The sequence below is a fragment of the Streptomyces montanus genome, assembly GCF_005786655.1.
GTDB lineage: Bacteria > Actinomycetota > Actinomycetes > Streptomycetales > Streptomycetaceae > Streptomyces > Streptomyces sporangiiformans.
The window spans coordinates 1-43,184 of sequence record NZ_VBZC01000074.1 but is presented as its reverse complement, the minus strand read 5'-3'; the positions used below and the strand labels follow the sequence as shown (position 1 = coordinate 43,184).

The following is a 43,184-nucleotide window of genomic DNA, read 5'->3' as shown; positions in this document are numbered from 1 at the left end:
CGCGCCTCGCCGCCACGCCCCCGCCCGCGGCCGCTCCCCCGGCACCGCCCGCCCCGCCCGCCCCCGGCGCCGGGAAGATCAACCTCGACAAGGGCCGCGTCAGCCTCCAGAAGAACCAGACCGTGTCCCTGGTCAAGGGCGGTCGCCCGCTCCTGTCCCAGGTCAAGATGGGCCTCGGCTGGGAGCCGGCCTACCGCGGCAAGGACATCGACCTGGACGCGTCGGTCATCGCGTACGGACCGCAGCGCAACCACATCGACAGCTGCTACTTCGGCAAGCTCTCGATCGTGAACGGCGCGATCAAGCACTCCGGTGACAACCTCACGGGTGAGGGCGGCGGGGACGACGAGGTCATCACGGTCGACCTCGGACGCCTGCCCCAGGAGGTCTCCGGCCTGGTCTTCACGGTGAACTCGTTCTCCGGCCAGAAGTTCACGGAGGTCGCCAAGGCCTACTGCCGCCTCCTGGACGCCGCCACGGGCGAGGAGCTGGTCCGCTTCGACCTCACCAACGCCGAGGCCCAGACCGGAGTCATGATGGCCAAGTTGATCAAGCAGTTCTCCGGCGAGTGGGAGATGACGGCCATGGGCGACTTCGTCAAGTCCCGTACGGTCCGCGGCATGGTCAAGCCCGCGGCGCAGTCGCTGTAACGACCCGCACTCTTCCGGGGCGCCCCCCCTTCGAGGGGGGGGCGCCCCGCCGCACGTCTGGTCTGCGGACGCGGCAGGCGGTCACATCTTCGTCGCCCCCGCGGCCAGGTCCCTCAAGAAGTGCCGCGCCCCGAGCAAGAAGACGACGATCAGCGGGACGACGCTCATCAACGCCCCGGCCATCACCACGGCGTAGTCGGTGTTGTAGGCCACGCTGAGGTTGGCGAGAGCCACCTGGAGGGTGAGCCGGTCGGGGTTGACCATGACGACCAGCGGCCAGATGTAGTCGTTCCAGATGCTGATGAAGGTGAAGATGCCGAGGAAGGCCAGGGCGGGCCGGAAGAGCGGCAGCGCGACCGTCCGGTACAGCCGGAAGAAGCCGGCGCCGTCGATCCGTCCGGCGTCGAGCAGTTCGTCGGGCAGCGAGTTCTGCGCGTACTGGCGCAGCCAGAAGATGCCGAAGGCGTTGGCCGCGCCGGGAATGATCAGGGCCTTCAGCGTGCCGGCCCAACCGAAGTGGGCCATGGTGACGAACTGCGGCACCAGCGACAGCTGCGCGGGGATCATGTAGGTGGCCATCAGGGTGCCGAAGAGGAACTTCTTCGCCGGGAACTCGTACTTGGCGAAGGCGAAGGCGGCCAGGGAGTCGAAGAACAGCACCAGCACCGTGCCGGTCACGGCGACCACGACGGTGTTGAACAGCGAGTTGAAGAAAGCGATGCGGTCGATCACCTCCCCCATGTTGTGCAGCAGCCGGGTACCCGGCACCAACTTCGGCGGATAGCCCAGGATGTCCTGGTTGGTTCCGGAGGCCATCACCACGAGCCAGTAGAAGGGGAACATCGAAACCAGCACCCCGAGGAGCAGGGCCACGCGGACGCAGATCCGGGCCCTCCTGCTGCCGGCGCCGATGGCGAGCCCCGCGGTGGAGGACGTGTGCTCAGCGGCCATTGCGGGCCTCCTTGCGCCAGGCGATGCCGCGACGGCCATCGCTGTGAGAGCCGGACACCAGCCGCCAGTTGATGATCGCGAAGAGTGCGATGAGTGCGAACAGGAGCCAGCCCATCGCCGCCCCGTAGCCGAACTGGTGGTCGTTGAAGGACTTCTGCCACAGATAGAGCACGATGGTCATACCTTCCTGGCCCGGCCCGCCGGTGGTTCCGGGGTCGTCCGAGTAGAAGAGCACCTGGGACTCGGTGAAGATCTGCAGGCCGTTGATGGTGGACGTGATGACGGCGAAGAGGATCACCGGCCGCAGCTGCGGCACCACGACCCGGAAGAGGGTCTGCCGGCTGCTCGCCCCGTCGACCCGGGCGGCCTCGAAGAGTTCGGTGGGGATGGCCTGCAGACCCGCCAGGAAGATCAGGGCGTTGTAGCCGACCCACCGCCAGATGATCATGATGGAGATCGCCGACTTGATGCCGAGGGAGGAGGTCAGCCAGCTGACGCCGTCGACCCCGATCGCCTTGAGCATCGAGTTGGCCAGGCCCGCCTGGGCGAAGACCGAGCCGAAGACGATGGTCATGGCGACCATCGAGGTGACGTTGGGGATGAAGTACGCCACCCGGTAGGCGGCCGCGTAGCGCACCTGCGAGTGCAGCAGGAAGGCGAGGACCAGGGCCAGGAACAGCATCGGCACCGTGGACAGGAACCAGATCTCGAAGGTGTTGAGGATCGAGTGCCAGAACACCGAGTCATGGAGCAGCCAGGAGTACTGCTGCAGGCCGACGAAGCGCATGTCCCCGATGCCGTCCCAGTCCTGGAAGGACAGGTAGAGGGAGAAGAACACGGGGAAGGCGCCGAAGACGGCGAAGAGGACGTAGTACGGGGAGATGGCGAGGTACGGCGGAAGATGGCGCCGCCACCGGCCGCGCGGGGCGTCGGCGCGAGCACGGCGGCCGCCCGCCTCGTCGCCGCTGCCGGCCGCGGGGACCTCCGCTGTTCCTGCGACTGTGGCCACGTCAGCTCACCCCCAGGTGGGACAGCGCGGTTTCGCAGGCGTTCATGGCGTCCCGCCAGGCCTTGTCGGGGTTCTTGCCGAGCGTTTCCACGTTGGTCAACTCCTGGAAGACGGGAGTGTTGGCGGTGTCCTCGTAGGGGCTGAAGAAGATGACCGGGGCCTTCTCGGCGGCCGGGCCGAAGACGTCGACGGGGATCTGACCACCGAAGAAGCGGTCGGGTTTCCGCATCGCCGGCTTGGTGTAGACGGCCGGCGTGGTGGGGAACAGCGCCATCTCCTGATAGCTCTTCAGCTGGTTCGCGGGCCCGACCATCCACTTCAGGAAGGCGAACGCCCCTTCCGGGTCACGGCAGTAGCGGGTGATGGTCACGTACGAGCCGCCGTAGTTGGCCGGCCCGTCGGGCATCGCGGTCAGCCGCCAGTCCCCGGAGGTCTTCGGCGCCACGTCCTTGAGGCCGTTGATGGCCCATACCGCGTTGATCATCGTGGCGATCCGGCCACGGCTCATGGCCGCGTTGTAGTCGGGCGTGGCGTCCAAGACCCTGGCGCTCAGCCGCTGACGGTAGGCTTCCACCGCCAAGTCCCAGGCGTGCTTGACGTGTTCCTGGTCGCCGATGAAGCGGTTGTCGGCGTCCACGAACTGTTTCGGGCTCTGGTACAGGGCCATCCGGAAGACGTAGGCGATCTGGGAGACCAGATACGGGTTGCCGGGCGCCTTGGCCTTGAGAGTCCGTCCGACCGCGAGGTACTTCTCCCAGGTCGAGGTGGCCTCCGCGACGTCCCCCGGCTCGGTGGGCAGTCCGGCCTTCTCGAAGAGGTCCCTCCGGTAGTAGAGCGCGGTGGGGCCCGCGTCGAGCGGGAAGCCGACCAGCCGGCCGGACGGGCTGGTGCCGCTCTTCCACTTCCAGTCCAGGTACTGGTCCTCGAGGGCCCCCGCGCCGAGGTCTTTCAGATCCAGGAACTCGTGCTCGTCCGGGAAGAACACCGCGACGCTGGAATTCACGCAGGCCAGGTCAGGCACATAGGCGCGGGCGGCCAGGCTGGTGAGCAGCTTCGACTCGTACTCGCCGGCGATCGGCGAACCCTTCACCTTCAGTCCGGGCACACCGGGCACTCCGCGCGCGGCGGTGGCGAGCAGCTTGTCGCTCAACGCTCCGTTCCAGTACCAGAGGCCGAGATGGTCGGTGCCCGCCGAGACCGAGCCATTGGCGGCCCCGCATCCCGACAGGCCCAGCAGAGCGGCGCCCGCGCCGCCCAGGGAGGCCCCCAGCAGGCCTCTGCGGGACATCGTTCGGTGTTCCATGGGCGCGCACTCGCTTTCCGGGGGCGGCTCGGCCAGGACAGGGCGCTGCCGCGGGCCCGTTTACGTGAGGGGGGAGGCATGACAACGATGTCGACAGAAGGTCCCGGGCTCTGGCCGACAGCGTCTGGGGGTCCGTGAGCGTTCACGTGAACGTTGCCGTCGAGTATCGGGGTGGCCGAAAACCAGTGTCAAGGGACGTACACCGTCGATGTGTTGGCGCGCTCCGACGGTGCGTACGGGGTCAGCCGGGAGCAGGCGAGGTCAGGCGGACGCCCGTACCACCAGTTCGGGAAGCACCCACGCGTCCGCGCCGCTGAGCGGCTTCTGGCCCGCCCGCAGCCGGGCCACCTGCTCGACGGCCAGCCGTCCCAGCTGTCGTTTGTCGAGGTGCAGGGTGGTCAGGGCGGGCTCCACCAGCTCCCCCAGCGAGAGTCCGTCGAAGCCCATGACGGCCAGGTCGTCGGGCAGCCGCCGGCCGCGGCGCCGGGCGGCGCGCATCGCGCCGATGGCGATCAGGTCGTTGAAGCCGAAGACCGCGGTGATCTCGGGCTTGGCGTCCAGCAGTCGCGCCATGCCCGCCTCGCCGCCCGCGACGCTGTGCTCGGGGCACAACACGATCCAGCTCTCGTCGACGGGAAGGCCGTGCCGCCGCACCTGGGCCAGGAAGGCCTCCCGCCGAGGGCCGGGGGCGTCGAGCCGGTTGCCGTCCAGCATGCCGATCCTGCGGTGCCCCGCGCGGACCAGATGGCCGATGCCCTGCTCCAGGCCGGCGGCGGCGTCGATACCCACGGCCGCGAACCGGGTCTGCTGCGGGCCGCGCTCCAGCAGCACCAGCGGCACCCCGCCGAGGTGCCGGGCCAGGACGTCGTCCTCGTTCTTGAAGTAGCCCACGACCGCGTCCACCTGATGGGACAGCACGTCGAGCGTCTCGCGCTCCCTGGCGTCGTCGGTGCGGGAGTCCCACACCACCACCTGCCACCCGCGCTGCTCGGCGGCCTCCAGCACACCGGCGGCCACCTCGGGGAAGAACGGGTTCATCAGGTCCGGGATCACCAGGCCCGCCGTCACCGCCCCTTTGCGGACGAGACCCCGGGCGAACCGGCTCGGCCGGTAGTCCAGCAGGCGGGCCGCCTCCAGCACCCGCTCCTTCGTGGCCGGGTCGATCTCGCCCTTGTCGTTGACCGCCCGGGAGACCGTCTGGCGCGACACTCCGGCCAGCCGGGCGACGTCGTGGATCGTGGCCCGGCGGCGGGGGCCGTCAGGCTGGTCGGTACGCGGCTCCCGCTGCTGGTTGTCGGCCCACACGCTGTGCACTGTATCCGGCCACCGCGGCACGGGGTGCCGGGTGGACGCGACGTAGAGGTAAGGGGGTGCCCTTTGGATCATCGCCTGGACGAGCGCGCGGTAGGTGTTCCAGACCGCGCGCTGTACGCGTTCTAGACCACCGCGCTGTACGCGTTGAGCGCGGGCTGTCCGCCCAGGTGGGCATAGAGCACGGTGGAGTCCCTGCCGATCTCGCCGCGCGCCACCAGGTCGATCATCCCGGCCATCGACTTCCCCTCGTACACGGGATCGGTGACCATGCCCTCGGTGCGGGCCGCGAGGCGCATCGCGTCGAGGGTCGTCTCGTCCGGGACGCCGTACGTGCCCGCGTGGTACCGCTCGTCCAGCTCGACGTCCGCCTCGGTCAGCTCCTTGCGTACGCCGATGAGTTGGCCGGTGCGGTGGGCGATCCGGGCGATCTGCTCGCGGGTGCGGCCGGGCGCCGCCGAGGCGTCGATGCCGAGCACCCGCCGGGGGCGGCCGCCCGCCTCCTCCAGGGCGGCGAATCCGGCGACCATGCCCGCCTGGGTCGAGCCGGTCACGGAACACACCACGACCGTGTCGAAGAAGACGCCCAACTCCCGCTCCTGCTCGGCGACTTCGTACGCCCACCCGGCGAAGCCGAGCCCGCCGAGGGGGTGATCGGAGGCCCCGGCCGGAATGGCGTACGGCTTGCCGCCCGCCTCCTCGACCTCCCTGAGCGCCTGTTCCCAGCTCTCCTTGAAGCCGATCCCGAAGCCGGCCCTTACGAGGCGTACGTCGGCGCCGGCCAGCCGGCTGATCAGGATGTTGCCCACCTTGTCGTACACGGCGTCGGGCCACTCCACCCAACTCTCCTGCACCAGCACACACTTGAGCCCGGCGCGGGCGGCGCAGGCGGCGACCTGGCGGGTGTGGTTGGACTGCACCCCGCCGATCGAGACGAGCGTGTCGCAGCCCTGCGCGAGCGCGTCGGCGACCAGGTACTCCAGCTTGCGGGTCTTGTTCCCGCCGTACGCGATGCCTGAGTTGCAGTCCTCGCGCTTGGCCCACAGGGAGGCGCCGCCGACGTGCTCGGTGAGCCGCTCCAGCGGGTGCACGGGCGACGGCCCGAAGAGGAGGGGGTAACGCTCGTAGGAAGCAAGGGACATGGGAGTCCTCCCTGGGTCAGTGGGCCTCTTCGTCGGCGAGCGCGTCCATGTCGGCCAGGCTGCGCCAGATCTCCGCGGTGACGCGGACCGCCTCGTCCACGTCACCGGCGGCGCAGGCCTCGATCAGCCGCTCGTGCAGCCCGGTCGAACGGCAGTTGCCGCCCTCACCGAAGCGCCGTCGCTCCAGTCGGCGGATGAGCGGGGTGTAGCGGGTGATGGTGGCGGCGGACGCGCGGTTGCCGCTGACACGGACGAGCACGTCGTGCAGTTCGTCGTCGGCGCGGAGCGCGGTGTCCACGTCGCCCGCCCGAACGGCCTGGGCGAACCGCTCGTTGGCCGCGCGCATCGCCTCGACGTCCGCGGCGAACAGCCGGGGCACGGCGACCCGCGTCGCGAGTTCGTGCATGGCACCGACCACGGCCGCCGCGTCCCGCACGTCGGAGGCCACGACGGGGGTCACTCGGGTGTAGCTCTGCGGCTTGCTCTCCAGCAGACCTTCGTCCACGAGCCGGGAGAAGGCCTCGCGCACGGGAGCCCGGGACAGCCCGAGCCGCTCCGCGAGCTCGGCATCCCGCACCACCGCACCGGGCTCGATCTCCCCGGCCACGATGGCATCCCGGATCGCTTCGTAGGCGCGGTCCCTGAGCAGGGTGCGGCGCACGGGTCGTATGGCCTCCACAAATTGAAATGTTAGATGTCAATCGTCGGCACACACAAGGCCGCATTGCGGAACGACGGCGCGATCACTCGATCCCGAGGGGCCCCACGCCCAGGTCCTCACGCATGACGCGACGCATCTGAGCCATGGCCGTACGCCGCTGCGCTATCAGCGGAGCTTCCTCGGCGGAGCCGACAGCCACCCCCTGGGCGTATGCGTCGCGTATCGCGCGCAGGCTGTGGAACGCCTCGTTCCCGGCCGCCACCACCTGCGGCGGGCCCACGAGCCAGAGGCGTTCACTTGCTGTGTAGATGCCAGTGCCACGGACGGCTTCCCGCACGGCCGCGTCACGCGCCGACTCGGACATGTGATCGCCCAAGGCGACGGCCCGTATCTCTTCACCTGCGGCTTTGAGGGCGGAAACGAACTCGGTGTAAACCTCGCGCCGTGCTTCCAGCGCGTGCCTGACCTCCTCCCGCTGCCACCGGTTGCGATCGGCGATCAGAGTGGCTGTGATGCCGATGACGGCGCCGGACAGTGTGGAGAGCAGGGGCATCCAGTCCATGGGCCGCAGCTTGTCCGATCCAGTGCGCCGACACCAGTGGCTCGCGCTGCGGGCCCCTGTCCTCACCGAGTTCCGTTCCTGGGGTTCTCGTACGGCGATGACAGTTCGGCCTGAAGTGTCATCGCCGGGGGGCGACTTCGGGCTCGGCCGCGAGGGGCGCTTCGACGGGAGGCTCGGGCGCCTCGCCCGGGGCTCAGGCCTCGCGAGAGGCGTACGCGACGAAGACGGCCCAGGCGTCGGCGGGGACAACGAAGTGGGGGCTTCCAGGGCCGAGCTTCGAGTCTCGGATGTGGATGGTGTGAGGGCTGGAGTTGCTTCGGCTGCAAGCGACTTCGAGGCAGGCGCTGCCCGATGAATCGCTGTAGCTGGACTTGAACCACGACAGCTCGGCGCTCATAGCTCCTCCGCCAACTTCCTGATGAACCGGGCAGACTCTTCAACGCTAAGCGCCTGCATGCGGATCATGCCATGCCGCTGAGTGAGGATGCTGAGCTTGTCCCCGCTGCCATACAGCGCACCCGTCTCTTGCCCGTCGGCGAATGCGTACTGCTCGTGGTCGGCGGTCTCCACCAGTACGATCGGCCCGCTGAGCGCTGCCGCTGGGGCAGACTTGAACGGCAGCACCTGGATCGAGACGTTGCGCTGCTGCCCCACCTCCAACAGGTGCTCAAGCTGCCTGCGCATTGCTCCTTCGTCGCCGACTACGGCACGCAGTGCGGCTTCATGGAGGACAAAGCTGAAGAGCGCGAGTGGCTTACGGGTCAGCTTCTCCTGTCGCTTGAGCCTCGCGGCGACCCGCTCCGCCACCGTTTCCTCATCAAGCGGCGGGCAGTCGTTGCTGATCAACTCCCGTGCGTACTCCTCCGTCTGCAGCAGCCCCGGAATCAGCATCGTCTCGTACCACTGCACCGTGATCGCCTCGGCCTCCACCAGCACGTACTGCTGCGTCCGCTGAGGAAACGGCTCCGGCTTCAGAAACTCATGCGCCGCCATCAACTTGCCCCGCGCCCGGCACAGTTGATCCGCAACCTGCAACAACCTCAGCGTCGGCCTGCGCCTCCCGCACTCCATCGACTTGACGTACTCATAGTCGTACCCGGCCTCCCCTGCCAGCTCCTGCCGACTGACCCCCGCCTCCTCCCGCCACAACTTGATCTGCCCACCGCAGTACCGCCAGTTCTGCTGCGCCTGCTGCGACTCCCCGGAAGCCACGCATCCACCCGCCTCCCGCTGCCACACCGTGTACAACCACGCTGTGTACCCACTCCGCCACTCCCCGAGGCTACGCACCAAGCACCAGCCTGATCACCGCAAATGACGGAGAATCACACGCAAGGAATAGCGCACGCATGCCCAAGAACCGCGACGACGCCGGGCACATCGAAGACGTCGAATGGCACCTGCCCCGCCACGCCCGCAGTGTCGGCCGGGCCCGCGCCCTCCTCCGCGAACAGGCCACCGCGTGGAAGCTCCCGGACGAGATGGCGGAGACGGCCGTACTGCTGCTCAGCGAGCTGATGACGAACGCCTACCGCCACGCGAAGGTCTCCCCCGGCCACGAGATCCGGACCCGCTGCGTCCTGGACGCCGGCCGCCTCCGCGTGTCCGTGGCGGACGCGAACGACACGCTCCCGGCACTCCGGGAGGCAACACCGGCCGACGATTCCGGCCGGGGCCTGCCCCTGGTGGCGACGCTGGCGGACGAGTGGGGCGCGGAACGTCGTGCCGGCGGTATCGGCAAGACGGTCTGGTTCACGCTCCGCAGCGGAGTACAGCCATGAGCTCTTGTTGCCGCGTGGGCCGTTGTGCTCGTTCTAGGCTCAGCGCATGAAGAGCACCGTGCGGTCGGCATCCGAGGGCGACCTCACAGCACTGCTGTCTACAGCGAGTTGAACCCGGACGATGCTCCGCTGCCCCAGGTGTCTGCAGATGCCATCTGGGCAGCGATATCGGGGCAGCAGGGACGAACCATCCTAGTAGCCGACGACCCAGGGGAGATCGTGAGCCGACCGCTTCTGTTTCTCGACGTGGACGGACCACTCAACCCCTATGCGGCCAAGCCGGAAAAGCGCCCCGGCGGATACACCACACTCAGAGTGCCCCAGGACAGCGGGGCGGCAGTGGCACACGGAGGACGGTTGGCCCGGCAGCGCCCGCTGCGGGTCTGGCTCAACCCAGAGCACGGTCGAGCCCTGCTCCGGCTCGGCTACGAGCTGTGCTGGGCCACCACATGGATGGACGACGCCAATCGGTGGATCGGCCCAGCGCTCGAACTTCCCGAAATCCCCTTCGTCGACTTCGGCGACGCCTTGTTCCAAGAACGCCCAGACGGGGTGCACTGGAAGACCGGCCCACTGGTGGACTACGCCAACGGCCGCCCCTTCGCCTGGGTGGACGACGAGCAAAGCGATCTGGACCAGGCGTACGTGGCTGCCCACCACCGAGGGCCCGCGCTTCTGCACCATGTCAATCCGCGGATCGGTCTGCGGGAGGACGACTTCCGCACGCTCACCAAGTTCGCCCGATCCCTCGACACGTCACAAGCCACTGGGTGAGCCCACCGGCGGACCATCACCCTGCGGCGGCCCACCCCGGGACCGTCGGCAGCACCTTCTCGGCAACGCGGAGCAGCACCGCGTCGTCCGGCACCCCGCCGTCCCCCAGAAGTGCGGCGGACCCGGCCACCGGAAGACGGTCGTAGGTGGCCGACAGCGTCACGGTGTACGTCTCGAACTCGACCTGGGCGGACGGAGTGGGGATCTCCTTGCCGCCGGCAAGCTTGACGGAGCCGCCGCTGCCGCCGGCGGTCTTCGCGGTCTCCCCCGGCGTGCCCAGCAGCTCAGCGAGGTCGGGACGGTTCAGCGCCTCGCACAGTTGCTCCCCGGAGACACGACGAGACGCCTTCTCGGGCTCCCCGCCCGAGCACGTGGCAGGCGGCGGGTCATTGTCTGAGGAGGACGTCTCCCCAAGCGTCCACAGACCGACACCGAGTGCCGCCACGAAGGGGTTGACTTCGGAGTCGGGGGTGGCGTGGCGCGAAAGCGCCCTTTGAGCGAAAGTCACAGGCGATCTCACACCGCGCAAGCGCACGAGACTGTGGCCCGCACCAAAGTGCGGGCCACAGTCACCCCCGTCGTCCCCCGTCCTCACACGGCCCACGGCCAGTCCGCGTCCCGCGCGGCCTCCAGCAGCGGGACCATCCGGAAAGCCGCGTCCGAGAGGCCCCCGAAGGTGTGCCGGTTTCCCTGCCCCGACGGGCCGTGGCCCGCCCGGTAGCCGGCCAGGTTCCAGGTGTAGACCGGCACGTGTGCCGGGACCTGCTCGGTCGGGTCGCCGTGGTGGCTGTACGCGTACTGCTCGTCCGTGACGATCAGCACCCGGTCGTGCTTCGCGTAGTGGCGGCGCACCGCCTCGGTGGTGTTGGTGCCGCCGAGGTCACCGAACCGCTCGAGCACCTTCAGCACCGACTCGCCCTTGCGGAACCGCACGCGGTTGCTCGTGGTACCGAACTCGACGAGATCCGCGTCGGCCGCCCGCAGCGCGAGCGCCGTACCGAAGATCGCCGCGGCGTCCGCCCGGGTCAGCTCCGAGCGGTCGGACAGCCGCGAGTAGAACATCGAGCCCGAGCGGTCGACGAGCACCAGCGTCCGTCCGGGCAGCGCCGGCACGTTGGCCAGCGAGTGGCCGAGTGCCTGCTCCAGCGGGTACGACCAGCGCAGCGAGGGCGCGTGCTGGTACGCGGCGAGGTAGCGGAACGGGAACTGCCGCGAGCGAGCGACCTCCGCCGGGTCGCTGATCTTCGCGGCGACCTGGGCCGCCACCTCGTCCGAGACACCCGCCTCGTCGAAGTTCCGCAGGTTACGAACCAGCGCCATGGCGCCCATGGACGGGATCACGGCCTCCCAGGCCGCCTTGTCCATCGGCCCCTGCAGCCAGCCGGCCAGCGCCTCCCAGGTCATGCCCGCGTCCGCCAGGCGCTGTGCGCCGTGCGCTCCGGTCACGACCTTGCGCCGCTTGGCGGGCCGCAGGGCCATCAGGTCACGGTGGGCCGTGAGGACGGGCAGCGACTTGGGCACGACGGCCGTGTCCGGGTTGTGCCGCCGGTCGAGGGCGTACTGGAACAGGTCCCCCTGCCACGGCTTCTCCGGGTCCGGCGCCGCGTGCACGAGGTTGAGGATGTCGCCGAAGCGGTAGCCCTTGGACGCGGTGTCGTACTTCAGCAGCGACTTGGCGCTGTAGAGCCGGCGCACGGCGTCGGCAATGCCCCGCTTCACGGGCTTGGGGACGGCACGGCCGTACGTCGAGGTCCAGTACGCCAGCAGCTCACCGGGCTCGTCGGGGCGCCGCAGCACGGAGGCGATGACCTGCCGGTTCGTCGGTCCGTCCGTCGCGCCCGCGTCGAGGCGCGCCTTCACGTACTCGGCGGCGCCCACGATCGAGGCCGTCCGCAGGTTGCCCTCGCCACGCAGCCAGCCGAGCAGACCCGCGGTCCACGCCGGGTCCTCGACAGCGAGCCTGCGTACGAGCGCGGCGAACCGGTCGTCGCGATCGGTACCGCTCTCGTAAAAGGTCTTCTGCGCCACGAAGTTGGCGATCGAGAGCAGGAAGAGCTCCGACCGCTCGTCCCGCTCGCGACCGCGGCCGCCCTCGTACGTACGGAGCACGCGGCCCGTCGACGTCACGCGGGACACCGGCTGCGCCCTGGCTGCCCGCATGTTGAATCGCGCCATGATGAATTCCCCCGAATTCGTTGCTGTTTCGGAGGGAGGCACGGCAAATGGAGGGTGACCGAGAAGAGAGGTCGGCGACGGTTTTTCAGAACCAGAGGAATTGGTTGGGAAGTATCCGCAGCCTGCACACCGGGCACCCGCCATAAGCTGCGCCTCCCGAGATCAAGTCGGCGGCGGCCCGCAATTCGACCCAAACGAAGTAGCCGCTGCCTGCGCACCGGGAGGTGCGTGAAGTTGTGGTGTCCAGAGTTCAAGGCCGGCGGAACCGACGTAGGTGCTCTAACCCCTGAGCTACACCGGCGCGTTGTACCGGTGGCGGGACTCGAACCCGCGGCCGCCCCATTATCAGTGGAAGTAGGTCCTGCCTTCGCACCTGGACATGCATCACTTTAGGAGGCGTACCGCGGGGTGAGCGACTGAATTTATTACCCGCGCTGCTGGCGCTGCCACGGTCCCGTGATGGCGAGCATGATGCCGGGCACCTGGATGTTGGCGTACAGGGTCTTTCCGTCGGGCGAGAAGGTGACCCCCGTGAACTCGCTGTACTCCGGCGCCTCTTCGGTGCCGATGTTCAGGTCGTTGCGGGCGATGGGGTACGTACGGCCGCTGTCGGTGGCCCCGAACAGGTGCTGGATGCCCTCGCCGTCCTCGGCGAGGATCAGGCCGCCGTACGGGGAGACAGTGATGTTGTCGGGGCCGTCAAGGGCGCCGTCCTTGGCGGGGTCCGGGTTCACGCCGAGGAGGACCTTCAGGGTCAGGGTGCGGCGCGTGGGGTCGTAGAACCAGACCTGGCCATCGTGTTGGACGGGGCTTTCCGCACGGGCGTACGAGGAGACGATGTACGCGCCGCCGTCGCCCCACCACATGCCTTCGAGCTTGCGGGCGCGGGTGACCTCGCCCTCGGCGAACTGCTTGCGCACCGCGACCGTCTTGGCGTCACGGTCCGGTACGTCGATCCAGTCGACGCCGTACACGGTGCCGATCTTCGTGGCGCGGGACAGGTCGTCGACGTAACGACCGCCGGCGTCGTAGCACGTGGGAGCCTGGAGGACACCCGCGTCGTCGGCGAGGCCACGGAACTTGCCGGGGCCGTACTGGAATCCCTTCGGCGGGGTCCAGCGGTAGAACAGGCCGTTGGGACCGGCGGCGTCCTCGGTGAGGTAGGCGTGGCCGCGCTTGGGGTCGATGACGACGGCCTCGTGGTCGTAACGGCCGAAGAACTTCAGGGGCTCGGGGTCGCGGTTGGCGCCGTGGTCGATGGGGTCGACCTCGAAGACGTAGCCGTGGTCCTTGGTCATGCCGTTCACGCCGGCCCGGTCGGAGTTCTCCTCACAGGTGAGCCAGGTGCCCCAAGGCGTGCTGCCGCCCGCGCAGTTGGTGGAGGTACCGGCGATTCCGACCCACTCGGCGACATGTCCGTCGGGGCGCACCTCGACGACCGTGCAGCCGCCGGACGCGGCCGGGTCGTAGACGAGGCCCTCGGTGAGCGGCACGGGGTACTTCCAGTTGGCGCGCGGGCCCTTGAGCTCGTGGTTGTTGACGAGGAGGGTCGTGCCGCGCGGGCCCGCGAAGGTGGCAGTGCCGTCGTGGTTGGACGGGGTGATCTCGCCGGACTCCAGCTTGGTCTTGCCGCTGTAGGTGATGACGCGGTACGAGAAACCGGCGGGCAGCGCGAGGATGCCCTGGGGGTCGGGGAGGAGCGGGCCGTAGCCGACCCCGCCGCCCTGCACTTCCGGGTCGTCGCCCGTGGTCTCGGTGTCCTGGGACGCGAGAGCACCGGGCGCGGTGGCGAAGGCGCCGACGCTGCCGACCAGCGCGACACCGGCGCCGGTGATCGCTGAGCGTCTGGCGAAGTCCCTGCGAGTGAGCGACATGCTGTCTCCTGTGACAGTGGAGTGGGACCGTGGCGGTGGAGGGTGGCCGGTGGGCGGAGTGAGCCTCAGGCGACACGGTTGCGCTCATGCCTGAACGCCCGCTGAACACGAGCCGACGTTCCGGGGCCCCCTTCCGTAAACCCGTTCGGATCGGCACGCCGGATCCGTTCGCGTCCGCGCCCGTCCGGGCCAACGGTGCACCCGTACGGCCCAGCAAACCTGGCGTCCGAACGGACGGCCGGAAGAATCTTCGTAAAATAGACACCACCGAACTGCACTACTCCTGGGAGGCGAGCCGCAGTGGACGCACGTCAGGCGCGCCGCCTCCATGAAGACCGGCTGATGGCCATGGCCAACGTGACCGGAATCGGAATCGGAGAGGACGAGAGCTCGGGTGAGGACGTGATCGTCGTCTTCGTCACCCACAAGGTCCCCCGCGACCGCCTCCGCCCCGAGGACGTGATCCCGGACGACCTCGAGGGTGTGCCGGTACGGGTGCTTGCGATGGGCGAGGACGCGGGGCTGAACGAGTCCTAGTCGCCCCCCGGCGCGCCCCGTAAGGGGCGCGGGGAACCGCGCGACCAGCCACACACGACCCGCAGCCGAAACACCACCCGGGGACGGAGTCCGGGGCGGAGCCCCGGCGGGGTCGAAGGGGCGGAGCCCCTGGGGATGATGGGTGTCCCCCTGCTCTCAGCCTCCTTGTTGCGACCGGGCCTTGAACGCCGCCTTGCGGGCCTGCTTGGCGACCTTCTTGTCCGGGTGGAGCCGGCCCATGGCCTCGAGGACGTCCGGGGTGGCCGGGTGGTCGACGCGCCAGGCGGCGGTGAAGAAGCTGCTGTGCTGGGCCGCGAGCCCCTCGACGAGGGCGCGGAGTTCCTCCGAGTTGCCCTCCGCCGCCAGCTGGGCGGCGATCGTGTCGACGGTCAGCCAGAAGACCATGTCCTCGGACGGCGCGGGCACGTCCGGGGCACCCCGCTCCGTGAGCCACACCCGGGCGAGTCCGCCCAGCTCGGCGTCGTCGAGCACCTCGCGCAGCGCCGGCGAGGCTTCCGTGCCGACCAGCGACAGGGCCTGCTGGCAGCGCAGCCGCCGCAGCGGGGCGCCCGCGTCCAGGCCACGGGCCGCGGCGAGCAACTCCCGTGCGGCTTCGAGGGGTTCGCGCCGGGCGAGCCACTGCTCGGTCTCGGCCTGAGCGGCCGCGGGCGGAAACGTGGACGTGCCGTCGAGCAGTACGTCCGCGCCCTTGTCCGCCAGGTCCCCCACCGCGGGCGCCACGAGCCCCGCCTCCAGCAGCCGGGCCCGGATGCCGTACAGCCCGAGCGGGGTGAGCCGCACCATCCCGTACCGCGAGACGTCCGTGTCGTCGACCGGCGACGCGGGTTCCTCGTCGGCGTCGGCCATCAGCGCCTCGTCGACGGGCTGGAAGTCGACGAGCCCGGTGGGCTCCAGGAGCCGGAACTGGTCGTCGAGGCGCATCATCGCGTCCGACACCTGCTCCAGGACGTCGTTGGTGGGCTCTCCCATGTCGTCCGGCACGATCATCGACGCGGCGAGCGCGGGCAGCGGCACCGGCTCGTCGCCGGGGCCGTCCTCGTTGACGGTCAGCAGGTAGAGGTTGCCGAGCACGCCGTCGAGGAACTCGGCCTCCGCCTCGGGGTCCCAGTCGAGCTCGGAGAGGTCGATCTCGCCGTCGCCGTCCATGGCGTCCACGAGATCGTCGAGATCGGGCACGCTCGCGTCGGCGAGCGCCGTCTCCAGTGCGGAGAGCCACAGGGCCAGTACGTCCCGCGGCGCCCCGGAGGTGACGAGCTCCAGGTCCGCGCCCGCGGTGACCGTCCCCTCCTCCTCGTCCACGACGTCGACGAGACCGGTGTCGACGGCCACCCGCCACGCCTCACTCGCGAAGGCGGCGGCGTCCTCACCTTCGAGGCCGAGTTCCCGAGCCGCTCCCGGCAACTGCTCCTCGACGAGTTCGCCACCGGCTCCGACCCGGGTGTCCGGGCCGGCCCAGCGGGCGAGTCGCACGGCACGCGCGAGCAGAGGCGCGGCGAGCGCGTCGCGCGCGAGCTCCGCTTCGGAGCGCAGCCGCACCGGCGGCAGGGGGGAGCTGTCTGACATCGGCTGGTTCTCCTCGGGACGTACACGGGTCCACGGGACGTCCCGGACATCGCGTACCGGCCGCCCCGGAAATGCAGCTTCAGCCTAGACGGATTTCCACCCATGCCGCCCAGTTCATGAACCTGTCAGAAGTAAGTAACCCGGGAAACCTTGACAACTGCCCTGGCCACACACGAGATTGACGCGCGTAGAAACTCCCGGGTAGCTCCCCCATGGCTACCCGGGCAGATTTCTACGCGCGTCGCCACCGCCGCACCGGTTGTGTGTCTCTGCTGCTCCATCTTTCGTCCCGGCGCCCACGTACGTTCCGGAGTGATCCCGTTGCCGAGCAAGTCTTCCGCGCGCACAGCCGCGCTCACCGTCGCCGCCATCTGTTCCACGGTCTCCGCCGTGGTGTTCACCGCACCCGCCCAGGCGGACGCCGTGGCCGTCCACGACATCCAGGGCGGCACCCGGATATCCCCGCTCGCGGGCCAGCAGGTCACGGACGTGACCGGCATCGTGACGGGTGTACGAACCTACGGTTCGTCCCGGGGCTTCTGGCTCCAGGACCCGGCCGCGGACGACAGCCCGGCCACCAGTGAGGGCATCTTCGTCTTCACCGGCTCCACGCCGACCGTGGCCGTCGGGGACTCGGTGAAGGTCTCGGGCACGGTCACGGAGTTCGTGCCGGGCGGTACCTCCTCGGGCAACCAGTCGGTCACGGAGATCACCAAGCCGACGGTGGCGGTGGTGTCGAGCGGCAACGCGCTGCCGGCGGCCACGGTCATCAACAGCCGTTCCGTACCGGACGCGTACACGCCCGCGGGCGACGCGGCCGCGAAGGGTTCCGTCAACGGGCTCGCCCTGCAGCCGAAGAAGTACGCCCTCGACTTCTACGAGTCCCTCGAGGGCATGAACGTCAAGATCGGTTCGTCCCGCGTGGTCACCGCGACCGACCCGTTCTCCGAGCTGTGGGTGACGGTGAAGCCGTACGAGAACCCGAACCGCCGCGGCGGCACCGTCTACGGCTCGTACAGCTCGCAGAACACCGGCCGGCTGCAGATCCAGTCGCTGATCCCGACCGCCACGCAGCCGTTCCCGACGGCGAACGTCGGCGACACCCTCGAGGGCACCACCGAGGGCCCGCTCGACTACACCCAGTTCGGCGGCTACACGCTGACCGCCCGCACCCTGGGCACGGTCGCGGATGGCGGCCTGAAGCGCGAGACGACCCGCAAGCAGGCGCGCGACGAGCTGGCGGTGGCCACGTACAACGTCGAGAACCTCGACCCGACGGACGACTCCTTCGCCGACCACGCGGCCGCGATCGTGAACAACCTGCGGTCGCCCGACATCGTGTCCCTGGAGGAGATCCAGGACAACAACGGCGCGAAGAACGACGGCACGGTCGCCGCCGACCAGACCATGCGGAAGCTGGTCGACGCGATCGTTGCGGCGGGCGGCCCGGCGTACGACTGGCGGTCCATCGACCCGGTCGACCTCGCGGACGGCGGCGAGCCGGGCGGCAACATCCGGCAGGTGTTCCTCTTCAACCCGGCGCGCGTCTCCTTCACCGACCGGGCCGGCGGTGACGCGACGACCGCCGTGGGCGTCACGAAGGCGAACGGCAAGGCACGCCTGACCCTGTCCCCGGGGCGTATCGACCCGGCGGACGAGGCGTGGAAGAACAGCCGCAAGCCGCTGGCGGGCGAGTTCGTCTTCCGCGGCAAGACGGTGTTCGTCATCGCGAACCACTTCTCGTCGAAGGGCGGCGACCAGGCGCTGCACTCCCAGTACCAGCCGCCGGCCCGCTCCTCGGAGACCCAGCGCCACCTCCAGGCGACCGCGGTGAACGCCTTCGTCAAGGACATCCTCGCGGCGCAGAAGAGCGCGGACGTCGTCACGCTCGGCGACATGAACGACTTCGAGTTCTCCGAGACGACGAGACTCCTGGAGAACGACGGCGCTCTCTGGTCGGCCGTCAAGTCCCTTCCGAAGAGCGAGCGTTACAGCTATGACTTCCAGGGCAACAGCCAGGTCCTCGACCAGATCCTGATCAGCCCGTCGATCCGCAGGGACTGCGACTTCGGCTACGACAGCGTCCACATCAACGCCGAGTTCGCCGACCAGATCAGTGACCATGACCCGCAGGTGCTGCGCTTCGAGCCGTAGTGCCGTAAGTGCCGTAGTTCCTGCGCGCGGACGAGCCCGGCCCCGTCGTCCGGGGGGCCGGGCTCGTTCCCTGCTCGCTCGCTCTCGAATGCGCGGGCGCGGGCTCAGGCGCCGAACACCCCGTTCAGCCAGCCCTGCCAGGCGAGTTCGTTGCGCTTGGCGTCGGCGTCCGGGGCGAAGTCGTGGATGCTGACGCCGACCATGTAGCCCCAGTGGTTGCGGCCGAAGAAGCGGATGAGCGCGGTGTCGGTGCGCAGTCCGATGAAGTACGGGTTGCGGTAGTCGACCACGGCGTCGAGGGGCTGCCCTTTGGGGCCCTGTGCCTGGACACGAGCGACCTCGCTGGTGTCGTCCGCGAGGCCGAGCGCCCGGACGACGGCGGCGAACCCATCCGACGCCTTGGACGCCTCAGGCCCGTCGAACGTGGCGAAGGCGACCGGTCGGCCGTCGAAGTGCGTCAGGTACTGGCGCAGGGTGTGCAGGTAGAAGTCGGTGTGCTTGCTCGCGCCGTCGTACTGGTTGTCCCAGTCGTCGACGAAGATGCCGCTGTGCACGTACCGCACCCAGGCGCGGCGGCCCTCGTCGCGCGGCTCGATGGTGTAGTCGAGCTGGTTGAGGGTCTGCTCGGAGATGCCCTCGACGTCCTCGACGCGGTTGGTGTACCGGTGCGGCGGGTCCCAGGCGGTCACGGTGGACCCGAAGGGGCCCTTGCCGCCCTCGCGCGGCTCGGGGGCCTCCATCGGCCACAGCCAGCCGCCTGTGCCGCTGGTGACGGCATCCCACACCTGCTCGGGCGTGGCATCGACCTCGAACTCGCTGGTGATCTCGAATTCCTTGGACATGTTGGGCTCCTGTGCGTCAAGACAGCGTGTCATTGGGGGAGTTCGGGGGCCTCTGGCTGCGTGACCCGGGGCTGGTCGGCCTGGGGCTCGTCGGCCTGGGGTTTGACCGTGGGGTGGACGGCGACGACGATCCGGTGGCTGCGGCCCCCCTCGGCGTCGGGCGCGTCGTACTTGCGGATGAGCGCGCTCACGCCCGCCGTCAGTTCCTCGATGAAAGCGGCCCGGTCCGCGGCCGAGGCGAAACGCACCTCGCCGTCGAGCGCGTACGTCGCCAGCCGCTTGCGGGCCTTGGCCGCACCCGTGATGAGCGAACCGACGTCCCGGACCAGCCGGGCGCCGAGCGCCAGCAGCCAGCGCGCCGAGAGTTGGTCCCGGAAGCGGTCCGGGTCGGGCTGCACGGCGGCGAGGGCGAGCGGCGAGATGACGTACGACGCGGCGGTCGCGCGCATCAGCCGCTCGGTGACGTTGCCCTTGCGGCGCTCGCCCGCGAGCTCGACCAGGCCGTGCCGCTCCAGTGCCTTGAGGTGGTAGTTCACCTTCTGGCGTGGCAGCCCGACCTTGCCGGCCAGCATGGCGGCCGACGCCGGGCCGGCTGCCAGCTCGGCGAGCAGCTGAGCCCTCATCGGGTCCAGGGAGACGGCGGCTGCGGCCGCGTCCTCGATCACGGTGACGTCCAACATGACTCCACCTTTCCACCGAAAACTTTTTTTGTCCAGACGGTTCTAGTTTTCGGCGAGAGGGGAGGACCGCGCTGCACTTGGTGCGGCGCGCGAGGAGTCACTCGGGAACGAGGAGACGCAGCCGAGTGCGTACGAAGAGCCGAGCAGCCCTCCGACCTCAGCCAAACTTCGGGTCGAGGTCAGAGGGCTGCGAGTGTCAGTGGCCTTGGGGTGGCTCGGTGTCAGTGCCGGCCGACCACGCCGCGGAGGCCACTCGTGCGGCGCATGCCGAGCGCGTCGGCGAGGCCACCGGAGCGACGGGGGACGATCCTGCCCAGGCCCTTGGTGCCGCCGAGCCGCATGGCACGGAGGCCATGCGTACGGCGCCGTCCCATACGCCCCAGGTCCAGGCCCTTGGTGCCGCCGAGGATGGCGCGCTTGAGGCCGCCGGACTGACGGCGCCCCATGAGGGCGTGGCGCCCGGTGAGATGGCGGTGGCCGGTGAGGTAGCGATGGCCGTGGGGCCGGCGGCGCAGCACCCCTGCCGCGACCACAGCTCCGGCTCCGGCGACCAGAGCGGCTGTCGCGGTGGTACGCACGGGCCGCGGCACTTCCTGCACTGCATGCCCGGCTCGCGCAGCCTTGTCCTGCACGGCATGCCCGGCTCCGGAAGCCTTGCCCTTGAGTTCGGCGCCCCGCGCTCGCGCGCGACCCCGCACATCCGCCTTGGCGGCCAGCTCCTCCACGGTGTCGCCCAGGTGCTGCCGGGTCTCCGCGATCTGCTGCCGCAGCTCGTCCGGGCCCTTGGCTCCACGACCCGCCGTCCGGGCGCCCTCCTCGGCGCCGGCGGTCTGCGGGCTCTCCGAGGTCTCCGAGGTCTCCGGCGCACCAGCGGCGCCCGCACCAGTGGCCTCGGCCGGCTCAGCGGCCTCCATGCCCTTCTTGTCCTTCCTCTCCTTCATCGATGCGCCCTTTCCTTGATCTCGTCGACATCGGCCCGGACGCTGTTGAGGGTCTCCTCGGGGAGGGGCGGTGCGGCGCGGCTCAGCTGGGCCCGGCCGGTCAAGCCCAGTACGCCGGCGAGCGCGAAGAGCACGCCCGCGACAATGAGCGCAGACGCCCACACCGACAGCTCCAGGGAGAGCGCGGCGACACCGGCGCCGGCCAGGGCCATCAGGCCCACATACGCGACGGCTCCGGCCGCGCCGAGCAGCCCGCCCCCGCGTCCCGCGCGCCGGCCCTTCTGCGCCAGCTCCTCCTTCGCGAGCCGAACTTCCTGCCGTACCAGCTCGGAGAGCTGTTCGGTGGCCTGTCCGACGAGTTCGCCAACCGAGTGGTGTTCCTCCGGCAGCCGGTGGATGGTCCCGGTCACGGCGTCCCACCTCCTCTCGTCTCGGGACGTCCGAGTACCCCACCGAGCCGCCGCTACCCCTGTCCGGCTTCGCGGCCGTCCAGCCGCGCCAGCTGGCTCTGGAACCAGTCGAGCCGGGCCTGGAGCAGCGCGGCCTCGGCGACCAGCTCGGACACGCCGAGCCCCTGGGGCAGATCGGCCGCCGCCAGATCGGCACCGGCCGGTCCGTCACCGTGGCCGGCCCGTACCCGCAGCCCTTCTCCGCCCAGCCGTGCGAAGGTCGCCAGGGACAGGGACGGACGCCCGCGTACGCATCCGGCGCAGGCCGCCGCCAGGCCCCGCCAGCCGGGCTTCCCCCACCCCGCGTCGGCCAGCGCCACGGCCGCGGCACCGCAGCCGCAGGGGCCGACCGTGGCGGTACGGACCCGCTGGCGCGCGTACCGGAACCCGCGCTCGAAGCGGATGTACGCACCGAGGACCGTCACTTCCAGGAGTACGGCGTTCCGGTGCTCGGCGGTGCAGAGCATCGCCTCCGCCGCCGTGCGGTCGTGCACGCAGTGGAAGCCGCAGTCGCAGCGGCGATGCGGCGCCCGGTGCCGTCGCCCGTACACGCATCCCGCCTCGTCGAGCACCCCGTACGGCAGCGCGGAGCCCAGCGACACACCGGTGAACCCGGCCCGGCTGCCGTCCTGCGACAGCATCGGGTGGGCGACCTTGAATCCGGTGGGCGGCTCCGCCGGACGTTCCTCGGGGAGCCGCACCCTCATCGCGCGACCGGAACCTCTTCGGCGGCGGGCTCCGACTGCCCGGTCTCCCGGGTCTCCCCGGTCTCCCCGGCCTCCTCGACGAGTGGCAGCTTCTCGTCCTCCACGCGCGGCTGCTCTTCCGCGACTCCGGTGGCGAGCGCCTTACCCAGCCTCATAACGCCTCCCGTGACCGACAGCCAACTACCGTCCTCGCCATGGTGACGCATCAGGGGCGGCTTGGCACCAGGGCCTCGGCGCCATGCTGCTCGGGCACGCAGCACGACGTAGCAAGTCTGAGCAGTACTTCGTAGAAGAATTAAGTGGAGCTTCACGGTGATGCTGTCGACACTACCCCCATGACGACTCCCCGCCCCGCTCCCTTCGGCCGCGCCCTCTGCGCGATGATCACGCCGTTCACCGCCTCCGGGGCGCTGGACCTCGACGGTGCGCAACGGCTCGCCGACCGGCTGGTGGCCGGAGGCTGCGACGGCCTGGTCCTGTCCGGTACGACGGGTGAGTCGCCCACCACCTCGGACGCGGAGAAGGCCGAGCTCGTGCGCGCGGTCCGTGAGGCGGTCGGCGACCGGGTGCACATCGTCGCGGGCGTCGGCACAGCCGACACGCGGCACACCGTGGAGCTCGCCCTGGCGGCCGAAAAGGCGGGCGCGGACGGCCTGTTGGCGGTCACGCCGTACTACAGCAGGCCCCCACAGGACGCCGTCGAGGCCCACTTCCGCGAGCTTGCCGACGCCTGCGGCCTGCCGCTCGTCCTGTACGACATCCCCGGCCGTACCGGCACCCGCATCGAGCCGGAGACCATGGTCCGCCTCGCGGAGCACCCGAGGATCACGGCAGTGAAGGACTGCGCGTACGACCTGCTGGGCACCCAGAAGGTACTGGTGGAGACGGAGTTGGCGTACTACACGGGCTGCGACGAGTACGTGCTCGCGCTGTACGCGATCGGTGGTTCCGGCTATATCAGTACGGTGTCCAATGTGACGCCACGTCACTTCCGGGTGATCATCGACGCGTTCGACGCGGGAGAGACGGACGAGGCAGCCCGGCTTCAGCGACTCACCATTCCGCTCACGGAGTTGATGATGGGCTCCGGTCTGCCCGGCACCGTGACAGCGAAGGCGATCCTCAACAGCCTCTCTCTGCCTGCCGGTCCGGTGCGCGCACCGCTGCGGCCCGCCGGCCGCGAGGCGGTCGACGGGCTGCTGGCGGCGTACGAGGATCTGGTCAGCGACGCTCGCTGAACATCGGCGTCCAGCGGCCCGGGGCCACGGCCGAGGCCTTGCGGAAGTCGCTGAGCGGGACGACCTTGTCGCTGCCGATGGTGACCAGCAGGAGCTGGTTGCGGAATTCGTTCTTGCCGTCGCACTTCTTGGGATCGCATCCCCAGATGACGAGCCGCTTGTCGTCGGCCCAGGCGAGCGGCGTCTGTCCTCCGGCCACCTTGGTGACCACCTTGCCGGTGTAGGCGTCGAGGACCGCACCACCGTCCGCCGCGACGAGCTTGCCGTTCGGGGACACTCCCCCGTCGCTGAACCACTGCGTGTACTTCTCGTTCGCGGGCTTGGCGACCTCGTTGCCCTTGAAGTCGTAGTACTGCATGGTGGGATCGGTGGTGAGCCCGGAGTAGACCAGCTTGCCGTCGTGGCTGAAGCCGAAGTCCTGGCGGACGTTGAGGTCCTGGGCGTCGTACGAGACACGGCTCCAGGAGCTTTCGCCGGAGTCCACGTCGATGACGTAGAAGCCGGTCCGGCTCGACTCACCCCACTGCGGCTCCCAGTCGTTGTTCTTGCCATCGCCGTCGCTGTCGTAGTCCGCCTTGTACAGCAGGTCCGGGTTCTTGCCGTAGGTCGTCGCGACGAGCTTGCTGCCGTCGGGCGAGAACTCGGCACCCGCGACCCCCCGGTCGACCGGGATCCAGCGCTCGACCTTGCCGGTGAGCAGGTCGAGCAGGCCGATCCGCTTGGCCGGGAGGTCCTTCTCCAGGACGGCGGCGGTGCGCATGCCGGGGGCGACGTCGATGAAGGACCACTTGGTGGTCTTGTCGTACGTGCCCGTCTTCTGGTTCAGGAGCCAGTAGTCGCGGACGTGGACGGCGCGGTCCTTCGTCTGCTTGTCGATGCTCCACGTGTAGTACGCGGCCAGCGCGGTGTCACCGGCCGCGATCAGGTCGCGGGGCGGCGACTGGTCGGGGTGGGCGATGATGTCGCTCTGGTTCATCTCGCTCGCGAGCCGCACGTCGTCCTTGCCGGAGTCCAGCATCGGTACCGCCACCGCGATGGCGACCACGGCGGTGGTGGCCGCGGCGAGGGCCGCGAGCCTACGGGTGCGCCGGCGCCGCCGGACCGTCAGCACCCGGTCGGCGAACCCCGGACCGACGGACAGTGGTTCGGCGGCCTGCTCCCGCAGGGAGTCACGGACCAGTTCGTCGACGTTCACGGGCGTACCTCCACGGGCGAGAAGTCACGGGACGCCGCCTCTTCGACGTCCGCGAGGCCGAGCAGGGCCAGTTCGGGCGCGAGGGCACGCAGCCGGGCGAGCGAACGGTGGGTGGTGGAGCGCACGGTCCCGACCGAGCAGCCGAGGATCCGGGCCACGTCGGCCTCCGGCAGGTCCTCGAAGTAGCGCAGCACGAGCACGGTGCGCTGCCGCGCGGTGAGCCGCGCCAGCGCCCCGCGCATGACGATCCGCAGGTCGGCGGCGGAGGCGGCGTCCCCTCCGCCCGTCCCCTCGGGCGGCTCGGCGACACTCAGCTCCCGTCTGCGCCACTTCAGCCGCCAGCGGCTCACCTGCTGGCGATACAGAATCTGCCGTACGTACGCTTCCGGGTCGTCGATCCGCTGCCACCGCCCCGCGGCCTTGATCAGCGCGTTCTGCAGCAGGTCCTCGGCGGCGTGCCGGTCCCCGCCGCTGAGCAGGACAGCGGTCTTCAGCAACGCCGACGACCGGTTCTCCACGAACTCCCGGAAGCGCTCCTGCCCTTGGGCATCCATCGTCACCTTCTCTTCCCCGGCGGGTTCTCCCCCCGCTTTCCACCCCTTGTGACGCGCCCGGCCCGCTCCCGCTATGCCTTCGCCGCCGAGAAATTTCCCAGATTCCGCACCGCGCCGCACAGCCACACCGCGCACCGCCGCACAGGAGCACAGGAGCACAGGCGAGCGCCCTCCCACGGTGTCCGTGGGAGGGCGCTCGGTGTGGCGCTGAGCGGTGCGGCGGCGCGGAGCGTCAGTTGTGGCTGTGGAGGACGTCGTTCAGGCCGCCCCAGACCGCGTTGTTCGGTCGGGCCTCGACCGTGCCGGTGACCGAGTTGCGGCGGAAGAGGATGTTCGAGGCGCCGGACAGCTCGCGGGCCTTGACGATCTGGCCGTCGGGCATCGTGACCCGGGTGCCGGCGGTGACGTACAGGCCCGCCTCGACCACGCACTCGTCGCCGAGCGCGATCCCGACGCCCGCCTCGGCACCGATGAGGCAGCGCTCGCCGATGGTGATGCGGACGTTGCCGCCACCGGAGAGGGTGCCCATGGTGGAGGCGCCGCCGCCGATGTCCGAACCGTCGCCGATCACGACGCCGGCCGAGACGCGGCCCTCGATCATCGATGTGCCGAGCGTGCCGGCGTTGAAGTTCACAAAGCCCTCGTGCATGACCGTGGTGCCCTCGGCGAGGTGCGCGCCGAGCCGGACCCGGTCGGCGTCGGCGATGCGTACGCCCTTGGGGGCCACGTAGTCGGTCATGCGCGGGAACTTGTCGACGGACGTCACCTGGAGGTGCAGCCCCTCGGCGCGGGCGTTCAGCCGGACCTTCTCGAGGTCGTCGACGGGGACCGGGCCGAGCGAGGTCCAGGCCACGTTGGCGAGGTGGGCGAAGATGCCGTCCAGGCTCTGGCCGTGCGGCTTCACCAGACGGTGCGAGAGCAGGTGCAGCCGCAGGTACGTGTCGTGCGCGTCGAGCGGCTTCTCGTCGAGCGAGGCGATGACCGTGCGGACCGCGACCACCTCGACGCCACGGCGGGCGTCCGGCCCGACCGCCGCCGTCGCGCCTCCGCCGAGCAGCTCCGCGGCCCGCTCGGCGGACAGCCGCTCCGTGCCGGCCGGGCCGGGCTCGGCGACGAGCTCGGGGGCGGGGAACCAGGTGTCGAGAACGGTGCCGTCGGCGGCGACCGTGGCGAGGCCGGCGGCGACGGCGCCGGTGGTGCGAGAAGCAGTCGTGTCGGTCATGGGTGAAACCTAACCGGCCGGGGCCGCCAGGGGCTAACCGGTGCGCCCGGCATCTCACGTGCCGGGCGCACCGCGGTCGGCGTCAGGGGCGCTCGCCCTTTTCGCCGACCACCGCCATGGCCAGTCGGGCACCGCTGATGACGACGTCCCCCTTCTTCCACTCGTCGCCGTCGCTCCGGGCCACCAGCCGATGACCTCTGTAGAGGTAGGTGCCGGGGTCCAGGAGGATTTCCTCCCGGTCCATCACCCGGTTCTTGTCCGGCAGGTACAGCGCGATGGCATCGCGCCCCGCCGCGTCCTGGACCTGTGCGGCCCGCAGGCCGGGAATCGTGGCCATGGCCCGGTAGACCTTGGCGAGATCCTCGGCGTCGTACGCGTACGCCCGGCTGACGACCGCGGTGAGGGCGCGGTACTCGTGTTCGGTACGGGTCTCGGACTCGTCGGTGGCGTAGAAGAACTTGCGCGCCTTCTCCCGGATCTTCTCCGGGTCGTCGGGCAGGCTCTTGAGGAACTCGTACTCCTCCCTGGGCGAGTGGTCGTCACCGGCCCGCCCGCCCTCCATGGACGGGTTGGCGTACTTCATCCAGTCTTCGCTCGTCTGCGGCCCCGGCTGCTCGTCGTCGGTGACGTTCACTTCGACGGACTTGACGTAGATCCACTGGCCGTCGCGCGCGGTGACCGAGGGGCCGGCCGCGATCACGTCCGCGGCCTCGTTCAGCAGGTCCTTGGCGCTGCCCAGCTCCAGGAAGTACGTCGGCTGGGCACCGGGCTGCGCATCACGCCGGTCGTCGCCCACCACCTGGGTGCCGAGCACCGCCGCCACGGTGATCGCGGCGGCGGCCCCCACCGCGGCGAGCCGCCAGTCGGCGCGCAGTCTCCGGCTCCGACGGCCGCGCGCCGCCTCCCGCAGCAGCAGCTCACGCCCGTGGGCGAGCCTCCCGCGCTGGGGTACGGGGGCTTCGGCCCGCAGTTCACGAACCGCCGTCATCTCGTCCATGGCTAGACCACCTCCGTGGCGTCGATCGTGAATGCGGGGTCGGCGCCGAGGGCCGAACGCACCTTGCGGCGGGCGCGGTTGAGCCGGGACCGGACGGTGCCGACAGGGATGTCGAGCGCCTCGGCGACCTCCACATACGTCAGGTCCGCCCAGGCGACGAGCAGCAGCACATGCCGGTCCCCCGCCGGAAGTGCCGCCAGAGCGCCGGCGAGCGGTCCCTGCGCCGCGACCCTGCTCTCCGTCTCCTCGACCCAGGAGGCCGCGACGGGGTCGCACCCGGTCCGCGCCAGCGCCTTGAGCGCCCGGACCTCGGCGCGGCGCTGCTTGCCGATGAGGTTGCCCGCGATGCCGTAGAGCCACGGGCGCGCGTTGGTGCGTGTCAGGTCGTAGCGGCCGCGGATCCGGAACGCCGTGAGGAAGGTGTCCGCGGTGATGTCGTCGGCCATGCCGTCCCCGAGGCGACGGGTCACGTAACGGTGGATGTCCGGCGCGTACCGGTCGTAGAGCCGGGCGAAGAGCTCCGGTTGTTCCAGCGACTGGGCGACGATCTCCGCGTCGTCCCCGGGCTGTCGGTCCCGCCGGTCCTGCCCGTCCCGCCCGTCCGGCGTCCGCGCCTCCGGTTGCGGTGGTCCCGTCACAAGGCCTCCCCCTGCTTCGTCGTGCCGAGCTTGTCACCCGCCGTTCCCCGATGGGCGGCAGAAGGTTCACGGCTCCTGGGCACCGCACGGCAAGGGCTCAGGGGATGACCCGGGCCAGCACCTCCCGGGCGTACTCCTCGTCGTACACCGTCCCCGTCAGCAGCACCTGCAGACAGATCCCGTCCAGCAGCGCGACCAGCGCCCGCGCGGTGACCGGGTCCGTGCGGCGGCCGATGCGTTCGGCCAGTTCCTGGCACCACTCGGCGGCGACGGACCGCAGGGCGGGGCGGCGGAGGGCGGCGAGGTAGAGCTCGTACTCGAGTTCCACGCCCGTACGGTCGCCCGCGAGCCATTCGCCCACCAGGCCGGCGAGTTCACCGGCCAGATCGGTCCCGGTGTCCTCCAGCGCGTCACGTGCGGCGACCACCTTGGCGAAGCCCTCGTTCGCCTGCCGCAGCGCGGCGACCATCAGCTCGTCGAGGGTCTTGAAGTGGTACGTGGTGGAGCCCAGCGGCACATCGGCCTCGGCCGCGACGGAGCGGTGGCTCAGCCCGCCGATGCCCTTGGCGCCCACGACCCGGATGGCCGCGTCGATGATCCGCTGGCGCCGCTCGGGGTCGTAGCGCCTGGCCATCAGTCGCCTCCTCGTACGGCACGGCGACGCATCAGTGCGCCCCGCCCAGGTTCAGCACCACGACGCCGCCGATGATCAGCGCGATCCCGGTCAGCTTCGCGGCGCTCAGTCCCTCTCCCAGGAACATCATGCCGATCGCGGCGATGGCAGCCGTGCCGACTCCGGCCCAGATCGCGTACGCCGTGCCGACCGAGACGGTCTTCAGCGTCTGGGCGAGCAGCACGAAGGCGATCGTGTATCCGAGCACGGTCAGCAGCGAGGGCCACAGCCTACTGAAGCCGTCGGTGTACTTCATCGCCGTCGTGGCGGCCACCTCGGCCGCGATGGCTCCGGTGAGCAGTGCGTATCCCATGCGTACGAGTGTACACATCGATGCGTACGCCCGTACACAAAGGGAAGGCGGGAAGGACCGGCACGCTCAGTCGAGGGGGTCGCACCACCTGTGCGGATGTGCGCACAAGCCGTCCGCGATTGCGCACTTTCCTTATGGCGTACGGAAGTTACCGACGGTTACGGTGCCTCGCCGGAACGCCGTCGTCCCCTGGGAGAGAACATGAGCACAGCAGTCCCCCGCCGTCACGGGCGGTGGTCGCGCGCACTCGCCGCCGGAGCCCTCGGCGCGGCCGTGCTGACCGCGGCTCCTTCGGCCGACGGAGCGTCGGCCCGTACCGGGGCCCCGGCCCGCACCGAGTCCCCGGTGGCCTCCACCTCCCCGGTCACCGGAGTCGCCGAGACCAAGGTCTCCGTACAGATCCCGCTGCCCGCCGCGGTCGGCAGCCGCCCGGCGCAGTGCGACTGGCTGTCCTATCTGCGCTACCGCTCCTCGGACGGCCCGTCGAAGTCCGCCGAGGCGGACAGGATCCTGGTCGCCCAGCCCGGCATCCTGGAGGGCGCGGGTGCCTTCGACAGCGTGGCCCGCAGCACGGTGAAGGCGGCGGCCGAGAAGGGTCAGCACATCGAGTTCTGGGCGCTGGACCGCCGCTCCAACTGCCTCGAGGACAACACGGGGATCGCGACGGGCGACGCCACCAAGGCCGTTGACTACTACTACCGCGGCAAGCAGGTGGACGGGCGTGAATTCGACGGCTTCCTGAAGAGCGATCAGGTGGGATGGCTCGCCGAGGTCGGCCTGGAGCGGACCGTCCGTGACCAGTACGACCTGCTCACCGCCGAACTGCCCGACCAGAAGCTGCGCAAGGAAAAGGTGATGTGCGGCGGGCATTCGCTCGGCGGCGTCCTCACCGGTGTCTTCGCCACCTGGGACTTCGACGGGAACAACGCGACGAAGGCGGACGCCGGCTTCAACCAGTGCGCGGGGTACTTCGCCCTGGACACGACGATCGCCACCAACCTGGATGACCTCAACGGCAGTTCGGGCACCCTCAACGGCACCGTCCTGCCGAAGGGCACCGTCCCCGACACGGGCCTCGGCTTCACCGCCGTACAGGCAGGCCTCCGCAGCGGCATCCTGCCCCGCTTCCTGGCCCTGCCCGTGGTGCTCAACCCCGAGACGATGAACCTGCTGGCGATCGGCGGCCTCGCCGCGCGGGTCGCCCCCAACGCCGAGTCCGAGCTGCTCGGCACCGTCCCGTCGAACGTCAACATCGAGACCACGTCCCGCACCATGTTCTCCAAGGACGCGGCCACGTTCCTGACCGGCAAGCCCTCCATCCGCGACTTCCGGCTCACCAACGCGGCCGTCCTGGGCACCTTCATGGACGACAACTCGGCGCCGCTGTCCTTCATCCAGTCCAGTGTGGGCCTCTTCGACGGCCGCAGGATCGTGGACAAGAACTTCCCGCTCTCGAACGACGTGCAGGGCTCGCCCGCCCTGTTCGGTACGGAGCTGAAGGCGATCCCGGACGAGCCGGACGGCCCCCTCTACACCTGGCGGAACTACGACCGGGTGGGCGCGGCGGACGACCCGGTGCACCGCTCGGCCGACGGCACGCCGTTCACGACGGCCGCCAAGGAGGTAACGGACATCGGGGAGTTGTCCCGCAGCCTCTCCGAACAGCCGCTGGACTTCACCGAGGACTACTTCCCGACGAAGCTCGTCACCGATCTCTACCTGGTCGACGAACCACAGATCGCCGGCCATATGCCCCACGCCGAGGGCCTGAAGGCCAATCCCTCCGTCACCTTCGTCGCGGGCGACGGCATCCTGGCCGACCACATCCCCGAGGACAAGAACCCCGTCGTCCTGCCCGGCTACCAGCACCTGGACGTCATCACGGCGGCCCCGGTCCAGAACGACGGAAAGCGCGAACAGATCGCCACGGGCCTGTCGGCGTTCGCCCGCCGGCCCTGAGGATTTGAGCCCAACCGGCCCTCGTCCGTGGGCAGTACGAGGCATATGAACCAGGCTGCCGGTGGCGCGGACGCACACTCGCGCCACCGGCTCTGAAACCGCTCTCAGAATTCTGAAGCCGCCCCCCGAAACCACTGCTCGGAAGCCACTGGGTCCACTACTGTTTCACCGGCGCGCACCCGGTGTCCGGCCACAGCCGTTCGTTCCGGGTGCCTGCGTCCTCTGCTTCCTCTCGTGTTCCTCTCATGCGGAGGACACATGACCAATACGCGTCCGCCCCAAGCGACGCCGAGGGAACCGCGCATGCTCGAAAGAAAGCCCGAACCTGCTCCTGAGCAGACCCCGAAGGTATGGGAAACCGGGCACCTGGACGAATCCCGCATACCCGGAACGCGCCGCCTCTATCTGGCCGGCACGCTCTTCGTCGCGGTGGTCGCCGCCGCCGTGACCGCGATCTCCCTGTTAGACAGCAGCAGAGACGAGACGTCCCAAGCAGGCACGGGGCAGACGACCTCCGCCGACGATCCGGTCGTGCCGGACTTCTCCGTCGAGGCCTCCGCCACAGAACCCAGCGGAAAGAGCGGCTTCTCCTCTCCGCAGCCCGGCGACAAGGCCCCCTCGGACAGTTCCCGCTCCCCCGAGGCCCAGCAGCGCGGCTCCGAGCCCGTCCCCGAGCCGTCGAAGCCCACCACCTCCGGCAAGCCTCCGGCCAAGGAGCCGTCCGCCCCGCGGAAGTCCGTCCAGGCGGTCAACTATCCCGACCGCTATTGGCACGTGAGCGGCAGCGGGGTCCGTCTCGACCCGATCAGTTCGAGCAGTTCCGCCGGGACCAGGGAGGATGCCACCTTCCAGCTCGTCCCGGGCCTCGCGGACTCCGACTGCTATTCGTTCTCCATCGGCGAGGGCGGCTATCTCCGTCACGAGAGCTTCCGCCTCCGTGCCGACAGCGACGACGGCTCGGAGCTCTTCGAGAAGGACGCCACGTTCTGTCCGCGCCAGGCGTCGTACTCCGGCGCCGTCATGCTGGAGTCGGTCAACTATCCCGGCCGCTTCCTGCGCCACCGGGACTTCCAGCTCCGCCTGGACCCGTACGAGTACAGCGGCCTCTACCAGGCCGACTCCGCGTTCCGTCTGGTCAAGGGTCTGGGCTGAGCGCCGGATCGGCCGTGGCAACACCTGTGGCCCCCGGCGGCATGCCGAGGGCCACACAAAAGCGGACCGTCAGGTCCACACCACACTCAGAGCACCAGCAAGGCTCAGACGTTGAAGCCGAGCGCCCGGAGCTGCTCACGGCCATCGTCCGTGATCTTGTCGGGGCCCCACGGCGGCATCCACACCCAGTTGATCCGCAGCTCGTTGACGAGGCCGTCCGTGGCGGACTTGGCCTGGTCCTCGATGACGTCGGTGAGCGGACAGGCCGCGGACGTCAGGGTCATGTCGATCGTCGCGATGTTCGCGTCGTCGATATGGATGCCGTAGATCAGGCCGAGGTTGACGACGTCGATCCCCAGCTCGGGGTCGACGACGTCGTACAGCGCCTCGCGGACCTCTTCCTCGGAGGCCGGCTTCATCTCAATGGTCTCGCTCATGCCGTCTTCCTTTCGGCGTCGGCCTCGCCCAGAGCCTGGGCCGTCGCATCCTTCCACGCCATCCAGCTCAGCAGCGCGCACTTCACCCGTGCCGGGTACTTGGAGACTCCGGCGAACGCGACCGCGTCCTCCAGAATCTCCTCCATCGCGTCGTCCGGCTCGATGCGGCCCTTGGACTGCATCAGCTCCAGGAAGGTCTCCTGGATCTTCTGCGCCTCGGCGAGCTGCTTGCCGACGAGCAACTCGTTCAGTACGGAGGCCGAGGCCTGGCTGATCGAGCAGCCCTGGCCCTCGTAGCTCACGTCCGTGATCTGCGAGCCCTCGTACTTCACGCGCAGCGTGATCTCGTCACCGCACGTCGGGTTGACGTGGTGCACCTCGGCGTCGCCATCCCGCAGACCACGCCCGTGCGGGTGCTTGTAGTGGTCCAGGATGACTTCCTGGTACATCGAATCCAGCTTCATGCGAACGCTCGTCCCATCAGCCGAAGAAGTTCCGTACGTGCTCCAGGCCTTCCACGAGTGCGTCGATCTCACCCGGCGTGGAGTACAGATAGAACGACGCTCGCGTGGTCGCTGGAATTCCGTACCGGAGGCAGACCGGCCTGGCGCAGTGGTGGCCGACCCGGACCGCGATGCCCTGCTCGTCGAGGACCTGGCCCACGTCGTGGGGGTGGATGTCACCGAGCGTGAAGGAGATCGCGGCGCCGCGGTCCTCGGCCGTGGTCGGGCCGATGATCCTCAGGTCGGGGACCTCCTGCAGGCGCTTGACCGCGTACTCGGTCAGCGCGTGCTCATGGGCCGCGATCTTCTCCATGCCGATGGCGCTCAGGTAGTCGATCGCCGCGCCCAGACCGACCGCCTGCGCGATCGGCGGCGTACCGGCCTCGAACTTGTGCGGCGCCGGCGCGTACGTCGACGAGTGCATCGACACCGTCTCGATCATCTCGCCGCCGCCGAGGAACGGAGGCAGGTCCTCCAGCAGCTCCTGGCGTCCCCACAGGACACCGATGCCCGTGGGACCGCACATCTTGTGGCCGGTGAAGGCCACGAAGTCGGCCTGGAGGGCCTGGACGTCCAGCGGCATATGGGGTGCCGCCTGCGAGGCGTCGATCAGAACCAGGGCGCCGACCTCCTGGGCGCGGCGCACGATCGCCTCGACCGGGTTGAAGGTGCCCAGGATGTTGGAGACCAGCACGAAGGAGACGATCTTCGTCTTCTCGTTGATGACCTCGTTGATGTTCGAGAGGTCGAGACGTCCGTCGTCGGTCAGGCCGAACCACTTCAGCTTCGCGCCCGTGCGCTGCGCGAGCAGCTGCCAGGGAACGATGTTGGAGTGGTGCTCCATCTCCGTGATGACGATCTCGGTCTCGTGGTCCACGCGGTAGGGCTCGTCGGCCCAGCCGAGCATGTTGGCCACGAGGTTCAGCGACTCCGAGGCGTTCTTGGTGAAGATCACCTCGTCGCGGCTGGGCGCGTTGATGAACGTCGCGACCTTGTCGCGCGCGCCCTCGTACAGCGCCGTGGCCTCCTCGGCGAGCACATGCACACCGCGATGGACGTTGGCGTTGTAGCGCTCGTAGTACTCACTCAGGGCGTCCAGTACCTGGCGCGGCTTCTGCGAAGTCGCCGCGTTGTCCAGATACACAAGCTTCTTGTCGTCGTGGACCAGACGGTCCAGGACGGGGAAGTCCTTGCGGATCGCCTCGGTGTCGAGGAGGCCCGGCAGCTGTGTCACGCGGATACGCCACCCTTCGTGTACGCCTCGTACCCCTCGGCCTCGAGCTTGTCGGCGAGCTCGGGACCGCCGGACTCGGCGATCCGCCCGTCGGCGAAGACGTGGACGTGGTCGGGCTTGATGTAGCGCAGGATGCGCGTGTAGTGCGTGATGAGCAGCGTGCCCACCTCGCCGGTCTCGCGGACGCGGTTGACGCCCTCGGAGACGACCCGGAGCGCGTCGACGTCCAGGCCGGAGTCGGTCTCGTCGAGAATCGCGATCTTCGGCTTGAGCAGCTCCAGCTGAAGGATCTCGTGGCGCTTCTTCTCACCGCCGGAGAAGCCCTCGTTCACATTGCGCTCGGCGAAGGCGGGGTCCATGTTGAGGTGCTGCATGGCCTCCTTGACCTCCTTCACCCATGTGCGCAGCTTCGGCGCCTCGCCGCGGATGGCGGTGGCGGAGGTGCGGAGGAAGTTGGAGACCGAGACGCCGGGGACCTCGACCGGGTACTGCATGGCCAGGAACAGGCCGGCGCGGGCGCGCTCGTCGACGGACATCTCGAGGACGTCCTCGCCGTCGAGCAGCACGGTGCCCTCGGTGATCGTGTACTTGGGGTGACCCGCGAGCGAGTAGGCGAGAGTCGACTTGCCGGAGCCGTTCGGGCCCATGATGGCGTGCGTCTCGCCCTGCTTCACGGTGAGGTCGACACCCTTGAGGATTTCCTTCGTGCCGTTCTCGACCTCGACGGTGACGTGCAGGTCTCGGATTTCAAGCGTTGCCATGGGTGCCTCAGGACTCCTGGGTGAGGGAGACGAGCACGTCGTCCCCTTCGATCTTTACGGGGTATACGGGGACGGGGCGCGTCGCGGGAAGGCCGGACGGTTTGCCGGTACGGAGGTCGAAGCTGGAGCCGTGCAGCCAGCACTCGATCTGGCAGTCCTCCACCTCGCCCTCGGAGAGCGAGACGTTCGCGTGCGAGCAGATGTCGTAGATCGCGAACACCTCACCCTCGGTCTGCACGACCGAGACCGGCGTGCCGTCGAGTTCCACCCTCTTCGGGGTGCCCTCCTCCAGCTCGCTCAGCCCACAGGCGCGCAGGAACGTCGAAGGGGCAGTCATCAGACCGACGCCTCCAGCTCCTCGTCGATCTTGGCAAGCAGGCGCTCCTCGATGTCGTCGACGCCGATCTGCTGGACCAGCTCGGCGAAGAAGCCGCGCACGACGAGTCGGCGGGCCTCGCCTGCGGGGATGCCGCGGGCCATCAGGTAGAAGAGCTGCTCGTCGTCGAAGCGGCCGGTGGCGCTCGCGTGACCGGCTCCGACGATCTCGCCGGTCTCGATCTCCAGGTTCGGCACCGAGTCGACCCGCGCGCCGTCCGTCAGGACGAGGTTGCGGTTCATCTCGTATGTGTCCGTGCCCTCGGCCTTGGCCTCGATGAGGACGTCGCCGATCCACACGGCGTGCGCGTCGTCGCCCTGGAGCGCGCCCTTGTAGGCGACGTTCGACTTGCAGTGCGGGGTGTTGTGGTCGACCAGGAGGCGGTGCTCCTGATGCTGGCCGGCGTCCGTGAAGTACAGGCCGAAGAGCTCGGCCTCGCCGCCGGTGCCGGCGTAGGAGACGCGCGGGTGAAGGCGTACGACGTCGCCGCCGAAGGTGACGACGAACGACTTGAAGGTGGCGTCGCGGCCGATCAGCGCGTTGTGCTGGCCGACGTGCACGGCCTTGTCGTCCCAGTCCTGGACGGAGACGACGGTCAGCTTGGCGCCGTCGCCCAGGATGTAGTCGACGTTGGCCGCGAGCACGGCGTCACCGGTGTGGTCGATGACGACGACGGCCTCGGCGAAGGCTCCCAGTTCGATGACCTGGTGGCCGTAGGCGATCCCGCCCTCGCCGTGCACGGCGATACGGATCGGCTCGCTCAGCACCGTCTCCTTGGGGACGGACACGACCGAGGCCTTCTCGAAGGCGGAGTACGCCTGGGCGGCGACGCGGTCCACCGGAGTGCCCGCCTTGCCGATCCGGGCATCGTCACGGCCCACGGTCTCGACGACGACTCCCTCGGGGGCGTCGATGTCGACCTTCAGGCCGTCGCCGGTCGCGACCGCGGAGCCGTCGTGCAGCCCGCGCAGCCGCTCCAGCGGCGTGAACCGCCACTCCTCCTCGCGGCCGTGCGGGACCGGGAAGTCCGCGACGTCGAAGGACGGGGGCGCGCTCATGCGCGTGGCGACGGTCGACTCCGCGGCCACCGCGATCTGGCCGGCGGTGGTGGAGCCCACCGGGATGTTCTGGGCCTCAGCCATGGCTGTCGTAGTGCTCTCTCTCTGAGTAAGACGTGTGCTGACCGATCAGGCGGGGTTAGCCGACCGCGCCTTCCATCTGCAGCTCGATCAGCCGGTTGAGCTCCAGGGCGTACTCCATGGGGAGCTCCTTGGCGATCGGCTCGACGAAGCCGCGCACGATCATCGCCATCGCCTCGAACTCGGAGAGACCACGGCTCATCAGGTAGAAGAGCTGGTCCTCGGAGACCTTGGAGACGGTCGCCTCGTGGCCCATGGACACGTCGTCCTCACGGACGTCCACGTACGGGTACGTGTCGGACCGCGAGATCGTGTCGACCAGCAGCGCGTCGCAGAGCACGTTGGACTTCGAGCCCGCGGCGCCCTCACCGATCTCGACCAGGCCGCGGTACGACGTGCGGCCGCCACCGCGAGCGACGGACTTCGACACGATGTTGGAGGAGGTGTTCGGCGCCATGTGGACCATCTTGGAGCCGGCGTCCTGGTGCTGCCCCTCGCCCGCGAAGGCGATGGACAGGGTCTCGCCCTTGGCGTGCTCGCCCATCAGGTAGACGGCCGGGTACTTCATCGTCACCTTGGAGCCGATGTTGCCGTCGATCCACTCCATGGTCGCGCCCTCGTACGCCACGGCGCGCTTGGTGACCAGGTTGTAGACGTTGTTCGACCAGTTCTGGATGGTCGTGTAGCGGCAGCGGGCGTTCTTCTTGACGATGATCTCGACGACCGCGCTGTGCAGCGAGTCGCTCTTGTAGATCGGGGCCGTACAACCCTCGACGTAGTGCACGTAGGCGCCCTCGTCGACGATGATCAGCGTCCGCTCGAACTGGCCCATGTTCTCCGTGTTGATCCGGAAGTAGGCCTGGAGCGGGATCTCGACGTGCACGCCCTTCGGCACGTAGATGAAGGAGCCGCCGGACCACACGGCGGAGTTCAGCGAGGCGAACTTGTTGTCACCGACCGGGATGACGGTCCCGAAGTACTCCTTGAAGAGCTCCGGGTGCTCCCTCAGGGCCGTGTCGGTGTCCTGGAAGATGACGCCCTGCTCCTCCAGGTCCTCGCGGATCTGGTGGTAGACGACCTCCGACTCGTACTGGGCCGCGACACCGGCGACGAGGCGCTGCTTCTCCGCCTCCGGGATGCCGAGCTTGTCGTACGTGTTCTTGATGTCCTCGGGCAGGTCCTCCCAGGACTCCGCCTGCTTCTCCGTGGAGCGTACGAAGTACTTGATGTTGTCGAAGTCGATGCCCGAGAGGTCCGAGCCCCAGTTCGGCATGGGCTTCTTCTCGAACAGGCGCAGGCCCTTGAGACGGAGCTTGGTCATCCACTCCGGCTCGTTCTTCTTCGCGGAGATGTCGCGGACGACGTCCTCGTTGATGCCGCGCTTGGCAGAGGCGCCGGCCGTGTCGGAGTCGGCCCAGCCGTATTCGTACTTGCCCAGGCCCTCGAGCTCGGGGTGGGCAGTCTCCGTGGGGAGAGTCATGCGGGGTTCCTCCCGGCCGTGCTTGCGGATGCGTTGTCGGTGGTCTGATGGCTCGCCTTGGGGATGAACGTCGTGCAGACGCCGTCGCCGTGGGCGATGGTGGCCAGCCGCTGGACATGCGTGCCGAGCAACTGGGAGAAGATTTCGGTCTCCGCCTCGCACAGCTGCGGGAACTTCTCGGCGACATGGGCGACCGGGCAGTGGTGCTGGCAGAGCTGCTCGCCCCTCTGCGGAAGGGGCGCGCTACGCGCCGTAGCAGCGTACCCGTCCACACTCAGGGCCTTGGCGAGCGCTTCGGTGCGCTTCTCGGGCGTCGCAGCCTCGACGGCCTTGCGGTACGCCCCGGCCTGGGCGGCGAGCCGGGCGCGGGCGAAGGCCGCGACGGCCTCGTCCCCGCCCTCGCGCTCCGCGATCCAGCGCAGTGCGTCGGCGGCGAGTTTGTCGTACGACTGGTAGAAGGCGTCCCGGCCGCAGTCCGTCAGGGCGAAGACCTTGGCGGGCCGGCCGCGCGTACGCGCTCCGTAGACGCGCTTCTCGCGAGCCTCCACCACGTCGTCCGCGACCAGTGCGTCGAGATGCCGCCGGACGGCGGCCTGGGTCAGGCCGAGACGGCCGGCCAAGTCGGCCACGGTCGAGGGGCCGTGGTCCAGGATGGATCGCGCGACCCGGTTGCGCGTGGAGCGCTCCCCGGTCGCGAGTTCCTCCTGCGGAGCCTCGCCGACGTTTTTCACAACACCATTGTTGCGTAATTCCTCAGAGAGTGACAAGCCGCGCCCCTGCCGACCGATGGTGCGCTGTATCACTTAGGTCTACCTAAGCTGACCTGCGGAAATGATCTTTGATCGATCAGTTCCCCAAGGGGGCGCCCGCCTCCGGGGGCGGAGCCCCTCCCACCCGCTCCCGCCCAGCCCGTCCGGCGTTCGAGGACGAGGCCGTAGGGCCGATCGGGGGTCTGGGGGCGCAGCCCCCAGGGACGGGACGGGTAGGGGCGGCGGGGGCGAAAACCGCAGGGTACGGCGCCTGGCGAAGGGTTCAGCAGCCCCGGACCGCCCCGCCCGGCAGGGCCCCCGCAGCCGTTCCCTAGACTTGGCCCCCATGCGAAGCGACCCCGTCGTCCAGGTCCGGGCCCTGGTGAAGCGGTACGGCACGAAGACCGCGGTGAACGGCCTCGATCTGGCGGCCGGGCCAGGCATCACCGCCGTACTCGGTCCCAACGGAGCGGGCAAGACGACCGCGGTCGAGACCTGCGAGGGCTACCGGAAGCCGGACTCCGGAACCGTACGCGTGCTCGGTCTCGACCCGATACGTGAGGCCGCCGCCCTGCGCCCCCGCATCGGCGTGATGCTCCAGTCCGGCGGCGTCTACTCGGGCGCCCGCGCCGACGAAATGCTCCGCCATGTGGCCCAGCTGCACGCGCACCCGCTCGACGTGGACGCCCTGATCGAGCGCCTCGGCCTCGGCAGCTGCGGCCGCACGACATACCGGCGCCTGTCCGGCGGCCAGCAGCAGCGGCTCGCGCTCGCGATGGCCGTGGTCGGCCGGCCCGAACTGGTCTTCCTCGACGAGCCGACCGCGGGTCTCGACCCGCAGGCGCGCCGGGCGACCTGGGACCTCGTACGCGATCTCCGTACGGACGGCGTCTCGGCCATCCTGACCACGCACCACATGGACGAGGCCGAGCAGCTCGCCGACGACGTGGCCATCATCGACGCGGGCCGGGTGATCGCCCAGGGTTCCCCCGAGGAACTGTGCCGGGGCGGCGCCGAGAACACCCTCCGCTTCAGCGGGCGTCCCGCCCTCGACATAGGTTCCCTCCTCAAGGCCCTCCCACCGGACTGCACCGCGGCCGAGCTGACACCGGGCGCGTACCGGGTGGGCGGCAAGGTGAACCCCCAGCTCCTCGCGACCGTCACGTCCTGGTGCGCCCAGCACGGCGTGATGCCGGAGAAGATCTCGGTGGAGCGGCACACGCTGGAAGACGTCTTCCTGGAACTGACCGGCAAGGAGCTGCGTTCGTGACCACCGCCGGTACGTACACCCCGAAGCCCGGGGCGGCCCCGCTGTCCCGCATGATCGCGGCGCAGGCGGTGCTCGAGACGAAGATGCTGCTGCGCAACGGCGAGCAGTTGCTGCTCACCGTCGTCATCCCGACCCTGCTGCTCGTGCTGTTCAGCTCGGTCGACGTCGTCGACACGGGCGAGGGCGAGGCCGTCGACTTCCTGGCCCCCGGCATCCTCGCGCTCGCGGTGATGTCGACGGCCTTCACGGGCCAGGCCATCGCCACGGGCTTCGAGCGGCGGTACGGGGTCCTGAAGCGGCTCGCGACCTCGCCTCTGCCGCGCTGGGGGCTGATGGCGGCGAAGACGCTCTCCGTGCTGGTCACGGAGATCCTCCAGGTGGTCCTGCTGACCGTGATCGCGTTCGCCCTCGGCTGGTCCCCGGGCGGCAACCCCCTCGCCGTCCTGCTCCTGCTTCTTCTCGGCACGGCCGCCTTCTCGGGCCTGGGCCTGCTGATGGCGGGCACGCTGAAGGCCGAGGCCACGCTGGCCGCCGCGAACCTGGTCTTTCTGCTGCTGCTCGTGGGCGGCGGAGTCGTCGTCCCCCTGGACAAGTTCCCGGACGCCGCGCAGGACGTGCTCGGCCTGCTGCCGATCTCGGCCCTGTCGGACGGGCTCCGGGACGTGCTCCAGCACGGTGCCGGGATGCCGTGGGGGAACCTCGGGATCCTGGCCGTGTGGGGAGTCGTCGGCCTCGCGGCCGCCGCCCGTTTCTTCCGGTGGGAGTAGAGACCTCCCCCTCGTGAAGGCGTGCACAAGCGGCCCCCTACGATGGTGCGCGTGCCAAATCTGACCCGCGCGGAGGCCACCGAGGCCGTACGCAACCCCCTCGCCTTCATCGCCGCACGCTGGACTCCCGGCCCCCGGACGGTTCAGCGCGCGGCCCTCGCCGCGCTGGTCATGGCGGTGGTCATCGTGGTCACCGGCGGTGCCGTGCGGCTGACCGGCTCGGGGCTGGGCTGCCCGACCTGGCCCAAGTGCACCGCCGACTCGCTCACCAACACGAGCGCGATGGGCATCCACGGCTACATCGAGTTCGGCAACCGCATGCTGACGTACGTCCTGTGCGCCGCGGTCGGCTGGGCGATCATCGCCGCACGCTCCGAGAAGCCGTACCGGCGCAGCCTCACGCGGCTGGGCTGGACGCAGTTCTGGGTCGTCATGGGCAACGCGGTACTCGGCGGCATCGTCGTCCTGGTGGGCCTCAACCCGTACACGGTCGCGGCTCACTTCCTTCTCTCCAGTGCGCTGATCGCCGTCGCCACGGTGATGTGGCAGCGCACCCGTGAGGGCGACGGCGCGTCGCGCCCGCTGGTCGGCACGTCGGTGCGGCAGCTCGTGTGGTTCCTGGTCGCCGCCACCGTCCTGCTGATCGCGGTCGGCACGGTCGTCACCGGTGCGGGCCCGCACGCCGGTGACTCGAGGGACGTCGAGCGCATGCCCGTGAGCTGGGAGGACGTCAGCAAGCTGCATGCCGTCCTGGCCTGGATCGTGGTGACGCTGACCTTCGCCCTGTGGTTCGTGCTGAAGGCGGTGGACGCCCCCAAGGGCCCCCTCGGCCGCACCCGCGTTCTCTTCCTCGTCCTCCTCGCCCAGGGCGTCATCGGCTACGTCCAGTACTTCACCGACCTCCCCGAGATCCTGGTCGGCCTCCATATGTTCGGCTCCTGCGCAGTGTGGATCGCGACGCTGCACGTCCTGCTGTCGCTCCGGGAGCGGCCGGAGGACATGGTGGAAGTGCCGGGTCCGTCGACGGAGCCGGTGGCCACGCGCGCGTGAGAGTCGCCACGCGGGCTTGAGTCACGCGTGTTCCTGTACGAGGGCGTCGATCGCCGGGCCGAGATAGTCCCTGGTCAGCTCACCGCGGCGGGCGGTCCACTCCCCGCTCGGCGCCCCAGGGTCTCCGTACCGTCGCCGTCGGATGTCCTCGACCACCTCGCCGGGCGCGCCGAGTCCGGGCAGCAGATCCAGTGCCTCCCGTTTGGTGATCAGCCGCCCCTCCTTCAGGGTGACCGCGGCACGGGCATACGTGACGAGCCCCAGGTCCACCCAGACGTCCTGCGTCCAGTTGGCGGCCCGGTCGACCTGGCGCCGCCAGAAGTCCCGCTGGTCGCGCACGACGAACCCGGCGAGTTCGCGGTCCGGCACCGGCGGCAGCAGGCTCGTGGGCGGCTCGCCGTGCAGGACCAGCCCGAAGGTGTGCAGCTCACGCCGGGTCACCGGGGTGACCGGCCGCTTGAACAGCCGCTCGTGCGCCCAGGTGAGGTGCCGCCGCTCGGCGCCGCCCGCCGTGCCGGGTGTCAGATAGCTGCAGTGCAGCTTGTCGACGAGCGGCTCGGCACGCAGACGGGCGTGCAGCCGCGCCACCCGCCAGACCGTCCTTGCCGTGATCGGGCCGTTCAGCACCGCGATCAGGTCCAGGTCGCTGCGGCCCTCCTGATAGTCGCCGCCGCCGAGTGAGCCGTGGGCCCACACGGCGACCGGGGCAAGGTCGCGCAGTTCGGTGAGGAAGCGGTCGAGGAGCCGGTCGGTCGCGTCACTGCGGGTCATGCGCACAGTCTGGACAGCTCAGTCCAGCCCGTACACCCGCCGCGCGTTTCCCGCCGCGATCAGTTCCGCCACCCGCTGCGCGTCCGCCGGTGACCATGCCCCTTCGGCCACCCAGGTGCCGAGGACCCGCGTCAGCGACTCACGGAAGAGGCGGGCCCCGACCACATGCAGTTCGGGCAGGCCGTGGGCACCGGAGGAGAAGAGGAGCTTGCCGAAGGGGGCGAGTTCGAGGATCTCGGCGAGTACGGCGGACGCGCGGGCGCCCGTACGGACGAGGGCGGCGCCCAGATCGGCGTACACATGCGGGAAGACCCCGGCGAGGTGTGCGGCGTGCCGGTGGTACGGGTAGCCGTGCAGCAGCACGAGGTCGGTACCGAGGCCGGCCGTGGCGCGGGCGAAGTCCGTGAGCAGGACGGGGTCAGTGCGGTCGATGCGCAGACCGGATTCGCCGAGCCCCGCGTGCAGTTGGAGCGGCCGGCCCGAGGCGACGGCGATCCAGAGGAGATGCCGCAGCAGGACCGGGTCGGACAGGACGCCGCCGACGGAGCGCCCGGCGAGCCAGCGGCCCGCGGCGCCCCGCACCTCGCCCGGGCCGGGCGGCTCGGGCGCGAGCGCCAGG

The 43,184-nt window shown here is 69.7% G+C and carries 47 protein-coding genes; 11 read left to right on the top strand and 36 right to left on the bottom strand.

Going from position 1 to position 43,184, the window contains the following annotated elements; translation table 11 throughout:
• Window positions 1–650: TerD family protein (locus FE633_RS40895; protein ID WP_171060326.1), on the top strand; the 650-nt coding region annotated here is incomplete at its 5' end.
• 81 nt (window positions 651–731) lie between these two features.
• On the opposite strand, the gene FE633_RS40890 is transcribed toward FE633_RS40895, so the two are convergent.
• From FE633_RS40890 to FE633_RS40850, 9 genes are all read right to left on the bottom strand, one after another.
• Window positions 732–1,601 (bottom strand): carbohydrate ABC transporter permease, encoded by an 870-nt coding sequence (locus FE633_RS40890; protein ID WP_138050233.1) that lies wholly within the window; start codon window positions 1,599–1,601, stop codon window positions 732–734.
• Entirely contained in the window at window positions 1,591–2,610 is a 1,020-nt protein-coding gene (locus tag FE633_RS40885; protein ID WP_138050232.1) for a carbohydrate ABC transporter permease, read from the bottom strand. The genes FE633_RS40890 and FE633_RS40885 overlap by 11 nt, the downstream gene beginning before the upstream one ends.
• A 1-nt stretch (window position 2,611) precedes the next feature.
• Window positions 2,612–3,898, bottom strand: a complete 1,287-nt coding sequence (locus FE633_RS40880) for an ABC transporter substrate-binding protein (protein ID WP_138050231.1) — start codon at window positions 3,896–3,898, stop codon at window positions 2,612–2,614.
• 276 nt (window positions 3,899–4,174) lie between these two features.
• Window positions 4,175–5,218, bottom strand: a complete 1,044-nt coding sequence (locus tag FE633_RS40875; RefSeq protein WP_138050230.1) for a LacI family DNA-binding transcriptional regulator — start codon at window positions 5,216–5,218, stop codon at window positions 4,175–4,177.
• Window positions 5,219–5,349: 131 nt separating this feature from the next.
• Window positions 5,350–6,366 (bottom strand): 1-aminocyclopropane-1-carboxylate deaminase, encoded by a 1,017-nt coding sequence (locus FE633_RS40870; protein ID WP_138050229.1) that lies wholly within the window; start codon window positions 6,364–6,366, stop codon window positions 5,350–5,352.
• A gap of 16 nt (window positions 6,367–6,382) precedes the next feature.
• The gene (locus FE633_RS40865) at window positions 6,383–7,045 is read right to left on the bottom strand and encodes a GntR family transcriptional regulator (protein WP_138050228.1); all 663 of its coding nucleotides are present in this window, start codon (window positions 7,043–7,045) and stop codon (window positions 6,383–6,385) included.
• A 64-nt stretch (window positions 7,046–7,109) separates the two neighbouring features.
• On the bottom strand, window positions 7,110–7,589 hold the full coding sequence (locus tag FE633_RS40860; protein WP_246114053.1) for a hypothetical protein: 480 nt from the start codon (window positions 7,587–7,589) through the stop codon (window positions 7,110–7,112).
• Window positions 7,590–7,782: 193 nt separating this feature from the next.
• A complete protein-coding gene (locus FE633_RS40855; protein WP_138050227.1) occupies window positions 7,783–7,986 on the bottom strand; it encodes a DUF397 domain-containing protein in 204 nt (67 codons plus the stop codon).
• Window positions 7,983–8,801, bottom strand: a complete 819-nt coding sequence (locus FE633_RS40850) for a helix-turn-helix domain-containing protein (RefSeq protein ID WP_138050226.1) — start codon at window positions 8,799–8,801, stop codon at window positions 7,983–7,985. The genes FE633_RS40855 and FE633_RS40850 overlap by 4 nt, the downstream gene beginning before the upstream one ends.
• A 137-nt stretch (window positions 8,802–8,938) precedes the next feature.
• Between FE633_RS40850 and FE633_RS40845 the strand changes: the two genes are divergently transcribed.
• Together FE633_RS40845 and FE633_RS40840 are read left to right on the top strand one after the other, a co-directional pair.
• Entirely contained in the window at window positions 8,939–9,370 is a 432-nt protein-coding gene (locus FE633_RS40845) for an ATP-binding protein (RefSeq protein WP_138050225.1), read from the top strand.
• A gap of 219 nt (window positions 9,371–9,589) precedes the next feature.
• Window positions 9,590–10,144, top strand: coding sequence for an HAD domain-containing protein (locus tag FE633_RS40840; RefSeq protein WP_138050224.1), 555 nt, complete (start codon window positions 9,590–9,592; stop codon window positions 10,142–10,144).
• Between the two features lie 16 nt (window positions 10,145–10,160).
• On the opposite strand, the gene FE633_RS40835 is transcribed toward FE633_RS40840, so the two are convergent.
• The 3 genes from FE633_RS40835 to FE633_RS40825 all read right to left on the bottom strand — a co-directional run bounded on the left by FE633_RS40835 (window position 10,161) and on the right by FE633_RS40825 (window position 14,193).
• Window positions 10,161–10,652, bottom strand: a complete 492-nt coding sequence (locus FE633_RS40835) for a DUF6215 domain-containing protein (protein ID WP_246114052.1) — start codon at window positions 10,650–10,652, stop codon at window positions 10,161–10,163.
• A gap of 83 nt (window positions 10,653–10,735) precedes the next feature.
• Window positions 10,736–12,319: a TROVE domain-containing protein gene (locus FE633_RS40830; RefSeq protein WP_138050223.1), complete on the bottom strand. Its 1,584-nt coding sequence runs from the start codon at window positions 12,317–12,319 to the stop codon at window positions 10,736–10,738.
• A 425-nt stretch (window positions 12,320–12,744) separates the two neighbouring features.
• Window positions 12,745–14,193, bottom strand: a complete 1,449-nt coding sequence (locus FE633_RS40825; RefSeq protein WP_138050222.1) for an alkaline phosphatase PhoX — start codon at window positions 14,191–14,193, stop codon at window positions 12,745–12,747.
• 300 nt (window positions 14,194–14,493) lie between these two features.
• Between FE633_RS40825 and FE633_RS40820 the strand changes: the two genes are divergently transcribed.
• The gene (locus FE633_RS40820) at window positions 14,494–14,730 is read left to right on the top strand and encodes a hypothetical protein (protein WP_246114051.1); all 237 of its coding nucleotides are present in this window, start codon (window positions 14,494–14,496) and stop codon (window positions 14,728–14,730) included.
• A 156-nt stretch (window positions 14,731–14,886) separates the two neighbouring features.
• Here the strand turns inward: FE633_RS40820 and FE633_RS40815 are convergent, their stop codons facing one another.
• On the bottom strand, window positions 14,887–16,314 hold the full coding sequence (locus FE633_RS40815) for a hypothetical protein (RefSeq protein WP_138050221.1): 1,428 nt from the start codon (window positions 16,312–16,314) through the stop codon (window positions 14,887–14,889).
• A gap of 321 nt (window positions 16,315–16,635) precedes the next feature.
• Between FE633_RS40815 and FE633_RS40810 the strand changes: the two genes are divergently transcribed.
• Window positions 16,636–18,468 (top strand): endonuclease/exonuclease/phosphatase family protein, encoded by a 1,833-nt coding sequence (locus tag FE633_RS40810; protein WP_138050220.1) that lies wholly within the window; start codon window positions 16,636–16,638, stop codon window positions 18,466–18,468.
• Window positions 18,469–18,572: 104 nt separating this feature from the next.
• On the opposite strand, the gene FE633_RS40805 is transcribed toward FE633_RS40810, so the two are convergent.
• From FE633_RS40805 to FE633_RS47560, 6 genes are all read right to left on the bottom strand, one after another.
• Window positions 18,573–19,310: an SRPBCC family protein gene (locus FE633_RS40805; protein WP_138050219.1), complete on the bottom strand. Its 738-nt coding sequence runs from the start codon at window positions 19,308–19,310 to the stop codon at window positions 18,573–18,575.
• A gap of 29 nt (window positions 19,311–19,339) precedes the next feature.
• The gene (locus tag FE633_RS40800) at window positions 19,340–19,990 is read right to left on the bottom strand and encodes an ArsR/SmtB family transcription factor (RefSeq protein ID WP_138050218.1); all 651 of its coding nucleotides are present in this window, start codon (window positions 19,988–19,990) and stop codon (window positions 19,340–19,342) included.
• A gap of 221 nt (window positions 19,991–20,211) precedes the next feature.
• Complete coding sequence (locus tag FE633_RS49630; protein ID WP_342791261.1) at window positions 20,212–20,931, bottom strand: DUF3618 domain-containing protein; 720 nt, start codon at window positions 20,929–20,931, stop codon at window positions 20,212–20,214.
• Window positions 20,928–21,341, bottom strand: a complete 414-nt coding sequence (locus tag FE633_RS40790) for a phage holin family protein (RefSeq protein ID WP_138050217.1) — start codon at window positions 21,339–21,341, stop codon at window positions 20,928–20,930. The genes FE633_RS49630 and FE633_RS40790 overlap by 4 nt, the downstream gene beginning before the upstream one ends.
• 53 nt (window positions 21,342–21,394) lie before the next feature.
• Window positions 21,395–22,087: a hypothetical protein gene (locus tag FE633_RS40785; protein ID WP_138050216.1), complete on the bottom strand. Its 693-nt coding sequence runs from the start codon at window positions 22,085–22,087 to the stop codon at window positions 21,395–21,397.
• On the bottom strand, window positions 22,084–22,242 hold the full coding sequence (locus tag FE633_RS47560) for a hypothetical protein (RefSeq protein WP_171060325.1): 159 nt from the start codon (window positions 22,240–22,242) through the stop codon (window positions 22,084–22,086). Before FE633_RS47560 ends, FE633_RS40785 begins: the two co-directional genes overlap by 4 nt.
• A gap of 180 nt (window positions 22,243–22,422) precedes the next feature.
• Here FE633_RS47560 and dapA point away from each other — a divergent pair, with 180 nt between their 5' ends.
• Entirely contained in the window at window positions 22,423–23,325 is a 903-nt protein-coding gene (gene dapA, locus FE633_RS40780; protein ID WP_171060324.1) for a 4-hydroxy-tetrahydrodipicolinate synthase, read from the top strand.
• On the opposite strand, the gene FE633_RS40775 is transcribed toward dapA, so the two are convergent.
• The 7 genes from FE633_RS40775 to FE633_RS40745 all read right to left on the bottom strand — a co-directional run bounded on the left by FE633_RS40775 (window position 23,309) and on the right by FE633_RS40745 (window position 28,917).
• Window positions 23,309–24,520: a WD40 repeat domain-containing protein gene (locus FE633_RS40775; RefSeq protein ID WP_138050214.1), complete on the bottom strand. Its 1,212-nt coding sequence runs from the start codon at window positions 24,518–24,520 to the stop codon at window positions 23,309–23,311. The two genes, dapA and FE633_RS40775, sit on opposite strands and share 17 nt — an antisense overlap.
• Window positions 24,517–25,074, bottom strand: a complete 558-nt coding sequence (locus FE633_RS40770; protein WP_138050213.1) for a SigE family RNA polymerase sigma factor — start codon at window positions 25,072–25,074, stop codon at window positions 24,517–24,519. The genes FE633_RS40775 and FE633_RS40770 overlap by 4 nt, the downstream gene beginning before the upstream one ends.
• Window positions 25,075–25,306: 232 nt before the next feature.
• A complete protein-coding gene (gene dapD, locus FE633_RS40765) occupies window positions 25,307–26,296 on the bottom strand; it encodes a 2,3,4,5-tetrahydropyridine-2,6-dicarboxylate N-succinyltransferase (RefSeq protein ID WP_138050212.1) in 990 nt (329 codons plus the stop codon).
• A gap of 82 nt (window positions 26,297–26,378) precedes the next feature.
• On the bottom strand, window positions 26,379–27,293 hold the full coding sequence (locus tag FE633_RS40760; RefSeq protein ID WP_138050211.1) for a CU044_5270 family protein: 915 nt from the start codon (window positions 27,291–27,293) through the stop codon (window positions 26,379–26,381).
• Between the two features lie 2 nt (window positions 27,294–27,295).
• Window positions 27,296–27,931 (bottom strand): RNA polymerase sigma factor, encoded by a 636-nt coding sequence (locus FE633_RS40755; RefSeq protein WP_425473297.1) that lies wholly within the window; start codon window positions 27,929–27,931, stop codon window positions 27,296–27,298.
• Between the two features lie 97 nt (window positions 27,932–28,028).
• Window positions 28,029–28,565 (bottom strand): TetR/AcrR family transcriptional regulator, encoded by a 537-nt coding sequence (locus FE633_RS40750; protein WP_138050210.1) that lies wholly within the window; start codon window positions 28,563–28,565, stop codon window positions 28,029–28,031.
• Window positions 28,566–28,596: 31 nt separating this feature from the next.
• Window positions 28,597–28,917 carry a DMT family transporter gene (locus FE633_RS40745; RefSeq protein ID WP_138050209.1) on the bottom strand — a complete coding sequence of 107 codons (321 nt, stop codon included), beginning with the start codon at window positions 28,915–28,917 and terminating at the stop codon, window positions 28,597–28,599.
• Window positions 28,918–29,118: 201 nt separating this feature from the next.
• On the opposite strand from FE633_RS40745, the gene FE633_RS40740 reads away from it, so the two are divergent.
• A complete protein-coding gene (locus FE633_RS40740) occupies window positions 29,119–30,876 on the top strand; it encodes a hypothetical protein (RefSeq protein WP_138050208.1) in 1,758 nt (585 codons plus the stop codon).
• A gap of 303 nt (window positions 30,877–31,179) precedes the next feature.
• On the top strand, window positions 31,180–32,028 hold the full coding sequence (locus FE633_RS40735) for an AbfB domain-containing protein (protein WP_138050207.1): 849 nt from the start codon (window positions 31,180–31,182) through the stop codon (window positions 32,026–32,028).
• A 104-nt stretch (window positions 32,029–32,132) separates the two neighbouring features.
• Here the strand turns inward: FE633_RS40735 and FE633_RS40730 are convergent, their stop codons facing one another.
• Genes FE633_RS40730 through FE633_RS40695 form a run of 8 tightly spaced genes read right to left on the bottom strand, consistent with a single transcriptional unit; the run spans window position 32,133 to window position 38,689 of the window.
• Window positions 32,133–32,465 carry a metal-sulfur cluster assembly factor gene (locus tag FE633_RS40730; RefSeq protein WP_030612912.1) on the bottom strand — a complete coding sequence of 111 codons (333 nt, stop codon included), beginning with the start codon at window positions 32,463–32,465 and terminating at the stop codon, window positions 32,133–32,135.
• Window positions 32,462–32,929: a Fe-S cluster assembly sulfur transfer protein SufU gene (gene sufU / locus FE633_RS40725; protein ID WP_119106048.1), complete on the bottom strand. Its 468-nt coding sequence runs from the start codon at window positions 32,927–32,929 to the stop codon at window positions 32,462–32,464. Before sufU ends, FE633_RS40730 begins: the two co-directional genes overlap by 4 nt.
• Before the next feature lie 16 nt (window positions 32,930–32,945).
• Complete coding sequence (locus tag FE633_RS40720; protein WP_138050206.1) at window positions 32,946–34,202, bottom strand: cysteine desulfurase; 1,257 nt, start codon at window positions 34,200–34,202, stop codon at window positions 32,946–32,948.
• Window positions 34,199–34,963, bottom strand: a complete 765-nt coding sequence (gene sufC, locus FE633_RS40715; RefSeq protein WP_138050205.1) for a Fe-S cluster assembly ATPase SufC — start codon at window positions 34,961–34,963, stop codon at window positions 34,199–34,201. Before sufC ends, FE633_RS40720 begins: the two co-directional genes overlap by 4 nt.
• A 7-nt stretch (window positions 34,964–34,970) precedes the next feature.
• Window positions 34,971–35,300: a bifunctional 3-phenylpropionate/cinnamic acid dioxygenase ferredoxin subunit gene (locus FE633_RS40710; protein WP_138050204.1), complete on the bottom strand. Its 330-nt coding sequence runs from the start codon at window positions 35,298–35,300 to the stop codon at window positions 34,971–34,973.
• Complete coding sequence (sufD, locus tag FE633_RS40705; protein ID WP_138050203.1) at window positions 35,300–36,481, bottom strand: Fe-S cluster assembly protein SufD; 1,182 nt, start codon at window positions 36,479–36,481, stop codon at window positions 35,300–35,302. Before sufD ends, FE633_RS40710 begins: the two co-directional genes overlap by 1 nt.
• Before the next feature lie 55 nt (window positions 36,482–36,536).
• Window positions 36,537–37,958, bottom strand: coding sequence for a Fe-S cluster assembly protein SufB (gene sufB / locus FE633_RS40700; protein ID WP_138050202.1), 1,422 nt, complete (start codon window positions 37,956–37,958; stop codon window positions 36,537–36,539).
• Complete coding sequence (locus FE633_RS40695) at window positions 37,955–38,689, bottom strand: helix-turn-helix transcriptional regulator (protein ID WP_138050201.1); 735 nt, start codon at window positions 38,687–38,689, stop codon at window positions 37,955–37,957. The genes sufB and FE633_RS40695 overlap by 4 nt, the downstream gene beginning before the upstream one ends.
• Window positions 38,690–39,053: 364 nt before the next feature.
• Between FE633_RS40695 and FE633_RS40685 the strand changes: the two genes are divergently transcribed.
• Genes FE633_RS40685 through FE633_RS40675 form a run of 3 tightly spaced genes read left to right on the top strand, consistent with a single transcriptional unit; the run spans window position 39,054 to window position 41,794 of the window.
• A complete protein-coding gene (locus FE633_RS40685; RefSeq protein WP_138050199.1) occupies window positions 39,054–39,977 on the top strand; it encodes an ABC transporter ATP-binding protein in 924 nt (307 codons plus the stop codon).
• A 50-nt stretch (window positions 39,978–40,027) separates the two neighbouring features.
• The gene (locus tag FE633_RS40680; RefSeq protein ID WP_246114054.1) at window positions 40,028–40,744 is read left to right on the top strand and encodes an ABC transporter permease; all 717 of its coding nucleotides are present in this window, start codon (window positions 40,028–40,030) and stop codon (window positions 40,742–40,744) included.
• 42 nt (window positions 40,745–40,786) lie between these two features.
• Complete coding sequence (locus tag FE633_RS40675; protein WP_138050197.1) at window positions 40,787–41,794, top strand: COX15/CtaA family protein; 1,008 nt, start codon at window positions 40,787–40,789, stop codon at window positions 41,792–41,794.
• A gap of 21 nt (window positions 41,795–41,815) precedes the next feature.
• Here FE633_RS40675 and FE633_RS40670 read toward each other — a convergent pair whose 3' ends face one another.
• Together FE633_RS40670 and FE633_RS40665 are read right to left on the bottom strand one after the other, a co-directional pair.
• On the bottom strand, window positions 41,816–42,565 hold the full coding sequence (locus FE633_RS40670; RefSeq protein ID WP_138050196.1) for a nucleotidyltransferase domain-containing protein: 750 nt from the start codon (window positions 42,563–42,565) through the stop codon (window positions 41,816–41,818).
• 18 nt (window positions 42,566–42,583) lie between these two features.
• On the bottom strand, window positions 42,584–43,184 hold a 601-nt coding region (locus FE633_RS40665), incomplete at its 5' end, for an amidohydrolase family protein (RefSeq protein ID WP_171060323.1).

What these genes read in the sequence shown, in the direction of transcription:
- FE633_RS40815 (WP_138050221.1), bottom strand. Translation starts at nt 16,314, where the DNA reads ATGTCAGACAGCTCCCCCCTGCCGCCGGTGCGGCTGCGCTCCGAAGCG.
- FE633_RS40845 (WP_138050225.1), top strand. Translation starts at nt 8,939, where the DNA reads ATGCCCAAGAACCGCGACGACGCCGGGCACATCGAAGACGTCGAATGG.
- FE633_RS40675 (WP_138050197.1), top strand. Translation starts at nt 40,787, where the DNA reads ATGGTGCGCGTGCCAAATCTGACCCGCGCGGAGGCCACCGAGGCCGTA.
- FE633_RS40770 (WP_138050213.1), bottom strand. Translation starts at nt 25,074, where the DNA reads ATGGATGCCCAAGGGCAGGAGCGCTTCCGGGAGTTCGTGGAGAACCGG.
- sufD (WP_138050203.1), bottom strand. Translation starts at nt 36,481, where the DNA reads ATGGCTGAGGCCCAGAACATCCCGGTGGGCTCCACCACCGCCGGCCAG.
- FE633_RS40805 (WP_138050219.1), bottom strand. Translation starts at nt 19,310, where the DNA reads ATGTCCAAGGAATTCGAGATCACCAGCGAGTTCGAGGTCGATGCCACG.
- FE633_RS40730 (WP_030612912.1), bottom strand. Translation starts at nt 32,465, where the DNA reads ATGAGCGAGACCATTGAGATGAAGCCGGCCTCCGAGGAAGAGGTCCGC.
- FE633_RS40735 (WP_138050207.1), top strand. Translation starts at nt 31,180, where the DNA reads ATGCTCGAAAGAAAGCCCGAACCTGCTCCTGAGCAGACCCCGAAGGTA.
- sufC (WP_138050205.1), bottom strand. Translation starts at nt 34,963, where the DNA reads ATGGCAACGCTTGAAATCCGAGACCTGCACGTCACCGTCGAGGTCGAG.
- FE633_RS40745 (WP_138050209.1), bottom strand. Translation starts at nt 28,917, where the DNA reads ATGGGATACGCACTGCTCACCGGAGCCATCGCGGCCGAGGTGGCCGCC.
- FE633_RS40860 (WP_246114053.1), bottom strand. Translation starts at nt 7,589, where the DNA reads ATGGACTGGATGCCCCTGCTCTCCACACTGTCCGGCGCCGTCATCGGC.
- FE633_RS40750 (WP_138050210.1), bottom strand. Translation starts at nt 28,565, where the DNA reads ATGGCCAGGCGCTACGACCCCGAGCGGCGCCAGCGGATCATCGACGCG.
- FE633_RS40685 (WP_138050199.1), top strand. Translation starts at nt 39,054, where the DNA reads ATGCGAAGCGACCCCGTCGTCCAGGTCCGGGCCCTGGTGAAGCGGTAC.
- FE633_RS40785 (WP_138050216.1), bottom strand. Translation starts at nt 22,087, where the DNA reads ATGAGGGTGCGGCTCCCCGAGGAACGTCCGGCGGAGCCGCCCACCGGA.
- sufU (WP_119106048.1), bottom strand. Translation starts at nt 32,929, where the DNA reads ATGAAGCTGGATTCGATGTACCAGGAAGTCATCCTGGACCACTACAAG.
- dapA (WP_171060324.1), top strand. Translation starts at nt 22,423, where the DNA reads ATGACGACTCCCCGCCCCGCTCCCTTCGGCCGCGCCCTCTGCGCGATG.
- FE633_RS40680 (WP_246114054.1), top strand. Translation starts at nt 40,028, where the DNA reads ATGATCGCGGCGCAGGCGGTGCTCGAGACGAAGATGCTGCTGCGCAAC.
- FE633_RS40740 (WP_138050208.1), top strand. Translation starts at nt 29,119, where the DNA reads ATGAGCACAGCAGTCCCCCGCCGTCACGGGCGGTGGTCGCGCGCACTC.
- FE633_RS49630 (WP_342791261.1), bottom strand. Translation starts at nt 20,931, where the DNA reads ATGAAGGAGAGGAAGGACAAGAAGGGCATGGAGGCCGCTGAGCCGGCC.
- sufB (WP_138050202.1), bottom strand. Translation starts at nt 37,958, where the DNA reads ATGACTCTCCCCACGGAGACTGCCCACCCCGAGCTCGAGGGCCTGGGC.
- FE633_RS40830 (WP_138050223.1), bottom strand. Translation starts at nt 12,319, where the DNA reads ATGGCGCGATTCAACATGCGGGCAGCCAGGGCGCAGCCGGTGTCCCGC.
- dapD (WP_138050212.1), bottom strand. Translation starts at nt 26,296, where the DNA reads ATGACCGACACGACTGCTTCTCGCACCACCGGCGCCGTCGCCGCCGGC.
- FE633_RS40710 (WP_138050204.1), bottom strand. Translation starts at nt 35,300, where the DNA reads ATGACTGCCCCTTCGACGTTCCTGCGCGCCTGTGGGCTGAGCGAGCTG.
- FE633_RS40670 (WP_138050196.1), bottom strand. Translation starts at nt 42,565, where the DNA reads ATGACCCGCAGTGACGCGACCGACCGGCTCCTCGACCGCTTCCTCACC.
- FE633_RS40855 (WP_138050227.1), bottom strand. Translation starts at nt 7,986, where the DNA reads ATGAGCGCCGAGCTGTCGTGGTTCAAGTCCAGCTACAGCGATTCATCG.
- FE633_RS40800 (WP_138050218.1), bottom strand. Translation starts at nt 19,990, where the DNA reads ATGTTGGACGTCACCGTGATCGAGGACGCGGCCGCAGCCGCCGTCTCC.
- FE633_RS40890 (WP_138050233.1), bottom strand. Translation starts at nt 1,601, where the DNA reads ATGGCCGCTGAGCACACGTCCTCCACCGCGGGGCTCGCCATCGGCGCC.
- FE633_RS40825 (WP_138050222.1), bottom strand. Translation starts at nt 14,193, where the DNA reads ATGTCGCTCACTCGCAGGGACTTCGCCAGACGCTCAGCGATCACCGGC.
- FE633_RS40870 (WP_138050229.1), bottom strand. Translation starts at nt 6,366, where the DNA reads ATGTCCCTTGCTTCCTACGAGCGTTACCCCCTCCTCTTCGGGCCGTCG.
- FE633_RS40880 (WP_138050231.1), bottom strand. Translation starts at nt 3,898, where the DNA reads ATGTCCCGCAGAGGCCTGCTGGGGGCCTCCCTGGGCGGCGCGGGCGCC.
- FE633_RS47560 (WP_171060325.1), bottom strand. Translation starts at nt 22,242, where the DNA reads ATGAGGCTGGGTAAGGCGCTCGCCACCGGAGTCGCGGAAGAGCAGCCG.
- FE633_RS40760 (WP_138050211.1), bottom strand. Translation starts at nt 27,293, where the DNA reads ATGGACGAGATGACGGCGGTTCGTGAACTGCGGGCCGAAGCCCCCGTA.